This is a genomic window from Kitasatospora sp. NPDC058478, assembly GCF_042720345.1.
Classification (GTDB): domain Bacteria; phylum Actinomycetota; class Actinomycetes; order Streptomycetales; family Streptomycetaceae; genus Kitasatospora.
In genome coordinates, this window is the sequence record NZ_JBHXML010000006.1 from 105,794 (window position 1) to 161,460 (window position 55,667).

Annotated in this window: 52 protein-coding genes and 2 tRNA genes (1 of these 54 cut by a window edge); 27 read left to right on the forward strand and 27 right to left on the reverse strand. The window is 72.8% G+C overall.

Annotated elements, in window-relative coordinates:
• Window positions 1–86 precede the first annotated feature (86 nt).
• From ACFWPT_RS05100 to ACFWPT_RS05120, 5 genes are all read right to left on the reverse strand, one after another.
• Window positions 87–491 carry a hypothetical protein gene (locus ACFWPT_RS05100; RefSeq protein ID WP_380374594.1) on the reverse strand — a complete coding sequence of 135 codons (405 nt, stop codon included), beginning with the start codon at window positions 489–491 and terminating at the stop codon, window positions 87–89.
• A 258-nt stretch (window positions 492–749) separates the two neighbouring features.
• The gene (locus ACFWPT_RS05105; protein ID WP_380374593.1) at window positions 750–935 is read right to left on the reverse strand and encodes a DUF397 domain-containing protein; all 186 of its coding nucleotides are present in this window, start codon (window positions 933–935) and stop codon (window positions 750–752) included.
• A gap of 13 nt (window positions 936–948) precedes the next feature.
• Entirely contained in the window at window positions 949–1,146 is a 198-nt protein-coding gene (locus tag ACFWPT_RS05110; RefSeq protein ID WP_380479630.1) for a DUF397 domain-containing protein, read from the reverse strand.
• A 26-nt stretch (window positions 1,147–1,172) separates the two neighbouring features.
• On the reverse strand, window positions 1,173–1,358 hold the full coding sequence (locus ACFWPT_RS05115; RefSeq protein WP_380374590.1) for a DUF397 domain-containing protein: 186 nt from the start codon (window positions 1,356–1,358) through the stop codon (window positions 1,173–1,175).
• A gap of 3 nt (window positions 1,359–1,361) precedes the next feature.
• Window positions 1,362–2,213 carry a helix-turn-helix domain-containing protein gene (locus ACFWPT_RS05120; RefSeq protein ID WP_380374588.1) on the reverse strand — a complete coding sequence of 284 codons (852 nt, stop codon included), beginning with the start codon at window positions 2,211–2,213 and terminating at the stop codon, window positions 1,362–1,364.
• Window positions 2,214–2,391: 178 nt separating this feature from the next.
• Between ACFWPT_RS05120 and ACFWPT_RS05125 the strand changes: the two genes are divergently transcribed.
• From ACFWPT_RS05125 to ACFWPT_RS05145, 5 genes are all read left to right on the forward strand, one after another.
• Window positions 2,392–2,766 carry an ATP-binding protein gene (locus ACFWPT_RS05125; RefSeq protein ID WP_380374586.1) on the forward strand — a complete coding sequence of 125 codons (375 nt, stop codon included), beginning with the start codon at window positions 2,392–2,394 and terminating at the stop codon, window positions 2,764–2,766.
• Window positions 2,763–3,020: a hypothetical protein gene (locus ACFWPT_RS05130; protein WP_371518753.1), complete on the forward strand. Its 258-nt coding sequence runs from the start codon at window positions 2,763–2,765 to the stop codon at window positions 3,018–3,020. The genes ACFWPT_RS05125 and ACFWPT_RS05130 overlap by 4 nt, the downstream gene beginning before the upstream one ends.
• A 492-nt stretch (window positions 3,021–3,512) precedes the next feature.
• Window positions 3,513–4,643: a methyltransferase domain-containing protein gene (locus ACFWPT_RS05135; RefSeq protein ID WP_380374584.1), complete on the forward strand. Its 1,131-nt coding sequence runs from the start codon at window positions 3,513–3,515 to the stop codon at window positions 4,641–4,643.
• Window positions 4,644–4,820: 177 nt separating this feature from the next.
• Window positions 4,821–6,014, forward strand: coding sequence for a PQQ-binding-like beta-propeller repeat protein (locus ACFWPT_RS05140; protein ID WP_380479632.1), 1,194 nt, complete (start codon window positions 4,821–4,823; stop codon window positions 6,012–6,014).
• Between the two features lie 137 nt (window positions 6,015–6,151).
• Complete coding sequence (locus ACFWPT_RS05145; protein WP_380479634.1) at window positions 6,152–6,982, forward strand: putative adhesin; 831 nt, start codon at window positions 6,152–6,154, stop codon at window positions 6,980–6,982.
• Between the two features lie 121 nt (window positions 6,983–7,103).
• Here ACFWPT_RS05145 and ACFWPT_RS05150 read toward each other — a convergent pair whose 3' ends face one another.
• On the reverse strand, window positions 7,104–8,093 hold the full coding sequence (locus ACFWPT_RS05150; RefSeq protein ID WP_380479636.1) for a zinc-binding alcohol dehydrogenase family protein: 990 nt from the start codon (window positions 8,091–8,093) through the stop codon (window positions 7,104–7,106).
• A 142-nt stretch (window positions 8,094–8,235) separates the two neighbouring features.
• Here ACFWPT_RS05150 and ACFWPT_RS05155 point away from each other — a divergent pair, with 142 nt between their 5' ends.
• The gene (locus ACFWPT_RS05155) at window positions 8,236–8,589 is read left to right on the forward strand and encodes an ArsR/SmtB family transcription factor (RefSeq protein ID WP_380479638.1); all 354 of its coding nucleotides are present in this window, start codon (window positions 8,236–8,238) and stop codon (window positions 8,587–8,589) included.
• Between the two features lie 71 nt (window positions 8,590–8,660).
• Here the strand turns inward: ACFWPT_RS05155 and ACFWPT_RS05160 are convergent, their stop codons facing one another.
• Window positions 8,661–9,428, reverse strand: a complete 768-nt coding sequence (locus tag ACFWPT_RS05160; protein WP_380335084.1) for a CDP-alcohol phosphatidyltransferase family protein — start codon at window positions 9,426–9,428, stop codon at window positions 8,661–8,663.
• A 261-nt stretch (window positions 9,429–9,689) separates the two neighbouring features.
• On the opposite strand from ACFWPT_RS05160, the gene ACFWPT_RS05165 reads away from it, so the two are divergent.
• A complete protein-coding gene (locus tag ACFWPT_RS05165) occupies window positions 9,690–10,280 on the forward strand; it encodes an NUDIX hydrolase (RefSeq protein ID WP_063351380.1) in 591 nt (196 codons plus the stop codon).
• A 29-nt stretch (window positions 10,281–10,309) separates the two neighbouring features.
• Window positions 10,310–10,996, forward strand: coding sequence for an HAD family hydrolase (locus tag ACFWPT_RS05170; protein ID WP_380479641.1), 687 nt, complete (start codon window positions 10,310–10,312; stop codon window positions 10,994–10,996).
• 69 nt (window positions 10,997–11,065) lie between these two features.
• Here the strand turns inward: ACFWPT_RS05170 and ACFWPT_RS05175 are convergent, their stop codons facing one another.
• Together ACFWPT_RS05175 and ACFWPT_RS05180 are read right to left on the reverse strand one after the other, a co-directional pair.
• Window positions 11,066–11,761 carry a YidC/Oxa1 family membrane protein insertase gene (locus ACFWPT_RS05175; RefSeq protein ID WP_380374575.1) on the reverse strand — a complete coding sequence of 232 codons (696 nt, stop codon included), beginning with the start codon at window positions 11,759–11,761 and terminating at the stop codon, window positions 11,066–11,068.
• An 81-nt stretch (window positions 11,762–11,842) separates the two neighbouring features.
• Window positions 11,843–12,136, reverse strand: a complete 294-nt coding sequence (locus ACFWPT_RS05180; protein ID WP_063349248.1) for a DUF6412 domain-containing protein — start codon at window positions 12,134–12,136, stop codon at window positions 11,843–11,845.
• Between the two features lie 194 nt (window positions 12,137–12,330).
• Here ACFWPT_RS05180 and ACFWPT_RS05185 point away from each other — a divergent pair, with 194 nt between their 5' ends.
• Window positions 12,331–12,615, forward strand: coding sequence for a type II toxin-antitoxin system Phd/YefM family antitoxin (locus ACFWPT_RS05185; RefSeq protein WP_371518778.1), 285 nt, complete (start codon window positions 12,331–12,333; stop codon window positions 12,613–12,615).
• Window positions 12,608–13,030, forward strand: coding sequence for a type II toxin-antitoxin system VapC family toxin (locus tag ACFWPT_RS05190; RefSeq protein WP_380479644.1), 423 nt, complete (start codon window positions 12,608–12,610; stop codon window positions 13,028–13,030). Before ACFWPT_RS05185 ends, ACFWPT_RS05190 begins: the two co-directional genes overlap by 8 nt.
• 98 nt (window positions 13,031–13,128) lie before the next feature.
• Here the strand turns inward: ACFWPT_RS05190 and ACFWPT_RS05195 are convergent, their stop codons facing one another.
• The 3 genes from ACFWPT_RS05195 to ACFWPT_RS05205 all read right to left on the reverse strand — a co-directional run bounded on the left by ACFWPT_RS05195 (window position 13,129) and on the right by ACFWPT_RS05205 (window position 15,838).
• Window positions 13,129–14,217 (reverse strand): Gfo/Idh/MocA family oxidoreductase, encoded by a 1,089-nt coding sequence (locus ACFWPT_RS05195; RefSeq protein ID WP_380479646.1) that lies wholly within the window; start codon window positions 14,215–14,217, stop codon window positions 13,129–13,131.
• Between the two features lie 134 nt (window positions 14,218–14,351).
• Window positions 14,352–15,203, reverse strand: coding sequence for a hypothetical protein (locus ACFWPT_RS05200; protein WP_380374571.1), 852 nt, complete (start codon window positions 15,201–15,203; stop codon window positions 14,352–14,354).
• Window positions 15,204–15,403: 200 nt separating this feature from the next.
• Window positions 15,404–15,838, reverse strand: a complete 435-nt coding sequence (locus ACFWPT_RS05205; RefSeq protein ID WP_380374569.1) for a hypothetical protein — start codon at window positions 15,836–15,838, stop codon at window positions 15,404–15,406.
• Window positions 15,839–16,353: 515 nt separating this feature from the next.
• Here ACFWPT_RS05205 and ACFWPT_RS05210 point away from each other — a divergent pair.
• From ACFWPT_RS05210 to ACFWPT_RS05225, 4 genes are all read left to right on the forward strand, one after another.
• A complete protein-coding gene (locus tag ACFWPT_RS05210) occupies window positions 16,354–17,133 on the forward strand; it encodes an HAD-IIA family hydrolase (RefSeq protein ID WP_063349252.1) in 780 nt (259 codons plus the stop codon).
• Between the two features lie 83 nt (window positions 17,134–17,216).
• Window positions 17,217–18,485, forward strand: coding sequence for a low temperature requirement protein A (locus tag ACFWPT_RS05215; RefSeq protein ID WP_380479648.1), 1,269 nt, complete (start codon window positions 17,217–17,219; stop codon window positions 18,483–18,485).
• Window positions 18,486–18,563: 78 nt separating this feature from the next.
• Window positions 18,564–19,292 carry a uracil-DNA glycosylase gene (locus ACFWPT_RS05220; RefSeq protein WP_244293451.1) on the forward strand — a complete coding sequence of 243 codons (729 nt, stop codon included), beginning with the start codon at window positions 18,564–18,566 and terminating at the stop codon, window positions 19,290–19,292.
• Between the two features lie 196 nt (window positions 19,293–19,488).
• Window positions 19,489–20,586 (forward strand): glycoside hydrolase family 6 protein, encoded by a 1,098-nt coding sequence (locus ACFWPT_RS05225; protein WP_380479650.1) that lies wholly within the window; start codon window positions 19,489–19,491, stop codon window positions 20,584–20,586.
• Between the two features lie 108 nt (window positions 20,587–20,694).
• Here ACFWPT_RS05225 and ACFWPT_RS05230 read toward each other — a convergent pair whose 3' ends face one another.
• From ACFWPT_RS05230 to ACFWPT_RS05245, 4 genes are all read right to left on the reverse strand, one after another.
• Window positions 20,695–22,626 carry a galactose oxidase-like domain-containing protein gene (locus ACFWPT_RS05230; protein ID WP_380479652.1) on the reverse strand — a complete coding sequence of 644 codons (1,932 nt, stop codon included), beginning with the start codon at window positions 22,624–22,626 and terminating at the stop codon, window positions 20,695–20,697.
• Window positions 22,627–22,710: 84 nt separating this feature from the next.
• Window positions 22,711–24,810 (reverse strand): glycosyltransferase family 2 protein, encoded by a 2,100-nt coding sequence (locus ACFWPT_RS05235; RefSeq protein WP_380479654.1) that lies wholly within the window; start codon window positions 24,808–24,810, stop codon window positions 22,711–22,713.
• Between the two features lie 623 nt (window positions 24,811–25,433).
• Window positions 25,434–26,153 carry a 3-oxoacid CoA-transferase subunit B gene (locus ACFWPT_RS05240; RefSeq protein WP_380479656.1) on the reverse strand — a complete coding sequence of 240 codons (720 nt, stop codon included), beginning with the start codon at window positions 26,151–26,153 and terminating at the stop codon, window positions 25,434–25,436.
• Window positions 26,154–26,157: 4 nt separating this feature from the next.
• Window positions 26,158–26,919, reverse strand: coding sequence for a CoA transferase subunit A (locus ACFWPT_RS05245; protein WP_363370186.1), 762 nt, complete (start codon window positions 26,917–26,919; stop codon window positions 26,158–26,160).
• 358 nt (window positions 26,920–27,277) lie between these two features.
• Between ACFWPT_RS05245 and ACFWPT_RS05250 the strand changes: the two genes are divergently transcribed.
• From ACFWPT_RS05250 to ACFWPT_RS05275, 6 genes are all read left to right on the forward strand, one after another.
• On the forward strand, window positions 27,278–28,552 hold the full coding sequence (locus ACFWPT_RS05250; RefSeq protein WP_380479658.1) for a substrate-binding domain-containing protein: 1,275 nt from the start codon (window positions 27,278–27,280) through the stop codon (window positions 28,550–28,552).
• 5 nt (window positions 28,553–28,557) lie between these two features.
• Window positions 28,558–29,376 carry an ABC transporter ATP-binding protein gene (locus tag ACFWPT_RS05255; RefSeq protein WP_380479660.1) on the forward strand — a complete coding sequence of 273 codons (819 nt, stop codon included), beginning with the start codon at window positions 28,558–28,560 and terminating at the stop codon, window positions 29,374–29,376.
• Window positions 29,377–29,435: 59 nt separating this feature from the next.
• A complete protein-coding gene (locus ACFWPT_RS05260; protein WP_380479662.1) occupies window positions 29,436–30,242 on the forward strand; it encodes an ABC transporter ATP-binding protein in 807 nt (268 codons plus the stop codon).
• Window positions 30,242–31,108 carry a branched-chain amino acid ABC transporter permease gene (locus ACFWPT_RS05265; protein WP_063349260.1) on the forward strand — a complete coding sequence of 289 codons (867 nt, stop codon included), beginning with the start codon at window positions 30,242–30,244 and terminating at the stop codon, window positions 31,106–31,108. Before ACFWPT_RS05260 ends, ACFWPT_RS05265 begins: the two co-directional genes overlap by 1 nt.
• Before the next feature lie 251 nt (window positions 31,109–31,359).
• Window positions 31,360–32,445 (forward strand): branched-chain amino acid ABC transporter permease, encoded by a 1,086-nt coding sequence (locus ACFWPT_RS05270; RefSeq protein ID WP_347878547.1) that lies wholly within the window; start codon window positions 31,360–31,362, stop codon window positions 32,443–32,445.
• A complete protein-coding gene (locus tag ACFWPT_RS05275; RefSeq protein ID WP_380479665.1) occupies window positions 32,442–33,347 on the forward strand; it encodes an alpha/beta fold hydrolase in 906 nt (301 codons plus the stop codon). The genes ACFWPT_RS05270 and ACFWPT_RS05275 overlap by 4 nt, the downstream gene beginning before the upstream one ends.
• Before the next feature lie 91 nt (window positions 33,348–33,438).
• Here the strand turns inward: ACFWPT_RS05275 and ACFWPT_RS05280 are convergent, their stop codons facing one another.
• Together ACFWPT_RS05280 and ACFWPT_RS05285 are read right to left on the reverse strand one after the other, a co-directional pair.
• Window positions 33,439–34,719 (reverse strand): hypothetical protein, encoded by a 1,281-nt coding sequence (locus ACFWPT_RS05280; RefSeq protein ID WP_063349262.1) that lies wholly within the window; start codon window positions 34,717–34,719, stop codon window positions 33,439–33,441.
• Window positions 34,720–35,087: 368 nt separating this feature from the next.
• Window positions 35,088–35,678, reverse strand: a complete 591-nt coding sequence (locus tag ACFWPT_RS05285) for a DedA family protein (RefSeq protein ID WP_244293667.1) — start codon at window positions 35,676–35,678, stop codon at window positions 35,088–35,090.
• Between the two features lie 512 nt (window positions 35,679–36,190).
• On the opposite strand from ACFWPT_RS05285, the gene ACFWPT_RS05290 reads away from it, so the two are divergent.
• On the forward strand, window positions 36,191–37,282 hold the full coding sequence (locus ACFWPT_RS05290) for an LLM class flavin-dependent oxidoreductase (protein ID WP_380372849.1): 1,092 nt from the start codon (window positions 36,191–36,193) through the stop codon (window positions 37,280–37,282).
• 88 nt (window positions 37,283–37,370) lie between these two features.
• Here ACFWPT_RS05290 and ACFWPT_RS05295 read toward each other — a convergent pair whose 3' ends face one another.
• Window positions 37,371–39,311: a putative bifunctional diguanylate cyclase/phosphodiesterase gene (locus tag ACFWPT_RS05295; RefSeq protein ID WP_380479688.1), complete on the reverse strand. Its 1,941-nt coding sequence runs from the start codon at window positions 39,309–39,311 to the stop codon at window positions 37,371–37,373.
• Between the two features lie 664 nt (window positions 39,312–39,975).
• Window positions 39,976–40,401 (reverse strand): OsmC family protein, encoded by a 426-nt coding sequence (locus tag ACFWPT_RS05300; protein ID WP_063351385.1) that lies wholly within the window; start codon window positions 40,399–40,401, stop codon window positions 39,976–39,978.
• Window positions 40,402–40,664: 263 nt separating this feature from the next.
• Here ACFWPT_RS05300 and ACFWPT_RS05305 point away from each other — a divergent pair, with 263 nt between their 5' ends.
• Window positions 40,665–41,000: a chorismate mutase gene (locus tag ACFWPT_RS05305; RefSeq protein WP_063349265.1), complete on the forward strand. Its 336-nt coding sequence runs from the start codon at window positions 40,665–40,667 to the stop codon at window positions 40,998–41,000.
• A 157-nt stretch (window positions 41,001–41,157) separates the two neighbouring features.
• Complete coding sequence (lepB, locus tag ACFWPT_RS05310) at window positions 41,158–41,967, forward strand: signal peptidase I (protein WP_380479667.1); 810 nt, start codon at window positions 41,158–41,160, stop codon at window positions 41,965–41,967.
• Here lepB and ACFWPT_RS05315 read toward each other — a convergent pair.
• The 3 genes from ACFWPT_RS05315 to ACFWPT_RS05325 all read right to left on the reverse strand — a co-directional run bounded on the left by ACFWPT_RS05315 (window position 41,930) and on the right by ACFWPT_RS05325 (window position 45,906).
• Window positions 41,930–42,988 (reverse strand): DMT family transporter, encoded by a 1,059-nt coding sequence (locus ACFWPT_RS05315; protein ID WP_380479669.1) that lies wholly within the window; start codon window positions 42,986–42,988, stop codon window positions 41,930–41,932. The two genes, lepB and ACFWPT_RS05315, sit on opposite strands and share 38 nt — an antisense overlap.
• Window positions 42,989–43,173: 185 nt before the next feature.
• Window positions 43,174–45,609, reverse strand: a complete 2,436-nt coding sequence (locus tag ACFWPT_RS05320; RefSeq protein ID WP_380479671.1) for a transglycosylase domain-containing protein — start codon at window positions 45,607–45,609, stop codon at window positions 43,174–43,176.
• A 223-nt stretch (window positions 45,610–45,832) separates the two neighbouring features.
• Window positions 45,833–45,906: transfer RNA gene (locus tag ACFWPT_RS05325), tRNA-Lys, on the reverse strand.
• Between the two features lie 202 nt (window positions 45,907–46,108).
• Between ACFWPT_RS05325 and ACFWPT_RS05330 the strand changes: the two genes are divergently transcribed.
• Entirely contained in the window at window positions 46,109–46,849 is a 741-nt protein-coding gene (locus ACFWPT_RS05330; RefSeq protein ID WP_380479690.1) for a DUF998 domain-containing protein, read from the forward strand.
• The gene (locus tag ACFWPT_RS05335) at window positions 46,846–47,727 is read left to right on the forward strand and encodes an alpha/beta fold hydrolase (protein ID WP_380335039.1); all 882 of its coding nucleotides are present in this window, start codon (window positions 46,846–46,848) and stop codon (window positions 47,725–47,727) included. Before ACFWPT_RS05330 ends, ACFWPT_RS05335 begins: the two co-directional genes overlap by 4 nt.
• Window positions 47,728–47,816: 89 nt before the next feature.
• Here the strand turns inward: ACFWPT_RS05335 and ACFWPT_RS05340 are convergent.
• The 4 genes from ACFWPT_RS05340 to ACFWPT_RS05355 all read right to left on the reverse strand — a co-directional run bounded on the left by ACFWPT_RS05340 (window position 47,817) and on the right by ACFWPT_RS05355 (window position 52,012).
• Window positions 47,817–47,890, reverse strand: a tRNA-Lys gene (locus ACFWPT_RS05340).
• A gap of 126 nt (window positions 47,891–48,016) precedes the next feature.
• Complete coding sequence (locus tag ACFWPT_RS05345) at window positions 48,017–50,089, reverse strand: dipeptide ABC transporter ATP-binding protein (RefSeq protein ID WP_380479673.1); 2,073 nt, start codon at window positions 50,087–50,089, stop codon at window positions 48,017–48,019.
• A complete protein-coding gene (locus tag ACFWPT_RS05350; RefSeq protein ID WP_380479675.1) occupies window positions 50,086–51,015 on the reverse strand; it encodes an ABC transporter permease in 930 nt (309 codons plus the stop codon). The genes ACFWPT_RS05345 and ACFWPT_RS05350 overlap by 4 nt, the downstream gene beginning before the upstream one ends.
• Before the next feature lie 16 nt (window positions 51,016–51,031).
• Complete coding sequence (locus ACFWPT_RS05355) at window positions 51,032–52,012, reverse strand: ABC transporter permease (RefSeq protein WP_063349271.1); 981 nt, start codon at window positions 52,010–52,012, stop codon at window positions 51,032–51,034.
• Window positions 52,013–52,357: 345 nt separating this feature from the next.
• Here ACFWPT_RS05355 and ACFWPT_RS05360 point away from each other — a divergent pair, with 345 nt between their 5' ends.
• Together ACFWPT_RS05360 and ACFWPT_RS05365 are read left to right on the forward strand one after the other, a co-directional pair.
• The gene (locus ACFWPT_RS05360) at window positions 52,358–54,061 is read left to right on the forward strand and encodes an ABC transporter family substrate-binding protein (protein WP_380479678.1); all 1,704 of its coding nucleotides are present in this window, start codon (window positions 52,358–52,360) and stop codon (window positions 54,059–54,061) included.
• 453 nt (window positions 54,062–54,514) lie between these two features.
• Window positions 54,515–55,667, forward strand: the 5' portion of a protein-coding gene (locus tag ACFWPT_RS05365; protein ID WP_380479680.1) for a low temperature requirement protein A. The gene runs 38 nt beyond the window's last position; the window shows 1,153 of its 1,191 coding nt (coding positions 1–1,153); the start codon lies at window positions 54,515–54,517; the stop codon falls past the right edge of the window.

Here is a 55,667-nt window from a genome sequence, read left to right on the forward strand (position 1 = left end):
GCCCCTGTCGGCGGGGGGGCCGGTTGTGCTCCGGGCCGGGGGGGCCCCTCGCGCGGGGGGGCGGCCGCGCGTGGGCCCGGGCGGGGTTACCAGGTGTCGATGCCCATCTTCTTGGCCGCGTCGTGGACGGCCTTGTAGTGGGCGTGGGACATGCCGGACTGCTTGTCCTTTTCGGGCAGGTTCTTGTCCGTCGCGCGGAACTCGTCGCGGGCCTCGGCGAGCAGGCTCGTGCCGTAGGAGACGGGGACGTCCTTGACGCCGTGGGACGGGTGGGTCTTCTCGGCGGTCTTGCTGCCCGCCTTGATCAGGATGTCGCGGGCCTTGTTGAAGTCGTCGGCCTTGACCGTCTTCGGGTTGCTGAGCTGCGCCTGCACCCGGGCCGTCGGCTGGGCCGGCGTGGTGTCTGCGGCCATGGCGGGAGCGGCAGCGGCGACGCCGAGGGCGCCGACGGCGGCGACTGCCACGAGGGCGTTCCGGAGGGTCCTGTTCATGGATATCGATCCCTTCGCAATGTCTAAACATCAGTGCCCGCACCGGACTTGAGGTCCGTGGGAGTGCGAACTCCTCGGCACTACCCCGGCCCTCCTCGGCGGCAAACCGATGGTCGTACGGGGGTGGTTGGGGAGCGGTGGGATCAGGCCGTCTTGTGAATATGGGGTTATCGGACTGCTGGGTTAGTAGGGGCGGAGGGGGCTCAAGGGGACGGCCAGGGCGGGCCGTTCGACGAACGGCCCGCCCTGTGCGGTGGATCAGACGTCGAACTCGCCGGCGCGGATGGCGGAGACGAGGTCGCGCCATTCGGCGGGGGTGAGTTGGGCGATGGCGTCGGGGAGCAGGCTGCTGCGGATGTAGATGGCTTCGGAGGTGACGGCTACCTCCGGGCAGCTCGCACCGTCGCCGCAAGACTCAGGACGCTGCCAGATCAGATCCTTCATTGTGCTGGCCTTCCTAGGTTCGGGCCTGCCGGTCGAAATTGCCGGCACGGATGGCGGAGAGGAGGTTGTGCCATTCGTCGGTGGTGAGTTGGGCGATGGCGTCGGGCCGGAGGTTGCTGCGGACATAGACGGCATCGGAGGTGACGGCCACCTCGGGACAGTTGTTGCCGTCTCCACAAGCCGTGGGGCGTTTCCAGATCAGGTCTTTCATCGTGCGGATTGCCTCTGTTCGGCGCGCTACAGGTCAAACTCTCCGGCGCGGATGGCGGAGGCGAGGTCGCGCCATTCGGTGGGGGTGAGTTGGGCGATGGCGTCGGGCAGAAGAGTGCTGCGGATGTGTACGACATCGGGACCTATGGCCACCTCAGGGCAGGAGTTGCCGTCTGCGCAGGCCTTGGGGCGCTTCCAGTGGAGGGTCTTCATGGCTTAGATCTCTTTCTTGATAAGCCTGATGGCATCACGAGACTGGCTCTCGGTGAGAGACCGCTCGGCCATCGTGTCAATGATGTGGCGGTAGTTCTCCAAGTGCTTCTGCTCATGTAGGAACGCCGGGCCGCCAACTGCGTCGAGCTGGACGGTGTCCAGGCGGGGAACTGGCCCCTTCGCGTAGAAGATGCCTTGGCCAGCACCAATGAACCCATTGGTGCTGAAGGTGATCACGCGAAGCGCCACGTGGGGAAGTTCTGAGTACTCAAGCAGCTTGTCCAGCTGGTTCTTTGCGGCATCGCGGCCACCGAACAGCATGCGCAGGGCGGCTTCGTGAACCAGCGCAGAGTACGGTTGAGCACCTTCGCTCATCAGTAGTGCCGAGCGCTGAAGTCGGTGCTCGACACGTGCTTCGAGGAGCCGAGGCGGAAGCGTCGGGTAGACGTCCTTGAAGATCGCTCTCCCGTACTCCTCTGTCTGCATAGCGCCAGGAATGTGCGAGATCTGATAGGTGAGCATTCCCCTGGCGAAGTACTCCATCTCGGCGATGTTGAGGAAGCCAGGCGGCACGGCCCCTCGGTAGTCCTCCCACCAACCCTTGTGGCGTTCCTCGGCCATGGCCGCGAGCGCTTCCACGAAGGCGTGATCGCCCTCCTCGTAGTCGCAGGCGAGCATGCGTACCCGCTCGGCGCTGATCGGGTACTGCCCCTTCTCGATCTGCGTGATCTTCGGTCGGGCGAATCCGAACAGCGCGGCGGCTTCGGCAGTTGTGCGGCCCGCGCAGTCGCGCATCTTCCGCAGCTCGGTGCCTACTCGTTCCTGCCTGGCTGACGGGGTGGTTCGTGGTGGCATGCCCCCAAGCATCCATCGCGATCCCGCGAAGGGTCCAGCAATCCATCGATCGAGTGAAGAACGGGGTAGAAGTACCGATACATGTACCACCAGCTCTACAGTCGGTGACGCACCGATCACCGAGCCGGGCGTCAGTGGCCCGCTCGGCATTTCCCCTTCACCTCTCCGGGAGATCCCTGTGCGTAACCTCAACTCCCCCTCCCTCACCCTCGCTCGCGACACCCTCCGCGACGGCATGACCCGCGTCGGCTGGTCGTCCTCCTCCATCGCGGACGCCGAGCTCGCCCTCGTCGAACTGATCGTCAACGCCTGGCGTCACGGCGAGACGACCTCCCCCGTCGTCCTCATCCACTTCCTCTCCAACCCCCTCTCCAACACCCTCCGCGTCACCGTCGCGGACCGCTCCTCCGCCCTCCCCGAGCAGCGAACGCCGTGCCCGCTCGCCGAGTCCGGCCGGGGCCTCCAGCTGGTCGCCGGCCTCACCCACCGCTGGGGCGTCGACCCCCTGAAGCTGGGCAAAATCGTTTGGTTCGAGTTGGACGGTGTCGCGTGATCGCCCACCACCCCATCCACCCGGCCGATCCGGCGCTGCGCCACCTCACGGCCCGCCAGATCACCGGACTCATCGTCGAACTCCGGACCGAGGGTCGCGAGTTCGGGCTCCTCTGGCCCTCCGCCCAGGCCGGCGAGACCAACCTCGACGGCCGCGCCCTCGTCTCCCTCGGCAACATCCCGGCGAGCACCCTCATCAACCTCCTCGCCCTCCTCCGCGAGTACAAGCGTGAGCGGGACCGCCGCCGATGCTAGGCCTCCTGACCTTCAACCTCCTGGCCTCCCTCCTCGGCGCCCTCTGCGAAACCCGCGCCCGTCACCTCCACGCCCGCACGGTCACCCCCGCAGTGCTTGCCGAGTGCCAAGCCTGCGATGCCGCACGGCACTTCGCGGTTCCGACGGGGGCAAGCTGCACGATGCTGCGGTGTACGGCCCCGCGGCACACCGGCTGATCGCCCGTGCGCGCTCGGCGCTGGCACTGGCAGCCACCTGAGAAACCTGCGGAAGCCTCGCCGCGCACAGGAGAAATGCGGAGAAATGCGGCGCACACCGGCAGGGTCGGGCCTCTACCGTGCCGGACAGGACCTTGCCGGCACCCTAGTGACCGGCACCGATCGAGAGGAGCCGGAATGGGCGAGCACGGAGACGGCAAGGGTGGCGAGGACGGGGACAAGAAGCAGTCCCCGAAGGAGTCCGACGGCCAGTGGACCAAGCCCGTGAAGCCGCCGAAGAAGTGAGCGCCAACTGATGGACGACTACGCACAGTTACTGACCCGGATGGAATCGGCGGGGGCGCTGGGCGAGGGGTGGCGGGGCGCGTTCGAGCGCGCCCCGCGCTCTTCCTTCGTCCCGGACGCCGTCTGGGCCCCGGACGGCGACAGCCCGACCGGCTACGGCCGGATCAACCGGGCCGACCACCCGGACACCTGGTGGGCGCTGGTGAACGCCGACGAGGTGGTGGTCACCCAGATCGATGGCGGCCTGGATACCGGGCCGGGCATCGCCACCTCCTCGGCCTCCATGCCGTCCCTCGTCGCGAGAATGCTCCGGCACCTGGACGTGGTCGACGGGAACACCGTGCTCGACATCGGCACCGGCACCGGATGGACGAGCGCGCTCCTCTCCGCCAGGCTCGGCGACGCCCACGTGACCACCGTCGAGGTCGATCGAGCGGTCGCTGCCGCAGCGGCCCGACGACTCACCGCAGCAGGCCTCCAGCCCAGTTGCTCGACTGGCGACGGCCTCGAAGGCCAGCCCCTCCGGGCGCCTTACGATCGCGTCCATTCCACGGCGGCGGTCCGCCGACTGCCGCGTGCCTGGCTCGAACAGACCCGCCCCGGCGGGGTGATCGTCACCCCCTGGGGCACGCCCTACGCCAACGCCGGACTCCTGCGCCTGGTGGTCGGCGGTCCGGGGGAGCCCTCCCACGGCAGGTTCGTGGACAACGTCAGCTTCATGTGGGTCCGCAGCCAGCGTCCCCACCCGGTGACCGAACCGACCGACCGGCCGATCCACCGGGGCTCGTCGCCGATCGACCCGGAGCTGGCGTTGGAGAACGTGGACGTGGCGTTCGCCATCGGCCTCCGGGTGCCTGGCGTTCGGTATCACCACACCTGGGACGACACAGACCCTGGCGGCACCTATCGCATGCGGCTCTCCGACGGCGCCGGCTCCTGGGCGTCCGTCCGCCACCACGACTGGGGCGCCGCCGACGCAGTCCAGCAGGCCGGGCCCCGCCGCCTGTGGGACGAGATCGTCCGCGCCCGCCGAGCATGGCTCGCCGACGGCGAACCGGACCTCACCCGCTTCGGCGTGACGATGACGCCGACCGGCGAACAGCACGTGTGGCTCGACGAGCCCGGCAACCTGATCGTCTGACCCGGCCGCGAACCCCCAGGCGCCTGACCTGAGCCCCCGCGCAAGAAGTCGGCCGGTCCGACTTCCTGCGCGCGACCTTCAGAATCCCGGCCGCGTCCTGGCCACCCGTTTCGGCGCCTTCTGTGAAGCTCGCCCGCGCGGTGGAACCGGCGGCGGGCGCAGACGGTCACCTTCGGTGTGACCTCGAACGAATCGCAGACCGATCCCGTCCGCCCCCACGTCAGCCGCAGGCGCATGCTGCTGGGCGTCGCCGGCGTGGCGGCGGCCGCCGTCACCGTCGGGGGCATCGGCTGGTGGGCGCGGCGGGACGCCGACACCGGCCACCGCGTCTGGAGCCGGACCGGTACCGGCAGCCGGGTCGCCCTGTCGGCCACCCCGCAGCCCGACCTCTACGTCGCGGACTTCGACGGCACGGTCAGCGCCCTCGACCTGCGGACCGGCACCCCGCGCTGGAGCGCCAAGGTCACCTCGCACAATCCCGCCGACAGCAACTTCGGCTGGCCGATCGCCGCAGGCGACGGACTGGTCTGCGTGACCACCGACTCCCACGTCCACGCCCTGGACGCCGCGTCCGGAGCCGTCCGATGGGCCGTGCCCGCGCCGGGGGGCTACCTGTCCGGATGGACGGACGGCCCCACCGTCAGCGGGGACGTGTTCGTGACCTGCGACGGCCGCGTCCACTCCTACGACGCGGCGACCGGCGAGGCCCGGTGGGCCGGCCCGCTGGAGGCCGCCTGCGGGCCGGCGGTCGCGGGCGGCACCGTGTACCTCGCCGCCCCCGCAGGCGGGATCTCCGCCCTCGACGCGAAGACCTGTGAGCGGCGCTGGGAGCAGCCCGCCGTCGGCAAGCTCGTCGACCGGCCCGTGGTCCACGAGGGCGTCCTCTACCTGTCCACTTCCGCTGCCCCCGCCCCGACCGGCGCCACTTCGACCGCCTATGCCTCGACCGGTGCCGCCTCGACCGTCTCCGCCCTGGACGCGGCGACCGGCCGGGTGCTCTGGCAGCGTGACGATCTCGGCCACCCCGGTGTCCGGCCCGCCCCGGTCGCCGACGGGACGCTCTGCCTCCTCGACAACGACCGGGTCGTCGCCGTGGAGGCGAGTACGGGCCGCAGCCGGTGGACCTCCTCGGTGCCGGACGGCCTGGGCCGGGGCATGAGCACCATGGCCGTCGCCGACGGCCGGGTCTACGTGGCGCTGAACGACGGTCGGCTGCACACCCTCGACCTCGCCACCGGCCGGCTTCAATGGCAGGACGATCCGGCCAAGTTCGGCACCGAGTACACCGGGCTCTCGCTGACGGCCTTCGGCGGCGTCGCCTACCGCGGCAGCCGGGCAGGCCTCTACGCGGCGGGCATACCCGCGGCCTGACCACCGCGCGAGGTCTCGGCGCGGCAGGGCACCGCGCGGTGCGCCTTCAGGCAGCGGGCACTGCCCGTACGGACCTGGCGCCCAGGCCGACGCCACCGATATCCAGGAGAGTGAGCTTTCGAGTCGAGAGGGGGACGATGCACGCCCACGACAGGACCAAGGGTGTCGCCGCTGGCAAGGCCTGCACGCCGGCCCGCACTTCGGAGCCGGCGACCAGGAACCCGAACCGGGCGCAGGCCGCCGCCCAGTCGCTGCTCGGCCTCCAGAGCAGCCACGGCAACGCGGCCGTCGTGCAGATGCTCCGCGCGACCGGGATCCAGCGCGCGGCCGACCAGAACCGGCCCATGATCAATCACCAGAACCCGGACGACGACTGGGAGGCCGACAACACCGCGCCCGCGCGTACGGACGGTCTCGTGCTCAGCGGTCACGGCGCCTGGGAGGCCGCGAACGGCACCTTCCGGGTGCCCGCGGGGACGAGGGTGCACTTCTACACGCAGCACGGGATGGTCCTCCCCGACGACCTGGGCGGGCAGGTGGAGAACGGCGCCAACCGGGGCGGCAGCGTGGAACAGGGGCAGGACCGTGGCGCCACGCGCACCGTGGTGGGCGGGCGGAGCCTGCAGAACTACACCATCTCCTACCCCAGCGGCCTCACCATCCGGGGGAACCCGGCGATCGCCACCCCGGTGGGCGGCGGGTACGACGTCGAACTCGACCCGGGGACACCGGCCGCCGCCGTCATCAACGTCGCCACGCTGACCGACCCCCAACTCGCGGGCCGCTCGATCGTCTTCGACGGCGACGTGCTGCTGAGCGACATCCTGCGGCCCGGCATGGGGGACGTGCACTTCGCGGCCTGCCGCTTCGTCGAGACCAACAGGCCCGGGACGCGCAACCAGGGCCGTCCTCAGGGCTACAACGGCCCCGGCGACCCCGGCGAGGCCGGCGGCCTCTACAACCCCTGACCCGCCCGGCCTCCAACGCTCCGGGCTCCGGGCTCCGGGCTCCGGGCTCCGCGCTCCGCGCTCCGCGCAGGAAGTCGGCCCACCCGACTTCCTGCGCAAGGGACGCCGCCCCGAGCAGGGCTCAACCGGCCACGCGCACCACGTACTTGCCGGTGGCCCGACCCTCCGCCATGGCATCGTGCGCGGCGGGGACGGCGGCCAGGCCGGGGACTTCGGTGACCGGCAGTGTGAGGTCACCGCCGGCGAGCAGGTCGAGGACCGTGCGGATGGCGCGGGCCAGCCGCTCGGGGGCGGTTGCGGCCAGGGCGCGGTGGCTGAAGCCGGTGACGGTGAGGTTCCCGGCCATCAGACGGCCGAGCGGCGGCAGGTCGGCGACGGCGCCGCCGCCCGCGTTGCCGAAGAGGACGATCCGGCCGCCGGGTGCGGTGAGTTCGAGGTCGAGCTCCAGGGCCTCGGTGCCCAGCGGGTCCAGCACGAGGTCGACGCCCCGGCCCCCGGTCGCGGCCCGGACGGCCTCGGGCAGCGCCTCGTCGCGGGCGAAGGCGTGGTGGTAGCCGGAGGCGACGGCGGCCGCCGCCTTCTCCGGTCGGCCCACCGTGCCGATCAGCCGGCCGCCGCCCCCGATCAGCGGGACCAGTTGGGCGACGGCGTGGCCGATCCCGCCGCCGGCCGAGTGCACCAGGACGGTGTCCCCGGCGGCGAGCCGGCCGGCGTCGGTGAGCAGCAGCACGGCGGTGGCCAGGCCCAGCGGGGCGGCGGCGGCCTCGCGCAGCGCCAGCCCGTCCGGGACGGGCACGGTGAGCGCGGCCTCGGCGAGCACCACCTCGGCCAGGCCGCCGCCGACGGGCGCGGCCGCCACCCGGTCGCCCACCGCCAGTCCGGTGACGCCCTCGCCGACCGCCCGGACGGTGCCGGCCACCTCCTTGCCCGGCCGGTAGGGCCAGGCGGTGACGTAGCCGGCGTCGCCCCGGCGGCCCATCACGTCGACGAAGTTCAGCCCGGCGTAGGCGACGTCGACCGCCACCTGGCCGGGGCCGGGGCTCGGGGCCTCGACCTCCCGGATCTCCGTGTGCTCGGCCCCACCGGGTGCGGTCATCACCAGTGCGCGCATGTCGGTCCCCCTCGGCTACGATGTTCGACGAACGACGAAATTGACGCGAGGTAGTGGTACCACGCAGTTTCGACGATTGTCGAACATCGCAGATCAAGCGCGGATCGGACGCAGGTCAAACGCAGATCAGAGAGGTCGGATCATGCCCCGAAGCGCCCGGCGCCGACCGGCGCTCGCCCACCCCGCGACCGGGGAGATCGACCTGCTCGACGTCCTGCACGCGCTCTCCGACCCCACCCGGATGACCATCGTGCGCATCCTGCGCGCCGAACCCGAGCGGGCCTGCGGCACCTTCCCGGTGGACGTCGCCCCCTCCACCCTCAGCCACCACTTCAAGGTGCTGCGCGAGTCCGGCCTGATCCACCAGCGCGAGGAGGCCAACCGCAAGTTCTCCGCCCTGCGCGCCGTCGACCTGGAGCAGCGCTTCCCGGGCCTCCTCGACACCATCCTTGCCGCCCACGCTCAGACCGACGGTGGGTCGGAGTCGCAACTCTGAGGTGTGCCTTGGTGCGGACGGCGCGGGCGGCGTGAGCGTGGGGCCCGCCTCGGCGGGCCCCACGTCGCCCGTCAGCGCAGGCGCGAGGAGGACAGGATCGACGCCAGGTGCGCCACCACCATGCCCCAGGTGATCACCGCGATCCCCGCGACCGCCGCCCGCGTCGCGTCCAGGTTGCCGAGCGCCGCGTCCACCGCGGCCGCCGCGAGCAGCACCAGGGAGGCCTCGATGCCGTTCGTCACCCGGTGGATCTTGAACACCGAGGCGAGCCGGCGCGCGGTCGCGATGCCCTGCGAGCGCGGCTGGGTGGACTCCTCGTCCGCCGGGGCCTGCCCGCTGCGGGCCCGGGCCACGTCCACCAGGTCCGTCGAGGCCTTGAGCAGCACCACGCCCAGCGCGGCCGCCAGGCCCACCGACACCCACAGCTCCGACCCGCCCCGGGCCGCCCGCACGCCCGCGCCGATCATCAGCGCCGCGTCCGCCAGATAGGCGCCGAGCCGGTCCACGTAGACCCCGGCCATGCTGAACTGGCGCTTCCAGCGCGCCACTTCGCCGTCGACGCAGTCGAAGAGCAGGAACAGCTGGAACAGCACCGCCGCCAGCACGGCGCCGGTCAGACCGGGTATCAGCAGGGCCGCCCCGCCGCCGACCCCGCAGACCACCATCACCCAGGTGAGGGTGTTCGGCGACACCGAGGTGCGCACCAACTGCCGGGTCGTGCGCAGCGAGATGCGGCGCATGTACAGCCGTCCCGCCCAGTGCTCACCGTTGCGGCTCTGCAGCTTGGCCTGCGGCTGGCACACCTCGCGCAAGTCCGCGAGCGCCGGAGCAGCCACCATGACGACATCCCTCCACCTGTCCCGAAACGATCACCACAGGCTACGGCCTCCCGGGCGCTGCCCCGACCGGCCCTTCGTGGCCGTCCGGAGAGGGGGGAGCCGGCTGCCGGGCGGCCTCGGGAGGAAAACCGGTGGGCCGCCGGAGTGCCCCGGGGCTAGGCTGCGCGGGTTCGCCGGAACCGGAAGCCCCGGCCCCGATCACCCGCCCCCGCAAGCCGGTTGACGTTGACGTGGTCCGGAGCGCAACGAGGAGTGCTGATCATGGTGACCACAGGCGGCGCGGCGCACAGCCCGGGCCTGACCGAACTGCTGGCCGGCCACCGGCCGCAGGGCCCGACGGAGACCGCCGACCACGAGCGCGTCCGCCACCTCACCGGGGCCGCCGACGCCTGGGACCGCGGGACGCCGCTGCACTTCACCGCCTCCGCGCTGATCGTCCACCCGCCGACCCGGCGCGTCCTCCTGCGCTGGCACGTCCGCCAGCAGGCCTGGCTCCAGGTCGGCGGCCACGGCGACCCGGGGGAGACCCGGCCGCTGGACATCGCGCTGCGCGAAGGCCTGGAGGAGACCGGGCTCACCGACCTCACCCCGTGGCCCGACGCCGCCCTCGTCCACCTCGCCCTCGTCCACCTCGCCGTCGTGCCCGTCCCGGCCTCGCCCGCCGAACCGGCCCACGAACACGCCGACCTGCGCTTCCTGCTGGCCACCGGCACCCCGGAGCGGGCGCGGCCGGAGAACCCCGCCGCCCCGCTGGAGTGGCTCACCATCGCCGAGGCCCGGCAGCGGACCACCGAGGAGAACCTCCGCGAGACGCTCGACCGGGCCGGCCGCCTGCTCGACGCCCCCGCCTGACCTTCCGAACCCCGCTGGAGCACACCCGGATGCACACCGACCAGACCCTCATCTTCGACGCCGACGACACGCTCTGGGAGAACAACGTCCTCTTCGAGCGCGTCATCGACGGCTTCCTGGACTGGGTCGCCACCCCGGCCGACCGCGACCGCGCCAGGGCCGTCCTCGACGAGATCGAAGCCGCCAACTCCGCCGCCCTCGGCTACGGCGCCGCCGTGTTCCGGCAGAGCCTCGCCGACTGCCTGCGGCGGCTGAACGGCGACCGCACCCCCACCCCGGCCGAAGAAGCCCGGATCGACGGCCTCCTCGCTCCGCTCAGCAGCCGCGAGATCGAGCTGATCCCCGGCGTCGCCGACACCCTCGCCGACCTCGCCGGACGCCACCACCTGCTGCTGCTCACCAAGGGCGACCTCGACGAGCAGCGGCGCAAGGTGACGGCCTCCACGATCGACCACCACTTCCGCGGCGTCCACATCGTGGCCGAGAAGTCGGCGGACACCTACCGGCGGCTCGGCGCCGAGCTCGGCCTCGACCCCGACCGGACCTGGATGATCGGCAACTCGCCCAAGTCCGACATCGCCCCGGCCCGCCGGGCCGGCCTGCGCACGGTCTTCATCCCGCACGAGCACACCTGGGTCCTGGAACACCAGGACCTCGGCCCCGACGAGGCGACCCTGCAACTGGCGGCCTTCCCCGAACTGCTGCGGCACTTCTGACGCAGGCCGGCGGGGTCGGCGGCCTCGGCGAGATCGGCGGGTTCGGCGGCGGTGTTCACAGCGCGAGGCTCACAGCGCGAGCGCCGCCGCCGTCGGCGCCGGTGCGCCACCCCGATGCAGCCAGGCCCGCTCCGCGGCCGTCCACGTGCTCGTCGTCACCAGGTGGAGCGCCGCGGCCACCGGCACCAGCATCGCGAACAGCACCGACCCGAAGGACAGGTAAGGCAGCAGCCCCGCCCCCGGCTGGGGGGTCGGCTGCGCGGCCGCCGCCCGCCTGGCCCGGCGGAAGTTGACGTACCCGACCGCCGCCAGCCCGGCGTACAGCAGGCCGAACACCGCCAACTGCCCGGCGCCGTGCGCACTCCCGACGTGCAGGCCGAGCGGCACGCCGAACAGGGTGTGGTCCAGCAGGCCGTTCGGGGTGGTGAACAGGCGGTACATCACCGAGAAGAACGGGATCTGCACCAGCATCGGCAGGCACCCCGCGAACGGCGAGGCCCGTTCCTCCCGGTACAGCTCGGCGAGCGCCTCCCGCAGCTTCTCCGGGCGGTCCTTGAACCTCCGGTTCACCTCGGCGACCTTCGGCGCCAGCCGCGCCCGCGACTTCTCCCCCCGCGCCGCCGCGCGCGCGAAGGGATGCAACGCCAGCCGGACGGCGACGGTGAACAGGACGATCGCCAGCGCGGTCGGCAGTACCTGGGCCAGCGCGGCGACGCCGGCATGGGCGACGGCGACGGCCGGGTCGAGAACAGCGAGAACGGACATGGTGGAGCGAGCCCTCCGGGGGTCTCGGAAAACGAGTGGTCGACGGAGGACGGCCGCGTGGAACGGCGGAAGACGACGAAGCTACGCGGCCGCCGGGGCCGCACCCGGCGCCCTCGGGCGTCGCCTGCCCCGGGCATCGGGATCGCGCTGCGGGAGGAAGGCCGTACGGAACGCGCGCCGCCGCAGCACCCCGCTGCGCACCGCCGTGGGCGCCCGCGCGCCCAGCAGCCGCGCCCCCGCCAGCGTGCCCGCGACCGCACCGGCCAGCAGCGCCACGGCGGCGACCGCCGCCACCGACGCGACCGTCCCGCCCTCGGTCACCAGCTCCCCGGTCAGCACCCGGAGCAGCCCGAGGAGCATCGCGACGACGGTCATGCGCTGCTCCTCCTTCGACGTGACGGGCTTGGGGCCCCACGGACTCGGGGGACTTCAGACGTTCAGGACGATCGCCGAGCCCGCCGAGTTCCCGCCCGGCGCGGAATTCCCGTGGCGCACCCGCCGCGCCGGGGTGCTTCGCGAAGCGGTGCAGGGGCGTAGCCGCAGGTGCTACACGGGGCTACCGTGGAGGGATGAAGACGATTACCCAGCGGGAGTTCCGGAACAACTCCGCCGCGGTGATGGATGCGGTGGAGGCCGGGGAGACCTTCCACATCACCAGGAACGGGGTCGAGGTCGCGGAGCTGCGACCGGTGTCCGGACGGCGGCGGCTCACGGCGGAGGAGCTGGTGGCGCGGCACGTGAAGCTGCCGCGGGTGGACTACCAGCAGATGCGCAAGGAGGCCGAGGAGTACCTCGGGCCGGAGGAGCTGGTGGGCGACGAGGGCGACGACCCGTTCGAGCGGCGGCGTGGCTGAGCGCAGACGGGCAGTCCGGCGGCGGCCGGCCGGGGTGCTCGACACCTGTGTCTACATCGATCTGGCCCTGCTCTCCCCGGCGAGCCTGCCGGCCGTGCCGGAGCTGACCGCGATCACCTTCGCGGAGCTGCAACAGGGTGTGTCGATGGCCCGCGACGCGGTCAGCCGGGCCGCCCGGCTGGAGGTGCTGGGCGCGGCGATGGCCGACTTCGACCCGCTGCCCTTCGACGCGGCGGCGGCCTCCCGCTACGGCACGCTGGTCACCCTCACCATCGCGGCCGGGCGGCAGCCGCGCCCGCGCCGGATCGACCTGATGATCGCGGCCGTGGCCTCGGCCCACGGCCTGCCGCTGTACACGCGCAACGTCGCGGACTTCCGGGGCCTGGGCTCGGCGGTGGAGGTCATCGGGGTGTGACGGCCGCCGCTCTTCGCGCTGGTGGCCTGCCGCCCCTTCGGTCGATCATCTAAGCAGCTTAGAAGTGAAATTGAGGGGGCGGCAGGCCCGGCAGCCGCTCAGCCCAGGCGGACCGTGGTGCCCGTGGCGGCGGAGGCCCGGGCGGCCTCCAGGACGGCCAGGGTGGCCACCGCGTCGCGCGGGTCGACCGGGGGCGGGGTGCCCGGGGAGGCCAGGGCGGCGGCGATGCCCGCGTAGAAGGCGGGGTAGTCGCCCGGTTCGGTGGGCAGTGCGATCGAGGACTCGTCGGTGCCGAGGGTGCCGTACTGCGAGGGCTGGTCGGCACCCCACGGGCGGGCGCCGTCCGGTCGGTGCCCGGCCCGCAGCTGCGCCTCCTGCGGGTCCATGCCGGGCTTGACGTACCCGGCGGCGTCGCCGAGCACCCGCAGCCGGGGGCCGATCAGCGGGGTGATGGCGCTGGTCCACAGGTGCGAGCGGGTGCCGGAGGCGTGCGTGAGGGCGAGGAAGGCGTCGTCGTCGACGACCGCGCCGTCCCGGCGCACGTCGACCTCCGCGTACACCGTCTCCACCGGGCCGAACAGCGTCAGTGCCTGGTCCACCAGGTGGCTGCCCAGGTCGTACAGCGTGCCGCCGACCTCCGCCGGGTCGGCGAGCTCGCGCCAGCCGGGCTTGGGCTTCGGGCGGAACCGCTCGAAGCGGGACTCGAAGCGGTGCACCCGGCCGAGCGCGCCGCCCCGGACCAGCCGGGCGGCGGTCAGGAAGTCGCCGTCCCAGCGCCGGTTCTGGAACACGGAGAGCAGGGTGCCCCGGGCCTCGGCGAGCTGGCACAGCTCCAGCGCCTCGGCGGCGGTGCCGGCCAGCGGCTTGTCGACGACGGTGGCCAGCCCGGCGCGCAGGGCGGCGCGGGCGAGCGGGGCGTGGGTGCGGTTGGGCGAGGCGACGACGACGAGGTCGAGCGCGTCCGGGTCGGCGAGCAGCTGCTCGGGGGTGTCGACGGCGCGGGCGCCGGGGTGCTCGCGGCGCAGTTGCTCGCGGCGCTCGGGGCTGGCGGTGACCACGGCGTCCAACCGCAGCCCCGGCGTGGTGGCGATGAGCGGGGCGTGGAAGGCGGAGCCGGCCAGGCCGTAGCCGATCAGGCCGACGCGGAACGGGCGGTCCGGGGAGGACGAGGGGGTCGAGGCGCTCATGCGACCACTCAATCACGAGGCGCCCGCTTGCTCCCGGTTTCGCAGTGGCGGAGCCGGGAGGCGGGGCGGACGTCGGTTCGCGTCCTCGCTCGTCGGACGGCATGGGGGCAAGGCGCCTCAGGGCAGTTGACGGATCAGCCGACGCAGCCGGGTACCGAGGGGGAGCTGCCGACGCAGTTGTCGGGGGTGTTTCCACTGACCGGTGTCGTGGTGAGTGTCATGGTGCCGTTCTGCCGGTAGATGCCGCCGGCCGTCATGACGGCCTGGTTGGCGCTGATCTGGGTGCTGGTCAGCGTGGTGGAGGTGGAGTCGATGGCGGCGATGCCGCCGCCCTGGGATCCGGAGCTGTTGCCCGCGTCGATGAAACTGCTGGTGGTGGTGAGCGACCCGCGCAGGCCGTTGTAGATCCCGCCGCCCTGGCCGGTGGCGCTGTTCCTGGCCACAGTGCTGTTCGTGAAGGTCGCCACCGCCCCCTTCTGGGGGGCGCCGACGTCCTCGTTGGCCAGGCCGCCGCCCCTGCCCTGGGCGGTGTTGCCGGTCAGTGCGCTGGCCGTGAGGGTCACCGCGCCGTAGTTGAGGATGCCGCCGCCGTCGGTGACGGCGGAGCCGTTGCTGAGGGTGACGTTGCCCTTGAGGGTGAGGCTGGCGCCCGCGGCCACCTTGACGATGCGGAAGCCGGCCGTACCGGCCGTCGTCGAGCGCGTGATGGTGTCGTTGTCACCGGTCAGGGTGATGGCGGTGGTGATGATCGGCAGCGCGTTCGCGCCGTCGGTGTCACTGCTGTGCGACGAGGTGATGGTGTAGACGCAGCCGGTCGCGAGGACGACGTTGCCCCCGCCGGCGCTGTTGGCGGCGTTGATCGCCGCGACCAGCGCCGTCTCGTTGCAGGCCACGGCCGCCTGTGCGGAGGTGGGGGCCAGTGCGGCCAGCACGGCGGTCAGGACGACGGAACTGGCGAGGACCGGGATGGTGCGGATGCGTCGCATGATGTTCCCTTCGGGTTGATGGAGACCCCCGTGTTCGTGGTGCCGTGCCCGCTGCGGCAGCGGCTGCGGCTGCGGCGGCGGCTGCTGCGGGCACGGGTACGGGCGCGGCTCGCGAGAGCAAGCCGGGCCAAGCCGGGTCAGGCCGTAGAGGCTTCGCGCCACGGCCTGACCCGGCGGCCGAGCGATGCCGCGCGTCCGTCTCAGGCGGTGGGGGTCACCGCAACGGCGCAGGCCTTCACGGCGGCGGCGCTGGCGGTGGCAGCGGTGGCGGCCGCGGTGGCGGCAGCGGCGGAGGAGGTGACCGCGGCGGCCTCGGCGGCGCTGGCGCTGGTGGCGGCTGCGGCCTCGGCGGCGGCGTTGGGTGGCACGGCTTGGGTCGCCGCGATGAAGGTCTTGAGGGCGGCGGCGGCCGACGCGGCGTCGGCCTGCGCCGCGGCTGCCGCGGTGGAGGCGTTGGAGGCGGCGACCGACGAGGAGACGGTGGCGACCGCGCAGGCCACGGCGTCCCTGCGGGTCTGACTGGTCGATGCTGAACTCGGTGTGTTCGTCGAGGTGTTGGCCACGGCCGCAGCCGTGCCTCCGGCCAGCAAGGTGCCGACGGCAAGAGCTGCGACGGCTATGCGATGGATCTTCATGGGGCCCTGTTCTGGGAAGGATGGGCTCACGCGTCCGGCAGCACAGCCGAACACGGATGCCACGGTGACGAGAGCCGAACCGGCTCTCACCAGAACAAGAACACCGAGCGGCCCGCCTGTCCCTTCGATCATCGCGCCGACGTGCCGAAAGCCGGACCGGAACTGTCCGACTTCCTGTGCGACTTCGCTGGTCAGGAGCGCACGGGAAGATCCGGTACGAACCGCCCGGTGGTCCCCTCATCGGCGTAGCGCGTTTGCGCGGACGAACCCGCCCACCGGCCGACTGCCTCCATTCGCACCGCGGCCGTGCCCGGGCGGAAGTGGTGCACGCGGATGCGTTGCCGCAGGCGTGCCGTGGCCGTTCCCGTCCGGGGCCGCCCCGGTCGGCCCGAGGAGGCAGGCTCTAGGCTGGTCCGTGTTGGGGCAGCCAGTGGCGCCCGGCCGGCCGAGGGTGTCCGGTCCGGAGCGATGTGCGAAATCGTTCAGAACCGTTGCAAGACCAAGGAGACACCTACGTGGCAGACCGCAAGCCCATCGAGTCCTGGCTGACCGACATGGACGGCGTCCTCATCCACGAGGGCACGCCCATTCCCGGCGCGAAGGAGTTCCTGCGCAGGCTGCGGGAGTCCGGCAAGCCGTTCCTGGTCCTCACCAACAACTCCATCTACACCCCGCGCGACCTCAGCGCCCGCCTGGCCGGGATGGGCCTGGAGGTGCCGGAGGAGTGCATCTGGACCTCCGCCCTGGCCACCGCCAAGTTCCTCAAGGGCCAGCGCCCGGGCGGCACCGCCTACGTGATCGGCGAGGCGGGGCTCACCACCGCGCTGTACCAGGCCGGTTACGTGCTGACCGACAACAACCCGGACTACGTCGTCCTCGGCGAGACCCGCACCTACAGCTTCGAGGCGCTCACCAAGGCGATCCGCCTGATCAACCAGGGCGCCCGGTTCATCTGCACCAACCCCGACGAGACCGGCCCGTCCCCCGAGGGCGTGCTGCCGGCCACCGGCTCGGTCGCGGCCCTGATCACCAAGGCGACCGGCGTCGAGCCGTACTTCGTCGGCAAGCCCAACCCGCTGATGATGCGCGAGGCGCTGAACACCGCCGGGGCCCACTCCGAGACCGCCGTGATGATCGGCGACCGGATGGACACCGACATCGTCGCGGGCATGGAGGCCGGCATGGAGACCATCCTGGTGCTCACCGGCCTGACCGCCGCCGCCGACGTCGAGCGCTTCCCGTACCGGCCGACCCGGGTGGTCAAGTCGATCGCGGACCTGGTCGAGCTGGTCTAGCCTCTGCGGTGCTGTCGTGGGCCCCGTTCCGGTCGGTCGCCGGGGCGGGGCCCGTTTCGTACCTGTGGGGAGGCAACGGCGCAATGAGTGCGACGGGGGATGCGGGGCTGCCGGAGGCACGGCGGGGTGCCGGGGGCGTCGGCGGGGAGGCCGACGAGAAGCGGGTCACCTGGGCCGAGCTCTACTTCGACCTGGTCTTCGTCTTCGCGATCACCCAGGTCTCCGGGCTGCTGCACCACCACCACGACGCCACCGGGCTGGTCCGGGCGCTGGTGGTGTTCGTGCCGGTGTACTGGTGCTGGGTGGGCACCACCGTGCAGGCCAACATCAGGGACGTGGACAACCTGCGGGACCGCCTCGGCATCCTGGCGGTCGGGCTGGCCGGCCTGTTCATGGCGCTCGCCGTCCCGGGCGCGTACGGCGGGCGGGGCGTGCTGCTCGGCGCCGCGTACTGGCTGGCCCGGCTGGTGCTGCTGCTCCTGCTGATCCGCCTGCCGGGCGTCTGGCGCGGCCCGTACGGCGCCGGCGTGCTGGTCAGCGGGCCGCTGCTGGTCGTGGGCGGGCTGTTGCCGGACGGGCCGCGGCTGGCCCTGTGGGCGGCGGCAGCGCTCTGCGACCTGGCCGCGCCGCTGGTGTTCCGGCGGCGGCTGGCGGCGGTGGCGTACCACCCCTCGCACATGCCGGAGCGGTTCGCGCTGTTCCTGCTGGTGGCGCTCGGCGAGTCGATCGTCGGCATCGGCGGGACGGCGGCCGGCGCCCGGCTGGACGTGGCCGAACTCGCCGCCGTGGCCGCCGCGTTCACCATCTCGGCGGGGCTGTGGTGGCAGTACTTCGTGTACGCGGCGGACGCCATGCGGTACGCCGTCGAGGTCGCCGACTCCCGGCGGGACGTCGTCCGGCGGATCTTCCAGTACGGGCACCTGGCGCTGGCCGCCGGGGTGATCGGGGTGGCGGTCGGCTTCGGGGAGACCGTCGCGGACCCGTGGCAGGCGCTCGGCCCGGGGTCGGTGGCGCTGCTGTACGGCGGGTGCGGGCTGTACCTGCTGACCTTCGGGTACACCCGCTGGATGATGTTCCGCAAGGTGGCGACGACCCGGCTCGGTGCGGCGGCGGTGGTGCTGGGGCTGGCGCCGGCGGTGGTGCGGCTGCCGGCGCTGGCGGTGCTGGTGGCACTGGCGGTGCTGCTGGTGGCGCTCAACGTGGTGGAGCACGTCCGGGTGGTGCGGGCGGCCGGTTCGGACCCCGCGCCGGTGGCTCCCTCGGGGTCGGCGCTGCCTGTAGTTCCCGCTGGGGCCCCGCTGCCTGGTGGGTCCGCGCTGCCTTCTGCGCCTTCTGCGGCTTCGGCGGAGTGAGTTGTCGGTGGGGCTGTGTAGCGTTCGGGGTGAAAGAGGGCGTGCGGCACAACAGCCGCGGTGTGGGAGGTAGATGTCGTGACGGACACGGTCGAGGCGGGCGTGGTGGAGGCCGGCGAGGGCGGCGGGCTGGAGCTGCCCGAGTCCTGGCGCCCGGTGCTGGGCGCCGAGACGGAGAAGCCGTACTTCGCCGAGCTGGCGGCCTTCGTGGCGGCCGAGCGCGCGCAGCACCAGGTGTTCCCGCCGAGCGGCCAGGAGTTCGCCGCGCTGGAGGCCACGCCGTACGAGAAGGTCCGGGTGCTGGTCCTCGGGCAGGACCCGTACCACGACGACGGCCAGGCCCACGGCATGAGCTTCTCGGTGCTGCCCGGCACCAGGACGCCGCCCTCGCTGCGCAACATCTTCAAGGAGCTGGACGCCGACCTCGGCATCCCCGCCCCGGACAACGGCTACCTGATGCACTGGGCCGAGCAGGGCGTCCTGCTGCTCAACGCGGTGCTCACGGTGCGCGCGCACGAGGCCAACTCGCACAAGGCGAAGGGCTGGGAGAAGTTCACCGACGCCGTGATCAAGGCGGTGAGCGAGCGCGAGGAGCCGGTGGTCTTCGTGCTGTGGGGCAACTACGCGAAGAAGAAGCTGCCGCTGATCGACACGTCCAAGCACGTGGTCGTGCAGGGGGCTCACCCGTCGCCGCTGTCGGCCAAGCTGTTCTTCGGCAGCCGCCCGTTCTCGCAGATCGACACGGCGCTGGACGGCTTCGGCGGCGAGCCGATCGACTGGCAGGTGCCCAACCTGAAGCAGGGCTGAGCACCTGGGGCTGAGCGCCCGGGAGTTGGGTGAGGGGTGGTCCGGGCGGGCGGGGTCGCCCGTCCGCCCGCTCATGGCCACCCGGCGTTCACCGCCCGTCGCGGGCGGGCGGTGGCCGGTGTGCTTAGCTGGTGCCGACCGGTCGCCGGACCGGCTCTGGGGGGAGGGGCGGTACGTGCGCCGGGTGGGACGGGTAGTGGCAATCCGACGGGCCGTGGGGGCGGCCCTGGTCGTGCTGTTGGCGGGGGCCGCGGGCTGTAGCGGTTCGACCGCCGGATCGGCCAAGGGATCACCCGGCGGCCCGGGCGGCGGCGCATCGGCCGGTGCCGCGGCCGGCGGGACCGCCGCCGTACCCACAGCCGCGCCCACCGCCTCCGCCGCGAACCCGGGCACCGGCCCCGCGAGCCTCGCCCAGCTCCCCGGCCAGGCCTTCTACGTCTCCGGCCAGACCAACGCCGCCCGGCAGGTGACCGCCCTGCGCGGCCAGGGCCGGCCGACGGAGGCCGACACGCTGCTGCGGATCGCCACTCAGCCCTCCTCGCAGTGGCTCGGCGAGCAGGGCGCCAAGGAGATCGCCGAACAGGTCAGCCGCCGGGCCGCCGAGGCGGACCGGACGGCGGTCTTCGTCGCCTACAACATCCCGCACCGCGACTGCGGCCTGTACTCGGCCGGCGGCGCCGCCGACGCCGCCTCCTACCGGGCCTGGATCAGCGGTGTCGCGGAGGCCCTCGGCGACCGCAAGGCCTGGGTGGTGCTGGAGCCGGACGCCGTCGCGCACACCCTGGACAGCTGCGGGATCAAGGGCGACCTGGCCGCCGAGCGGTACGGCCTGCTGGCCTTCGCCGTGCAGGAGCTGAAGAAGCGTCCGCAGGTGCGGGTCTACCTGGACGCGGGCAACCCCGGCTGGTCGCAGGACCCGGCCGAACTGTCCACCGCGCTGCGCAAGTCGGGGATCGCGGCGGCGGACGGCTTCGCGGTGAACGTCGCCAACTTCTACGACACCGGCCGCAACACGGCCTACGGCGGCCAGCTCTCCGCCGCCCTGGGCGGGAAGCACTTCGTCATCGACACCAGCCGCAACGGCAACGGCCCGCTCGGCGGCGACGCCTGGTGCAACCCGCCCGGCCGCGCGCTCGGTGAGCGGCCGACCGCCGACACCGGCCGGGCCGGGGTCGACGCCTACCTGTGGATCAAGAACCCGGGGGAGTCGGACGGCGAGTGCGGGCGCGGCGAGCCCCGGGCGGGCGAGTTCTGGCTGCCGTACGCGCTCGGCCTGGCGCAGGCCGCCCGCTGAGGGGGGGGCTGGTCCGCGCCAGTGCCGTGACGCACCAGTGCGGGTCCGTACCAGTGCGGGTCCGCACCGGCGCGGGTCCGTACCAGGCCGTGACGCACCCGGTGTCGTTCAGCCGGTCACCTGGATCCAGCGCGCGACCGACGGAGTGCCGGCGGCGTCGGTCAGGAACAGCATGTACCAGCCGGGCGGCAGCAGGTTGGGGTTGGCGGGGAGCGTGAGCGAGACCCCGTCGGCCGTGCGACCGCTGATGTCCAGGGCCACCGACCGCTGTTCGACGTCGGTCACGTGGGTGACCGAACTCGGCCGGATCAGCTTGGCGGTGGCGACCGCGTCCGGCCGGGCGGTGCCGATCCGCACGGTGGTGCCGAGCTTCGCGGCCTCCGGCGCGGCGGCCACCTGTGGGCGGTCGCCGTGGAACAGGTACGGCGGGGTGTAGATCTCGATGCGCTGCTCGAAGCCGCCCGGCGTGGTCTCGGCCTTGTCCGCGAACAGCGGGTTGGAACCGAGCACGGCCACCCGGCCGTCCGGCAGCAGCAGTGCCTCGGAGTGGTAGTTGCGGCCGACGGCGGGCTCGGCGGCGGTGCTGAAGCTGTTGGTGTCCGGGTGGTACACCTGCGCCTTGAGCAGGTCGCTGGCGCCCCGGCCCCGGTAGCCGCTGGAGCCGCCGGTGGTGAACACGGTGTCGTCCGGGAGGATCACGCTGTTCAGGTAGCGGGTGCCGCCGGCCGGCAGGTCCGGGCCCGGGGTGAAGGCGGGCTTGGCGGCGGAGAGGTCGACGATGTCGGTGCGGGCGGTGGACAGCGGCGACTCGCCGACGCCCCCGCCGCCGAGCACCATCACCTTCTGGGCCTGCGCGGGCGGCAGCAGCACCGAGGACGAGGTCTCGGTGAGGGCGGGGTCGCGCAGGCCGGGGACGGGCTGGAAGCCGTTGTTCGACAGGTCCCACACCCCGGGGTCGCGGCCCTTGTCGGCCGGGCCGTAGCCGCCGTTGGAGCCCGAGTAGAAGAGCTTGCCGGAGGCGGTCAGGAAGATCGACGGGTAGGTCGGGAAGTAGCGGTCCGGGCCCTTGGACCAGGTCTTGTTCTTCGGGTCGTAGATCTCGTTGTCGTTGCCGTTGAGGATCTCCCCGGTGTCGTCCAGGCCCGAGACGGTGACCACCCGTCCGTCCCCCAGCCCGGTGAGCGTCGGGTACCAGCGGGCGTACGCCATGTCGGTGACCTGCTCGTACAGCTCGGTGTCCGGGTTGAACTCGAACGCGGAGCGGATGCCCTGGTACTCCTGCTTGTCCAGGGTCAGCTTCGTGCTCTGCCCGTACAGGTTGTGGGCGTCGACCCCGGTCAGGCCCTTGATCCGGTACTGGGCGGGGGAGTCGGTGACGTAGTCGGCGCCCTCGCCGACCGCCTCGACGAACACGTGCTGCTCGCCGGCGGTGACGACGGCCTGCTTGCCGGCGCCCGTCTTCACCGCGGCCGGGACGGTCACCGGCACGGTGGAGGCGTACTCGCGTCCGTTCGGGCCGACGAAGACGGTGCCCTTGGGGAACGTCCTGGCGCGCTCGGGGCTCTCGTTGCGCACCCGCATGACGCCGGCCGCCCTCTTCACCACGCCCGCCAGCTTCTCGTACCGCTGGGTGCCGCCGGCCACCAGGACGCGGCCGTCCGGCAGCGAGGCGTGGCCGCCGCAGAACATGTCGGCCGGGGTGGGTATCAGCTTGTAGGTGTTCGCGGCCGGGTCCCAGAGCAGGCTGCGGAAGCTGCCCGCGTCGAAGCGCTTCTCGTCGTTGCCGGAGCCGGCCACGATGAGGACCTTGCCGGTGCGCAGCAGCGTGGCGTGGACGGCGTTGACCCGGAACTCGGCGGGGAGCGTGAGAGTCTGCCAGTGGCCGTACTCCGCCTTGTAGTCGGGGCGGTTGATCACGTACTGGTGGTACTGCTGGCTGGCGAAGCCGAGGACGGCGGGCGCGTTCATCCCGGCGACGGTCAGCGCGACGGTGCTGCCGAGGGCGAAGCGCTTGGTCCGGCCGGTCTTGTGGATCTTCACGGTGGTTGGTCCCCTCGTGAGGTTCGGGAGCTCGTGAGGTTCGGGGTGGCTGGCGGTTCGGGTGTGCTGGCGGGTCGGGCGGCTTCAGCGGGTGGTGGTGGTGTGCTCCGCCCGGTCGGGTGCCGCGGGGACGCCCGGCGGCGCGGCCGGCGCGGCCGGGGCGACCGGTGCGGCCCGGCCGTGCCGGGGATCGCGGGCGTGCCGGGGGCGGCGCTTCTCCAGGACGACCCTAGGGGTCGCCGCCGGACCGCCGGTGACGGTGAGCGTGGCCGTGGGCCGGGTGCGCCGGCGGCGGACGGCGTCGCCGGCCAGCACCAGGATCGGCAGCACGGTCAGGACCAGGGCGATCCAGGCCCAGGTGCGCATCGCGACGTGGTCGTAGCCGGTGAAGAAGGAGGCCGCTATCGCGCCGCCGAACACCAGCGTCCAGAACAGGTGGAAGCGGAAGGTGCTCACCCGGTCCGCGCTGGCCGAACGGCCCTTCGGCGTCACCACGAAGCGGCTGCGCCGCCGCAGCAGCGCCTGCACCAGCGAGGCCGCGTAGACCGGGCCGCAGAGTGCGGACATCAGCATGCCCGCGACCCCGGAGGAGCCGGCCGGCTCGTGCGGGCTCACGTTGTGCTTGCGGTTCCAGGTGTAGAGCAGCAGTTGGAGCGCGGCGGCGTCGCTGTACAGCATCATCCAGATCTCGGAGGACACGTGGACCCCCGAGGCGCCGAACACCAGGTAGAGCACGCTGGACAGACCGCCGAGCAGCCAGGTGAGCGCCGCCATCGGGTAGAAGCCCACCATCAGCGAGTAGTTGAGCAGCCGCCCGGGCGACAGCCGCCAGAGCACCCGCCAGTACTGGGTGAGCAGGGTCTCGTAGGTGCCGCGGCTCCAGCGCAGCTGCTGGGAGAAGAAGTCGGTCCAGGAGGACGGGCCCTCGCCGACCGCGAGCACGTCCGGGGTGTACACGGATTTCCAGCGTTCACCGGTCTCGGCGTTCCGGCTCCGGTGGAACTCCAGGCCGGTCGCCATATCCTCCGTGATGGAGTCGTACAACCCGCCGATCGACTGGAGCGCACGGATTCTGACGGCGTTGTTGGTGCCGACGAACATGGGCGCGCCGTAACGGTTTCCGGCGCGCTGGATGAGTGCGTGGAAGAGGTACTGCTGGCTCTCGGAGAATTTGGTGACGGCCGATCCCGAGCTGCGGTAGTTCCCGTACACCTGGGGTCCGACCACGAATGCCACGTCGGGGTCGCGGAAGTAGCCGAGCATCCGCTCGCAGAAGTCCGGCAGCGGGGCGTGGTCGGTGTCCACCGAGACCCAGAAGTCGTAGTCGTCGCCGTGCGCCTGCAACCAGGCGTTGTAGTTGCCGTGCTTGGTGCCGGTGCGGAACCGGCCCTTGGGCTGGTTCCAGTACGGGCGGCCGAAGCGGCTGAAGTGGCGGACGCCCAGCTCGGTGCAGAGCGCCTGCATCGCAGGATCGTTTCCCTCGTCCAACAGCCAGACGTCGTACGGGCCGTCGTGCCGGACGGCGCGGGCCGCGACCAGCGTGGCCCGCACCATCTCCGCCGGCTCCTTGCCCGGCACGCAGGCGGTGACGAACGCGACCCGGGTGCCGGACTCCGGCGTCACCGGTATCGGATCGCGGGCGACGAGCGTGGCGTGGGTGTTGGACACGACGTTGACCAGCCGGAACACCTCGACCACGGCGATGATCCCGATCATCACCTGGTCGCCCAGCAGCACCAGGGTGTGCGTCTCGCCGGGGCGCTCCGGCCAGTGCTCCGGCAGCAGCAGCCACACCAGCAGCACCACCTCCACCAGCGGGGCCGCCACCATCAGCAGGGCGGCGCGGATCCGGTGCGGCTCGCGGCGCAGCAGGCTGCGGTACTGGACGCGGTAGGGGGCGGTGGCCTCGTGCGTGGCCTGGTGCACGGTCTCTTGTACGGCCTGGTGCGCGTGCCAGGGTGACGGCGGGGCTCCGTGGTGGGCGGGCTCGGGCCGGTAGACGCCGCCACCGAGGTCGTCCTCCTCGTCCGGGTCGTGCGCCGGGCCGGCCAGCCGGCTGAAGTGACCGTAGTCGTACGGGGCTTCGGGTACGGGAACGGCGGCCAGGTCGTCGTCGAGCCGCCGCCCGGCGCCTCGCCCGCGGGCCGTCCCGGCGTCCTTCTGTCGCGCGAACGGCGTGGTCATCGTCTGCTCCCCCCGGCCGGGGCCCGGCCGTGGCGGCGGGCCCGTTGGTGCGTGTTCAGACCGGGGGTATGCGATCCGCCGTCCCGTGGCGCGCCTGGCCGGCCGCGTTCGGCGGGGCTGGTCCGCTCCCCCCGGAGCTTTGCTTCGCCTTGCCTCTTGCCTCGAAAGCCGTCCCCGTGAAACACCGCCCGGTGGACCGCCGTTGTTTCCAAGCGGTTTTCGGGCCGTCATTCGCGTCATGCGTCTGCTTGCGCCGGTGGGCGTTTGCGAGCGGAATTCATTGCGCGCCTGCGGGGACTTCGAATGCGGATCCCGGCGCGCTCCCGGCTTCCCCTCCGGGCACGCGGGATCCACGGCGCCCCCAACTCTCCCGGAGGGCAACCGTGATCGCAACCGGTCTGGGAAATGATCACCGCGCAAGCATGAAGATCCTACGGTTCCCGGCCAATCCGCACCGCAGTGGTGCTAATGCAGCGAATTCGGCGGACGGGGCGACGGCAGCGGCGCCGCGGAGGCAAAGCGAACGGCCGGACCTCCCCGACGGGAGGCCCGGCCGCTGCTGCGGGGCGGGGTCGGTGTGTCCGGTCCGGTTGGTGCTGGCCGGTCCGGTCGACCCGGTCCGGTCAGAGCGGTGGAAGGAGGGCGGCGTCCGTCGCGGCCTGGACGTCCGCGAACCCCGTGCCCGGGGCCGTCTCCACCACCCGCAGCCCGTCCGGCGTCACGTCGATCACGGCCAGATCGGTCACGATCCGGTTGACAACTCCTCGGCCGGTGGCGGGAAGTGAGAGCTCCTCGACGATCTTCGGGGAGCCGTCCCGGGCGGTGTGCTCCATGACCACGATCAGTCGACGGGCCCCGTGCACGAGGTCCATCGCGCCGCCCATGCCCTTGACCATCTTGCCGGGGATCATCCAGTTGGCGAGGTCGCCGGCAGCCGAGACCTGCATGGCGCCGAGCACCGAGACGTCGATCCGGCCGGCCCGGATCATGCCGAAGGAGAAGGCGGAGTCGAAGTACGAGGCGCCGGGGGCGACCGTCACCGTTTCCTTCCCGGCGTTGATCAGATCGGCGTGCTCCGTGCCCTCGACCGGGTACGGGCCCACGCCCAGGATGCCGTTCTCCGAGTGCAGCACCACCTCGACGCCCGGCGGGAGGTGACTGGGGATCAGGGTGGGCAGGCCGATGCCCAGGTTCACGTACTGGCCGTCGCGCAGTTCGCGGGCGGCTCGGGCGGCCAGGGCGTTGCGCGGGTCGAGGCCGGGCTGCGGGTGGCGGACGGCCTGCGGCCGGTGGGCGGTCTGCGGGGTGGGCGCGGGGGACCGGGTGCTGGTCGGGGTGGACATCGGTTCAGGCCTCCTGGAGTGCGGGGCGGACGGTCCGGCGCTCGATGCGGCGGTCCGCGGGATCGGCGGCCACCACCCGGTCCACGTACACGCCGGGCAGGTGCACGGCGTCCGGGGCGAGCTCGCCCGGCTCGACGATCCGGTCCGCCTCGACCAGGGTGATCCGGCCCGCGGTCGCGCAGAGCGGGTTGAAGTTGCGGGCGGCGGCGTGGAACACGCAGTTCCCGTGCCGGTCCGCCACCTCGGCCCGGACCAGCGCGAAGTCCGCCGTGATGGCCTCCTCCAGCAGGTACCGGCGGCCGCCGAACTCCCGGACCTCCTTCGCCGGTGAGGCCAGCGCCACCGAGCCGTCCGCCGCGTAGCGCCAGGGCAGCCCGCCCTCCTCGACCTGGGTGCCGACCCCGGCCGGGGTGTAGAACGCGGGGACGCCGGCGCCTCCGGCGCGCAGCCGCTCGGCCAGCGTGCCCTGCGGGGTGAGCTCCACCTCCAACTCGCCGGACAGGTACTGCCGGGCGAACTCCTTGTTCTCGCCGACGTACGAGGACGTCATCCGGGCGATCCGGCCCGCCCGCAGCAGCAGGCCGAGCCCCCAGTCGTCCACCCCGCAGTTGTTCGAGACCACCTGGAGGCCGGTGGTGCCGGTGTCCGCCAGGGCGCCGATCAGGGTGCTCGGGATGCCGCAGAGGCCGAAGCCGCCGACGGCCAGCACCGCACCGTCGGGGATGTCCCCGACCGCGTCGGCGGGGGAGTCCAGGACCTTGTCCAAGGGATCACCTCGTGAGGAGTGGGATACGGGAGAGGGCACGCCCGGGCCGGGCCCTGCGGGAGGGCCCGGCGGGAAGACCCGGCGGGATGGCTCGGCGGCCGCCGCCGGACGGCTGCCGAGCCCCTCCACCGTCACCGGACGCGGGCCGCCGCAGCCATGGCGGCTCCCGCCATGGGCGGGTACCAGCCCGTGTCGGCCGGCCACACCCGGACGTCCGGGGAGCGGCGCCGCCCGGGTGGTATGTCGGCCAGAGCCACATCACGGTGGACCGATGCGTCGCCCGGGCACATGTCGCCAGTCCCACCGCACACCTACGGTTCCGGCATCCACCCCGCCGCACCCTCAGGAGTCGGTCATCATGCGCAGCTCGACAGCCCCCACTCGGCCCGCCTCCGGCGCCCGCCCGGGCGAGACCCTGACCGGCGGCCCGGCCCGGAAGCTCGCCGCCGTCGCGGCGTGCGTCCTGCTCGCCGCGGGCTGCGCCAAGGCCGGCACCGCCGGGACGGCCTCGGCGGACGGCGGTGGTGCGAAGAGCCCGGTCAAGGTCGGCCTGGTGTACTCCAAGACCGGACCGCTGGCCGCCTACGGCAAGCAGTACCTGGAGGGCTTCAAGGCGGGGCTGAGCTACGCGACCAAGGGCACCGGCGCGGTCGACGGGCACAAGGTCGAATTCGAGGAGCAGGACGACGCGGGCGACCCGGCCAAGGCGGTGTCCGCCGCCAAGGACCTGATCGGCAAGGGCTACAAGGTCCTGGCCGGCTCCACCGCCTCGGGCGTCGCCCTCCAGGTGGGCCCGATCGCCGCCCAGAACAAGGTGCTCTTCGTCAGCGGCCCGGCCGCCGCCGACAAGGTCACCGGTTTGAACAAGTACACCTTCCGTTCCGGCCGCCAGTCCTTCCAGGACATCCGCACCGCGGCCTCGTTCATCGGTGACGCCAAGGGCAAGAAGGTCACCGTGCTCGCTCAGGACAACGCCTTCGGACAGGCCAACGTGGCTGCCGTCAAGGCCGTGCTCGGCGCCCAGGGCGCGACGGTCGACCAGGTGCTCGCCCCGCCGAGCGCCACCGACCTCACCCCGTTCGCCACCCAGGCCAAGACCGCCAAGCCCGACCTGCTGTTCGTCGCCTGGGCCGGCGACAGCTCCTCGGCCCTGTGGACGGCGCTCAACCAGCAGGACGTGTTCGCCGACACCAAGGTCGTCACCGGCCTGGATCTGGCCGCCTCCTACCCGCTGTTCGGCCCGGCGGCCGAGAAGATCTCCTTTCTGAACCACTACTTCAGCGGCGCCGCCGGCACCCCGGTGGAGAAGGCCATGGACGAGGCCGTCACCGCCGCCGGCGGGAAGACCGACATCTTCACGCCCGACGGCTTCACCGCCGCCCAGCTGATCGTGCACGCCGTCGAGGCCAACCACGGCTCCACCGACGACACGTCGGCCCTGGTCAAGGCGCTGGAGGGCTGGAGCTTCGACGGGGTGAAGGGGCGCACCACGGTGCGCGCCGAGGACCACGCCCTCCTCCAGCCGATGTTCCAGGCCCGGCTGACCGGTACCGGGGCCGCCGCCAAGCCCTCGGTGGAGAAGACCCTGACCGCGGACGAGGTGGCGCCCCCGGTCACCCCGATGGCGGGCTGATCCCGATGCCTGCTCCCACCGCCCCCACTCCTTCCCGGGCTGGTTCCCCGGCCCCGGCCCCGGCCACGGCCTCGCCCGCCCCGGTGCTGCGGCTGGACGGACTCGGTTGGTCCGTCCGCGGGGTGCCGATCGTCGAGGACGTCTCCTTCTCGGTCGGCGAAGGCGAGTTCATCGCCTTCATCGGCCCCAACGGCGCCGGCAAGACCTCCCTCTTCAACCTGATCTCCGGCATCTATCCGGCGACCCACGGCAGCCTCCACCTCGACGGTGTGGACGTCACCGCCGAGGCCGTGCACGCCCGGGCGCGCCGCGGCCTCGGCCGCACCTTCCAGACCTCCTCCCTCTGGCCGGGGATGACCGTCGCCGACCACGTCCGACTGGCCGCCCAGGCGGCGGCCGGACCACGCGCCTCGTACCGGCTCTGGCGCCGTGCCGACCGGTACCAGGAGCAGCTGGCCGAGACCCTCCACCGCACCGAACTCACCCACCGTGCGGACACCTTGGCGGGCGCGCTCTCGCACGGCGAGAAGCGCAAACTGGAACTGGCCGTCCTCCTCGTCTCCGATCCGCGGCTGATCCTGCTGGACGAGCCGATGGCGGGGGTCAGCGCCGAGGAGGTGCCGGCCCTCACAGAGCTGATCCGGTCCGTGCACCGCGACCTGGGCCGGACCGTCCTGATGGTCGAGCACCACATGGACGTCCTGCTCGGGCTGGCCGACCGCCTCGCGGTGATGCACCACGGCACGCTGCTCGCGCTGGACACCCCCGAGGCCGTGATGGCCGACCCGACCGTGCAACAGGCCTACCTGGGCGAGGCGCTGTGACCTCCTCTCCGCTCCCCTCGCCCGGTTTTACCTCCACCGCTGCCGCCGCCTCCGCGGCCGTGCCTACGTCTCCTGCCGCCCCTCTCCTCTCCGTTCGCGATCTGCGGGTGGTCATCGGCGGGCTGCACATCCTGCACGGTGTCGACCTCGACGTGGCCCCCGTCGGGGTCACCGCGCTCCTCGGCCGCAACGGCGCCGGCAAGACCACCACCGTCAAGGCCGTGATGGGCCTGGTGCCGCGCACCGGAAGTGTCCGCTTCTCCGGTGTCGAACTCGCCTCCCTTCCGACACATCTGGTGGTCCGTCATGGCATCGGCTACGCGCCCGAGGACCGGGGGATCTTCGCCGGCCTGACGGTCGCCGAGAACCTCCGCCTCGCCGAGCGCGTCGTCCGGGGCGGGGGCGAGACGGACGAGCCGAACTATCCGCTCGTCCACGAGCTCTTCCCCGAACTCAAGCAGCGGGCCGGCCAGTTGGCCGGGACGCTCTCCGGCGGCCAGCAGCAGATGGTGGCGATAGGCCGGACGCTGCTCAACCGCAACCGGTTGATCATCGCCGACGAGCCCACCAAGGGTCTGGCGCCGAAGATCGTGGCCGAGGTGGCCGAGGTCCTGGCGCGAGCGGCCGAGGCCGTGCCCGTTCTCCTGGTCGAGCAGAACCTCGCCCTCGTTCGACGGCTGGCCGGCACCTGCGCCGTCCTGGCCGACGGCCGTACCGCCCACCGGGGCGACACCGCCGAGCTGTTGGCCGACGAGGAGGCCGCCCGCCGCCTGCTCGGCGTCGGCTCCCGTCACCCGCTCGCCGGCGGACCCCGGCCCGCCGCTTCTCCGGCCACCCCTGTCGTCACCGCGGAGGTGAAGCCCTGATGGACACCGTCGTCCTCCTCTCCTGTACCGGACTAGGTCTTGGTGCGCTGTACTTCCTGGTCGCCTCCGGTCTGTCGTTGATCTTCGGTCTGATGGACGTGCTCAACTTCGCGCACGGCGCCCTGCTCTCCATCGGCGCCTACGCCACCTGGTGGGCCGGCACCGAGGCCGGCCTCTCCTTCTGGCTCGCGGTGCCGTTCGGCACCCTGGTCGGAACGGCCGCCGCCGTCCTGCTGGAGCTCTTCCTGATCCGCCCGCTCTACAGCCGGCCGCGCGATCAGATCCTCGCCACCGTCGGGGTCGGGCTCGCCGTGCCCGCCCTCCTGATGGGGGTCTGGGGCGCGGACGCCCGCCCCTTCCCCCAGCCGGCCGTGCTCTCCGGCACCTGGCACGTGCTCGGTGCGACCGTCCCGGTCAACCGCTTCGTGCTCGTGGCCGCGGCCGCGCTGCTGCTGCTCGCTCTTCGGTTGTTCCTCGCCCGTACCCGCTACGGGCTGATCGTCCGGGCCGGCGTCGAGGACCGGGCCATGGTCACGGCGCTCGGCATCGACGTCCGGAAGGCGTTCACCCTCGTCTTCGCCATCGGCGGGGCGGCCGCCGCGCTCGGCGGTGCCCTCGGTGGCCTCTACTTCGGTTCGGTCAATCCCGGCCAGGGGACCGGCCTGCTCATCTTCGCCTTCGTCGTCGTGGTGATGGGCGGCATGGGCTCCGTCACCGGGGCCGCCGTCGCCTCCGTGGGCGTTGGTCTCGTCCAGCAGTTCGCCAACTACTACACCGGCGCCGGGCTCGGCGACCTCTCGGTCGTCGTCCTGCTCGCCGTGCTCCTTCTCGTCCGACCCCGTGGACTCACCGGGAGGCTCGCGTGAGCGCCGAAACTCCGATCACGAGCACCGGTGGCCCCGCGGCCGACCGCAGCGCCGCCACCATGGCAGGGGGGACTGACACCAGCCCTGCCATGACCGCCATGCTGGCAGAGGGGACTGACACCAGCTCCGCCGACACCGTCACTGTGGCAAGGGGGACTGACACCAGCCTTGCCGAGACCCATTGTGAACACACGACCGACCTCGGCGCCATCCCTCGAACAGGTGATTCAGTCACTAATCGCTGGACACCGATGCACAGAGCGCTACGCTGGTGGCCGATCGCCCTGCTGATCACGCTCCTTGTCGCCCCATATAGTGCGCTTCCCGTCCCGGGACTGCTCGACGGCCCGCTCGGCAGCCCCGGCAGCCTGCAACTGCTCGCCCTGTGCCTGCTCTACGGGGCCCTCGCCTCCGGCTACGACCTCCTGCTCGGCCGTACCGGACTGCTCTCCTTCGGCCACGCGCTCTACTTCGCGACCGGCCTCTACGCCACCGACCTCGGGATGCTGGAACTGAGACTGCCGTTCGCCGCCGCGGCGGTCTTCGGCGTCGCCTGCACCGTCGCGCTGGCCCTGCTGCTCGGCTCGGTCAGCCTCCGCGTCACCGGCATCGGCTTCTCCATGGTCACCCTCGCCTTCGCCCAGGCCGGCTCGATCCTCGTCCAGCGCAACCCCGGTGGCGTCACCGGCGGTGAGGAGGGCCGCTCCGCCCCGGCCGACCTGCTGCCCTCCGGCCTGCTCGGGATCGAGAACACCGCCAACCTCTACTGGATCGCCGTCGGCTACCTGGTGCTGACGGTCGCCGTGGTCCACTGGGCCGTCAACTCGCCGGCCGGCCGGGTCTGGGAGGGGATCAAGGAGAACGAGCGCCGGGTGGAGGTGCTCGGACTGCGCCCCTACGGCTACAAGTTGGTCGCCTTCGTGCTCGCCGGCGGCCTCGCCGGGCTGGGCGGGGTGGTCTACCTGCTGCTGACCGGCGGCGCCACCCCGCAGGCCGCCGGCTCGGACGCCACGCTCGCCCTGCTGGTGATGGTGGTGCTCGGCGGCTCGGGGACCCGCTGGGGTCCGCTGCTCGGCGGTGTCCTCTACACCTGGGCCAGCCACCGGCTCGGCGACCTCGCCAACTCGACGACGATCGCGGACCTGCCCGCGGTCCTGCGGGTGCCACTCTCCCAACCCCTGTTCCTGCTGGGCACCCTGTTCGTCGCGGTGGTCTACCTGCTGCCCGGCGGCCTGGCTAGACTGCCTGCCCGCATTCGCGCCGCCCGATCCGCCCGTGCGGTCCGCACTCCGGCCGCTGCCCGGACCGCCCGTCCCACCGGAGGTACCCCCGCGTGAGCCAGTCGCCCCTGAAGCCCGAGGAGTTGACCGTCGCCGTGCCCGGAGGGGAGCTGGCGGTCCTGCGCTGGCCCGCCGCCGAGCCGGGCGCCCCGACGATCGTGGCGGTGCACGGCATCACCGCCAACGGCCTCGCCTGGTACGAGGTCGCCCGTCAACTCGCCGGGCGGGTCACCCTGCTCGCGCCCGACCTGCGGGGGCGCGGCGGGAGCCGCGCGGTCGCCGGGCCGTACGGGCTGGCCCGGCACGCCGACGACGTGGCCGCACTGATCACGGCCCTCGGCACGGGCCCGACCACCGTGGTCGGCCACTCGATGGGCGCCTGGGTCACCGCTCTGGCCGCCGTCCGGCACCCGGAACTCGTCCGCCGGGTGCTGCTGGTGGACGGCGCGCTGACCTTCCCGCTGCCGGAGGGCATCCGTGAGGAGGACGCGCTGGCCGCGGTGCTCGGCCCCGCGCTGGCCCGGCTGTCGATGACCTTCCCGGACCGGGACGCCTACCGCGAGTTCTGGCAGCGGCACCCGGCCTTCGGGACGGCCTGGTCGGCGGAGATCGACGCCTACACCCAGCGCGACCTGGTCGGTGTCGAGCCCGAACTGCGCTCCTCCTGCGTGCTGGAGGCCGTACAGACCGACGGCGCCCAGGTCCTGCTGGACCGGGACGCGGCCACCGCAGTGCACCGGCTGCCCTGCCCGGCCGAACTGCTCTGGGCCGAGCGCGGCCTGCTCGACGAGCCCCAGGGCCTCTACGACCACCAGCGGATCGGGCTGGCCGGGCTGGACCAGGCCCGGGTGCCGGCCTCGCTGGTGCCGGACACCAACCACTACTCGATCCTCTGGGGAGAGCCGGGGGCCGAGCGCATCGTCCGCGGCCTGCTCGCGGACGTCACCGCCGCGGGGTAGCGGGCCCGGCCCCGACGACGGCGGCTGGCGGGGTCCGTCCACCCCGTCGGCCGCGCCTGTCCCGGTCTGCCTTGTCCCGGTCTGCCCCGTCTCAGCCCGCAGCGCCGAGGAAGGTCTCCCAGCCGCCGCTCGGCGCCTGGCCGACGTTGAGCGTGCGCAGCTTGCGCAGGGTGGACTGGTCCTGCACCTCCAGCCACTCGACCAGCTGCCGGAAGGAGACCAGTCGGACGTCCGGCTTGCCCGCGATGGTCTTGAGGGTCTCCTCGACGGCGTCCATGTAGATGCCGCCGTTCCACTGCTCGAAGTGGTTGCCGATGAAGAACGGCGCACGGTTGCTGTTGTAGGCGCGGTCGAAGCCGGCCAGGTAGGAGTCCTTGGCCTGGGTGCGCCAGTCGTTGTACTTGGACGGGTCGCCCTTGGTGCTGCCCGCGGACTGGTTGGCCAGGATGTTGTAGTCCATCGACAGCACCTGGAAGGTGTGCCCGGGGAACGGGATGGACTGCAGCGGGAAGTCCCAGACCTTGCCGTCCTGCACCTTCTGCGGCCATATCTGCAGGCCGCCGGAGGAGCTGGCGTCGTACTTCCAACCCAGCTTCGCGGCCGTCGGCAGGAGCGCCTTCTGCCCCTCCAGACAGGGGGTGCGGCCGCCGATGAGCTCCTTCTTGTAATCGAAGGGGAGCGGGTCGACGTCGGTGAAGCCGGTGTTGGTCCGCCACTGGGTCACGAAGCCGATCGCCTGGTCGATCTCGCTCTGCCAGTCCTCCGGGGTCCACATGTTGACCCCGTTCTTGTCCGGGCGGCTGGAGCAGAAGTGCCCGTTGAAGTGGGTGCCGATCTCGTGCCCGGCCAGCCATGCCTGGCTGACGAGCTTGAGCGTGCTCTTGACCGCACCGTCCGACAGGTACGGGATGTCGGAGGCGCCGACCGAGTGCTTCGGCGGGTGGTACAGGTCGGCCTTGCCCTTGGGCAGGGCGTAGATCCCGGAGAGGAAGAAGGTCATCGTGGCCTTGTACTGCTCCGCCAGCTTGAGGAAGCGGGGGAACTGGCCGTCGTCGGTGCCACCCGCGCCGTCCCAGGAGAACACCACGAACTGCGGCGGCCGCTCACCGGGCTTGAGCTTCTCGGGCTTCGGCTGGTTCGGCTGCGGGCCGGTGTCGGCGTTGGAACCGTCGCCGATCGGAGTGCCCTTGGGCACCCCCGTCTTGGTCGGGTCGGTCGTGCCCGCCGGGGTGGTGCCGGGGCTGCCGCCGGTCGTGGGGGAGGAGGAGTTCTGGCTCGAACCGGATCCGCTGCTGGAACAGGCCGCGACCGCGCCGAGGGCCGCGGTCGCAGCGGTCGCACTGAGCACCGTCCTGCGCGAGATGCTGGTCATGGTCTCCCCTGGGTGCCGATGCCGGTGGTGAGGGCGGCCCGGGGCCGCACCGGTCAAATCGGGCAATTGATGAATTTTCCGCCGTTAGCATGCCATGTGGCCGCAGCGGCCACCAAGGCCGTCGACCCTCTACGAGAGTCAACACGTCAGCAGGGCCGGGCTGGGCTGCAAGGATTCGTCGTCTGTTGCCGTCCTGTGACGCTTCGCTCCTCGCGCCGCCAGGGGAGTACGGTACCGCCGGTCCGGCGGGGCGGGTCAGAGTTCGTCAGCGCTCGGTACGGCTCGTCGCCCGTCCGGGCAGATCTCGCCCATGGCGGGGGCGCGGCGAGGGGCGACCGGGGCCAGGGGTGCAGGCCGAGGCGCAGCGGTCAGAGCGCGGCGAGCCGTCGTCGGTTGCGGCGCACTATTCGCGCGATCGCGGTGCTGACGATGGTGGCAGCGGTGCAGGACACCGCGAGGCTCAGCCAGGCGGTGTCGAACCAGTGGCTGTTCAGCCAGCCCAGCGTCACGATGTAGGCGGCCCAGACCAGCGCCGCCAGAGCCGACCAGTGCAGGAAGCGGTGCGGGTGGGCGGGGGAGTGGCCGATGGCCACGTCCAGGACGGTCCGCCCGGCCGGGACGAACCGGGCGACCACCACCATGGCCGCGGCCGCCCCGTGAGGGCGTTCGACCAGGGCCTGTTGGACCCTGGTCACGCTGGCCGCCAGTTCCGGGCGCCGGGCGAGCCGGCGCTGGAGCAGCGGGGCGCCGCGCCGGGCGAGGTGCAGGAGGAGGAGGTCGCCGAGGAAGGAGGCCACTGCCACGCCCAGGCCGAGCAGCACCGGGGCGCCGTCGATCCGCGCCGTCTTGAGCACCGCCAGGATGACCAGTGTCCCGCTGGGGATGAAGGGCAGGAGGGCGTCTCCGAGCACGGCGAAGAGCGCCAGGGCGCAGATCCACGAGGATCCGATCGCCGCCACGAAGTTCAAGGCCTGTACTCCCTCCACGCCGCCCGGGGGAGCAGGTGGCCGCTGAGGTCAACGCTAGCGCCTCGACTTTTCATGCCATGAAGCACCCCGGTATGCCGCGGGTCACAGACCCCGGCCCCGACCTGCGCAAAGGCGCGAGCCCTCCACCCGGTGACTTCCGGCGCCGGCATGAAGTCGCCAGGCGTGTCCGACCGCTGGCTCTCCGTCATCCGAATGGTCGGTCGGCGGCACCGTACCGGGCCGTGCCCGCCGGCGCCGGGCGGGATCGAAGCGGGGCCGGAACGGGGCCGGCGTACGGGCCGGAGCGGGGCCGCTGCACGGGCCGCGGCGGAGCGGGCGTGAGGTCGGCGCGGTGGTCGGCGTGCAGGCCGGAACGTGCCGGATACGGGAACAGCCAGCCCGGCGCGGTGGTTGACCCCGGTCGGCAGCAGCGACCGCCGGGCCACCCGAGACCCGCGGTCGCCCACCAGGGCCGGCTCAAGAAAGCCAGAAGGGCGGACGGCATGACCACCGAGGACCAGCAGGAGCACCCGACCGAACCGCGGACCGGCGCGGCGATCCGGGGCACCGCCCGCGGCACGGCGCCCGCCCCGCTCTCCATCCTCGACCTGGCCACCGTGGGCGTCGGCTACACGCCCGCCGAGGCCCTGGCCGCGACCACCGCGCTGGCCCGCAACGCCGAGCAGTGGGGCTACCACCGCTTCTGGGTGGCCGAGCACCACGGCATGCCGGGAGTGGCCAGCTCCACCCCGGCCGTCCTGCTCGCCCACCTCGGCGCCAACACCACGACCCTGCGGCTGGGCTCGGGCGGGGTGATGCTCCCCAACCACGCCCCGCTGGCCATCGCCGAGCAGTTCGGCCTGCTGGAGGCCCTGCACCCGGGCCGGATCGACCTGGGGCTCGGTCGCGCCCCCGGCACCGACCCGGCCACCGCCCGGGCGCTGCGCCGCGGCCGCGCCGAGGGCGCCGACGACTTCCCGCAGCAGCTCGCCGAGCTGACCCACTTCCTCGACGGCGACTTCCCCTCCGGCCACCCCTACGCCCAGCTGACCGCCGTCCCCCAGGGCGACGGGCGCCCGCCGGTCTGGCTGCTCGGGTCCTCCGGCTTCAGCGCCCAGCTGGCCGGCCGCCTCGGCCTGCCGTTCGCCTTCGCCCACCACTTCAGCAGCGTCAACACCATCCCGGCGCTCGACCTCTACCGGGAGTCCTTCCGGCCCTCCGCGGTGCTCGCCGAGCCGTACGCGCTGATCGGTGTGAGCGCGGTCGCCGCCGAGGACGAGGGTGCGGCCCGTCGCCTCGCCCGCTCCGCGGCCCTCGGCATGCTCCGGCTGCGGCGCGGCAACCCCGGCCCGATCCCCACCCCGGAGGAGGCCGAGGCCTACCCGTACAGCCCGGCCGAGGCGGAGTTCATCGACAGCTGGCTCGACAACGTGGTGCTCGGCGCCCCGGGCGAGGTCGCGGACGGGCTGGAGGCCCTGCGCAAGCGGACGGGCGTGGACGAGCTGATGGTCACTTCGCACATCCACGGCCACGAGGCCCGGCTCCGCTCCTACGGCCTGATCGCCGAGGCGTACGGCCTGACGGCGGAAGCCTGACGGTCGAGGCCTGAGTACGGAAGGCCTGAGCACGGAAGGCCTGGGCGGAGAGGCCCGGCCGCCGGGTCCGCAGCGGGGCCGGCCCCGGTTACCGGCTGGTGTCCGGGCCGGGGCGGTCCTTGCGGAGTATGGCGGCGACGAGCTCGGCCTCGCCCGGCCGGGCGAAGTACCAGCCCTGGGCGGTGTCGCAGCCGGTCAGCCGCAGCCGTTCGGCCTGCGCGGCGCTCTCGATGCCCTCGGCGGTGACGGTCAGGCCGAGGGTGTGGGCCAGCTGCACCATCGCGCCCACGATCTGCTCGTCGGCGTCGCTGCGGCGGGAGCCGAGCTCGGGGAGTTCCGAAGGGTTCGTCGCCGGGGCCGGGTCGCGGAACCCCTCGATGAAGGTGCCGTCGAGCTTCAGGACGTGCACCGGCAGTCGGGAGAGGTAGGCCAGGTTGGAGTAGCCGGTGCCGAAGTCGTCGATCGCGATCCGCACGCCCATGTCCGCGAGCGCCTGGAGCGCCTGCAACGGCCGTCCGCCGGGGCCGAGCAGGGCGCTCTCGGTGATCTCCAGCTGGAGCAGCCGGGCCGGCAACCCGGTGCGTTCGAGGGCGCGGGCGACGTCGGCGACCACGTCGGAGTCCCAGATCTGGCGCGCGGCCAGATTGACGCTCACGAAGGTCTCGGTCTCGGGGAACTCGGTGAGCCACTGCCGGGCCTGGCGGCAGGACTCCTCCAGTACCCAGGTGCCGAGGGGCACGATCGCGCCGGTCTCCTCGGCGAGCGGGATGAAGCGGTCCGGAGAGAGCGTCCCGTAGCGGGGGTGGCGCCAGCGGACGAGGGCCTCCGCGCCGTGGACGGCTCCGTCGGCCAGGCCGACCAGCGGCTGGTACTCGATGGTGAACTCGCCGCGCTCCAGGGCGGGCCGCAGTGCGGTGGCGAGGAGCTGGCGGGTCAGCTGGTGGGCGCCGCGGTCCGGGTCGTAGAGGGTCCAGCGGGCGCGGCCGTCGGCCTTGGACCAGTAGAGCGTGGCGTCGGCGTCCTTGACCAGGTCGGTCGGGGTGGTCTCGTGCACGGACCGTTCGACGACGCCGACGCTGGCCGTGATGACCAGCCGGTGTCCGGCGACGTCGAAGGGGTGTTCCAGTTCCTGGAGGATCCGGGCGGCCAGGTCGGTCAGTTGGTCGCTGCCCCGGCTGTCGGTGACCAGGACGGCGAACTCGTCGCCGCCCATCCGGGCCACCAGGTGGGCGTCGTGCCCGGAGAACCCGCCGCGCAGCCGGGCGGCGACGGCGATCAGCAACTGGTCGCCGATGTGGTGCCCGAGCGTCTCGTTGATCGCCGCGAAGCCGTCGAGGTCCAGATAGCAGACGCCGACCCGGCGCCCGTCCGCCGGCGCGAGGACGGTGTCGCTGGTGCCGGCGGTGTCGGTGGTGTCGGGAGCCTCGGCGGGCTCAGCAGTCCCGGTGGCCCCGGTGGCCGTGGCGCAGGCGGCGTCGAGCCGCTCGAAGAAGGACGTCCGGTTGGGCAGTCGGGTCAGCGGGTCGTGCAGGGCCTGGTACTCCAGACGGTCACCGAGCCGGCGCTGCTCGGTGATGTCCTCCACCAGTGCGAGGGTGTAGAGCGGCTGGCCGGCGCCGTCCCGGATCAGCGAGACGGTGACCTTGCTCCAGACGGTGCGGCCCTCGCGGTGCTTGAGCTGCTTCTCCACGCGGAACCGCTCCCGCCCGCCGTGGACGAGTTCGGGGAAGAGCCGGTGCGGCATGCCCTCCGGATCGATGATCTCGTGCAGGTGGGTGCGGACCAGTTCGCCGACGCTGCGTCCGATCAGGGCGGCGAAGGCGGGATTGACCTCGATGATCCGGTCTTCGGGGTCGATCAGGGCCATCCCGATGACCGCGTCGCAGAAGGCGGCCCGGAATCGGGATTCGCTGGCCCGCAGCGCGGCCAGCAGGCGGTCGCTCCCGCCGTTCTCCTGGCCGGGGCCGTCGACGGCGCTCCGGTGGGTGCCGTCGGTCAGCGGCGCCGAGCAGGTGGGGCAGAGCAGCATCCCGGGGTCGTCCAGCACGGTTCCCGCCGCACTCGCCGCACTCGCCGTGCCGACGGCCCGGCCGCCGGTCGCGACAGCACCGACGGCCGTGACGGAACCGACGACGCCGACCGGACCGACTGGACTGATCGAACCGACCGGACCAACCGGACTGGCCGGACCGACGGTGCTGATGTCCGGGCCCAGGAGGGGTGTTGTGAGGTGACGGTGGTGCGGTGTTTCCTCGTGCCGCACGCCCGGGTGGTGTGCGTCGGCCCCCTCGTTCTGGCCCGGCACGGCATGCTCCCGTCCGCTGCTGACGTTGGATGCTGGTCCGGCCGGCCGATCGGGACTCCGGCGGCCGGCTCCGCACTCTGTCGCGGTCCTCGGAGTCGGTCCGGTGCGGGGCGCCCGCCGTGGGGCGCTGTCGCGCGGAGACCCGCGTGAAGAACAGGGCGCTGCGGCCGATCATAGGCCGCGGCGGCAACGGGCGGTGACCGCCGCCAGGGTGATTCGCCCGCTTTGTGATCATGTGCGGCGGTACGCGCAGACGCCCCCGGTGCACATCACATGATGTGCGCCAGGGGCGCGTGCGCCGAGATCGCGCCCCCGGGCGCCGACCGCGCGCCCGGAGCGGCCGGAGCGCGCCGGGATCCGCCGGGGTCCGACGGGATCCGTCGGGGCGTCAGGCCAGCTTGGCGGTGAGGGTGATGGTGGTGCCGGTGAGCGCCTTGCTGACCGGGCAGTTGGCCTTGGCGTCCTCGGCGGCCTTGGTGAAGTCGGCCTCGTCCAGTCCGGGCACCTCGCCGGTGACGGTCAGGTGGATGCCGGTGATGCCGGTGCCGGGCTGGAAGGTGACGTCGGCCTGGGTGTCCAGCTTGACGGGCGGGGTGCCGGCGCCGGTCAGGCCGTGCGAGAGGGCCATCGAGAAGCACGCGGAGTGAGCGGCGGCGATCAGCTCCTCCGGACTGGTCTTGCCGTTGGGCTGTTCGGCCCGGGCCGGCCAGGAGACGGGATACTCGCCGATCCCGGACGAGGCGAAGGTCACCTGCCCCTTGCCGTCGAGCAGGTTGCCTTCCCAAGCGGTGCGGGCGGTGCGGGTGGTTGCCACGATCGGTACCTCCATTACTGAGGGACTGCTGAGTCGTCACTTCCGGTCATGCGCGCACCAGCCTACGGGGCGGCCCCCGTTCGGCCCGGGGCGGCGCGGGCCCGGATCGGCGCCGGGTGCCGGGCGGTGCGGGCAATGTCCGGATTGTGGACGGATCCGCCAAAAGGTGCGGCTCCACCACGGGGGCCCTGTTAGATTTGCCCGGGCCCGAGCCCGGCCGCCGTACGGCCGGGTGCCCACTTCAGACACCGGGAGCCGCCCCGATGACGGACCACCCCACGACCCCCGACGCAGGCCTGACCGACGGGGTCGACGCCGCCGTGCGGGCGGAGCTGACCAGCCTGCGCGAGAGCATCGACAACATCGATGCCGCGGTGGTCCACATGCTGGCCGAGCGCTTCAAGGCGACCCAGCGGGTCGGCCGGCTCAAGGCCGAGCACAAGCTGCCGCCGGCCGATCCGGCGCGTGAGCGCGACCAGATCAAGCGGCTGCGGGAGCTGGCCGCCGGGGCCAAGCTGGACCCGGTCTTCGCCGAGAAGTTCCTGACTTTCATCATCGCCGAGGTCATCCGGCACCACGAGGCCATCGCCCGCGCCTGAGAGCGCACCCCCGAGGGGGGCGGTGGTGAGCCGTCGAGGACGGCCCCGGCGCCGCCCGGCCCGGACATGTCGGGGGCGGCTAAACGCCGGATTTCGTGAGGCTCCGGGGTTGGCGTAGCGTGCAGGTTCCCCCAGCCGGAGAGGTGGAGCAGCGACGATGGCGGTGAACCTGCCCGAAACGCCGAGCGATGCCGGGTCCGGTCCGGCCCCCGCCGCCGGACGCGGCCCCGGTGCTTCCGAGGCCCCTGACGCACCCGGAGGCCGCGCCGAGGCCCGCCGCCGTGCGCGCGGTTCGCGTGGCCGCAAGGCCCGGCGGACCGGGCGTCGGCCCCGGCCCTGGTGGATCGAGATCCCGGCGATGGCGGCGGTGGGCCTGGTGGTCGCGCTGCTGATCAAGACCTGCCTGTTCCAGGTGTTCACCATCCCGTCCGGCTCGATGGAGAACACGCTGCGGATCGGCGACCGGGTGGGCGTGAACAAGCTGGCGCCGCTGACCGGCTGGAAGCCGGAGCCCGGGCAGCCGGTGGTGTTCAAGGATCCGGGTGGCTGGCTCCCGCCGCAGCCCGTCGACTCGAACCCGTTCACCAACGCGGCCGGCTCGGTGCTGAGCTTCGTCGGCCTGGTGCCGCCGAAGGACGACAACTACCTGGTCAAGCGGGTCATCGCGACCGGCGGCCAGACCGTGCAGTGCACGGGCACCACGCTGACCGTCGACGGGAAGAAGGTCGACGAGCCGTACCTGCACCCCGGCGACGACTCCTGCGCGGGCCTGGACTTCGGGCCGGTGACGGTGCCCTCGGGCCACGTCTGGGTCGAGGGCGACCACCGCAGCGACTCGGCGGACTCCCGCTACCACCAGCGCGGTCCGGGGGGCGGGGCAGTGCCGGTGGACAACGTGGTCGGGCCGGTGTCGGCCGTGGTGTGGCCGCTCAATCACCTCGACTGGTTCGGCTGGGTCGGCCGCTGACCTGCCGCTCGGCGGCGACCCGCTCCGAAGAGTCCGGAGCGTCCCGGGTGTCCGGAGCGTCCCGGGAGTCCCGAGCACCCTTGGCGTCCGCGGCCGCCGGCTTGCCGGTCTGCGCCGCGAAGGCGCCGGTCAGCACGAGCAGGCCGCCCGCGATCTGCGGCAGACCGAGGTGCTCGCCGAGCAGGACCCAGGCCAGCACGGTGGCGACGACCGCCTCAAGGTTGGCCACCACCCCGGCGACCGGGGGCGAGAGGTGCCCGACGGCGATCACGCCGGTCAGGTAGGCGAGCACGGTCGCGATGAGGATCATCCAGGCGGCCGGGAGCAGCGCGGGCAGGGTGTGCCCGTTCATCACCACGGACCCGCCGAGCGTGCTCCAGTCGGCCTGCCAGGGCCGGGTGAAGACGGTGAGCAGGACGGCGCCGATCAGCAGCCCGAACGCGCTGACCGCCAGCGGGTCGACCGGGCGCTCGCCCCGGCGGCCGGCGTCGGCGAGCACGAAGTAGCCGACCTGGCAGCAGGCCGCGCCGAGGGCGAAGAGCACGCCCAGCGCGTCGAAGCTCAGGCCGTTCCAGACCTCCACCACGCAGGCCAGCCCGGCGACCGCGACGCCGGCGCCGATCGCGGCGCCCCGGCTGATCGGCTTGCGCTGGACGAGCTTGACGTAGCCGATGAGCAGCGGCGGTCCGAGGTACTCGATGAGCAGGGCGACGCCGACCGGGATGCGGGAGATCGCCGCGAAGTAGCAGGCCTGGACGCCGGCCACGGCGAGCAGGCCGAACCCGATCAGCAGGCCGGGGCGGCGCAGGACGGCGCCACGGTGGCGGTAGGCGATGGGGAGCAGGGCCACGGCGGCGCCGGTGACCCGGAGCCACACCACGTGCAGCGGTGAGAGGCCGGCCTCGATCAGCGGTTTCGCGGCGGTGCCGGAGCCGCCGAAGGCGAACGCGGAGACCAGCGCGAGGCTGAGGCCGAGGGTTCTGCCCGTGGGGAGGGTGGGCGAGGCCGTTGATCTGTGCACCGACGCATTGTGACAGTCATACCGGGCGTTCAGTAAGGTGCCATTCCGTCATTTGGTCCTGCACGGAACTGTGCGCAGCGGCGCACTCACCCAGCCTGCGCACGACCCTCCCGCCGTCCGCGCCCCCTCGCCGTCCGGGCCCCCCGCCGCCCAAGCCCCCCCGCCGCCCAAGCCTCCCCCCGCCGCTACCCGGCGTTCGCCCCCGCCCCGGTGAGCGTGTCCGGCCCGCCCGTGGGCTGGGTGGTCGGCTGCGTGGTCGGCGCCGTGGTCGGGCCGGTGGAGGGTGTCGGCCGGCCGGTGGGCCGCCCGGTGGGCCGCGTCGTCGGCGGGGCGGTCGGCTGCTGGGTGGCCGGGGGCACGGTCGGCGGGCTGGTCACGCCGCCGCCGCCGGAGTTCGAGCCGCCGGCTGGCGTGGTCGGACCCGAGCCCGAGCCCGAGCCGGCCCCGGCGCCGTCGCTCGGCGGGGTGGTCGGCGCCGCGGGGGCGGTCGAGCCGCCGTTCGAGCCGGTCCCGGTCGACGGGGTGGCGCTCGGCGAGGACGGGGCCGTCGGCAGATCGGTGGCGCCGGCGGAGTCGCCGCCGTCGGCCGGGGTCTGGAAGTCGCTGACCGGCACGCCCTTGAGCGCCGCCTTCATGTAGCTGGTCCAGATCTGCGCCGGGAACTGGCCGCCCGCCGCGCCGTCGATCCCGCCGACGCCGCTCAGACTGACCTGGGCCCCGTTGCCCGGGTCCTGGCCGAACAGGGCCACCGAGGTGACCAGCTCGGGGGTGTAGCCGACGAACCAGACCGACTTCTGGTCGTCGGTGGTGCCGGTCTTGCCTGCCACCGGGCGGCCCAGCGCCTTCGCTCGCCAGCCGGTGCCGCCCGGGTCGCTCACCACGCCCTGGAGCATCGAGGTGACCTGGTTCGCGGTGTCCGTGCTGATCGCCTGGGTGGTCTTGTGCGCGGGCAGCGGGAGGGCCTCGCCCTCGCGGTCCACGGACTGCACCAGCCACGGGGTGATCTGCTTGCCGCCGTTGTCCAGCGCCGCGTACACGCCGGCCATGTCGAGCACGCTCGGGGTGGCCGCGCCGAGCGGGATGGACGGCACCGGGTCGAGGCCCGGGGTGCTGCCGGGCAGGCCCAGCGCGATGCCGGTGTCCTTGACCTTCTGGAGCCCGGTGTCCTGGGCCAGCTGGGCGAACGCCGAGTTGACCGACCAGTCGGTGGCCTGCTGGAGGGAGATCTGGCCGTAGCTCCTGTCGCCCTCGTTCGGCGGCGCGTACGGGGTGCCCTTGCCGCCGCGGACCTTGCGGCCGCTGGTGCCGTCGTAGACGGTGCGCGGGGTGACGGTCCGGCCGTCCTGGGTCTTGGCGTTGTTCTCGAACGCGGCCGCCAGGGCGATCGCCTTGAAGGTCGAGCCGGCCTGGTAGTCCCGCCGGGTCGCGTTGTCGACGTAGTGCTTGACGTAGTCGACGCCGCCGTAGAGGGCGACGACCGCGCCGGTCTTCGGGTCCACGGAGACGGCGCCGGCCTGGGCGGCCGCGTCCTTCTTCCGCTTGTCCGGGTTCAGGGTGTCGCGCAGCTGCGCCTGGACGGAGTCCTGGAGGGCCTGCTGGCGGGCCGGGTCGATGCTCAGCTTGATCGTGTAGCCGCCCTTGGCCAGCTCGGTCTCGCTGATGACCTGGTTCGAGGTGAGGTACTGGGTGGCCTCGTTCACCAGGTAGCCGGTCTGGCCGGACAGGCCCGGGTTGGGCTGCGGGTCCTTGACGTCCGGGAACGTGATGGCGGACCGCTCCTCGGCGGAGAGCCAGCCCTCCTTGACCATGCCGTCCAGCACGTAGTTCCAGCGGTTGACGGCGTTCTGCTTGCCGGCCGGGGTCGCGGTGGCCACGTCGTAGGCGCTCGGGGCGTTCAGCAGGGTGGCCAGGTAGGCGCCCTGGGCGGGGTCGAGCGCGGAGGCGTCGACGCCGAAGTACGCGTGGGCGGCGGCCTGGATGCCGTAGGCGCCGCGGCCGTAGTAGGAGGTGTTCAGGTAGCCGGAGAGGACGTCGTCCTTGCTCTCGGTGGCGTCCACCTTGATGGCTATGAAGAGTTCCTTCACCTTGCGGGTGACCGACTGCTTCTGGTTCAGGTACGTGTTCTTCACGTACTGCTGGGTGATCGTGGAGCCGCCCTGGGTGCCCGCGCCCTTGGCGGTGTTGACCGCGGCCCGGAGCAGGCCCTGCACGTTGACGGCGCCCTCGTGGTAGAAGTTGCGGTCCTCGGCGGCCAGTGCGGCGTGCTGGGCGGCGGGGGAGACCTTGTCCAGGCTGACGTTCTGCCGGTTGGTCTGGCCGGTGCGGGTGATCACGGAGCCGTCGGCGTAGAGCCAGGTGTTGCTCTGCGCGGTCGCGGCGGCGTGCGCGTCGGGGACCTTCACCAGCGTGACCCCGAGCGCGAACAGGCCGACGCCGAGCAGCAGGGCCACGGCGAGGCCGAGCAGGCTCATCCGCCAGGTGGGGATCAGCCGGCGCCAGCCGGTGCGCTTCGGACGGCGGGGCTTCCTGCCGCCGGTCGCGGGGGCGGCGCGCTGGAAGCGTTTGACCGGTCGGAGGCCTGTCGACGGCGTGCGACGGCCGCTCTGGGCGTTCTCGGACAAGGCGCGGCCTTTCCTGCGGGCGGACCGGGTCGGCCTGCACGGACGGGGACATCGGTGGTTAGGGACCTTTGTCCCGATTCCGGTTTACTGCCCTGGACGAGCCGGGCGGGCCGATTGGCTCCACCGGAACGGCAATCGAGACCGACATCACACGCAAAACGGACGTCGAAGGCCAAAAAATTGAGGAGCCCCTCGCTGCTGCGAGAGGCTCCCCAAATGTCTGTGCGCCGCCAGGGACTCGAACCCCGGACCCGCTGATTAAGAGTCAGCTGCTCTAACCAACTGAGCTAGCGGCGCCTGCTGACCTGGAAAACAATACACGGTCCCGGCGGGTGCCTCGAACCGCCCGGAACCGCCCGCATCCGCGCGGGAGCCGGCCCGCCGCCGAGCTGTCCGTTTCCGCCCGGTTGGGGTGCAGTTCGCCGCCGGTTAGGGTGGAACGGTGCCCAGCCCCAAGCCCGGACACCCGAACGCGCGGAAGGCGGTCGCCGCGCTGCTGATGCTCAGCGCCACGGCGTACACCGCGTGGGTGCTGGAGGTCGTGCTGAGCACCGGACTCGACCCGGTGCAGGCGTACATCAGCGAACTCGCGGCCGAGGACCAGCCGCTGGGCGGCCTGTTCCGGGCCACCGACCTGGCCGCCGGGCTCTGTGTGCTCGCCGCTGCCGTCACCGCCCTCGCCGGCGGGCAGGCCGGGCCGCGCGGTGCCCGGCGCGGGTGGGCGGTGGCCGGCTGGTCCGCCCTCGCCCTGTTCGGCGCGGCGACCGCCGCCGACTCCCGGCTGCCGCTCAGCTGCGCCCCCACCAGCGACGAGATGTGCGCCGCCCGCGAGACCGCCGGGCTCGTCCCCGCGACCCACACCGCGCACGCCGTCACCAGCAGCCTCGCCATGCTCGGTGCGCTCACCGGGCTGGCCGCGCTCACCGTGGCCGCCCGCCGCTACGGCTGGTGGCCGCCGGTGCGCCGGATCGGGCCCTGGCTGCTCGGCGCCGAACTGCTGGCCACCGGCTGGAGCCTGGCCGCGATCGCCGCCTTCGAGGCCGGGCGCGGCACCTGGGCGCTCGGGGCCGGCCAGCGGCTCCAGGTGCTGCTGGTGGCGCTCTGGCTGGCCGTCCTGGCAGTGAGCCTGGCCCTCCCCGCGGGGGCGCCGGGCGACGAATCCACCTGGTCCGACGCTTCTCCGCCGGCGCACCGGGGGCCCCGGTCGGCCGAACGGCCCCCGGGCCGGGAGCCGGCATGACCGCACCCGACGACCCCCGCACCCGGGCGCGCTTCCTGCGCGTCGACGGCGTCCCGCTGCACGTCCGCACCGAGGGCAGCGGCCCGGTCTGCCTGCTCACCGGGGGCCTCGGCAGCAGCTGGTTCGACTGGGACCTGGTCGTCCCCTTCCTCACGCCCTACCGCACCGTGGTCCGCTTCGACCGGCCCGGCTACGGGCTGAGCGCCCCCGAGCCCGCCACCGGGCGGCCCGCCCCGACGGCCGCCGGCGAGGCCGAGCGGATCCGCGCGGTGCTGGACGGCCTCGGGCTGCGCGGGCCCTGCACCGTCGTCGGCCACTCGCTGGCCGGCTTCCACGTCGAGGCCTTCGCCCGGCTGCACCCCGACCGGGCTGCCGGGCTGGTCCTGGTGGACAGCAGCGTCGAGCCGGCGGCCCGGCCGTACCCGGCCCCCGGCGCGCGCGACCTGGCGGCCCGGGCGCTCGCGGGCGCCGCCACCGCCGTCGCCGTGCCGTACCTGCTCGGCCCGGCCGCCCGCCGGCTGACGGCCCGGCTGTCCACGGTCTGCCGCGAGGACCTCGCCCCGGCGCCGTTGGTGCGGCACTGCTACCGCACCGGCCGGGCCCTGCGCGCCCTGCTGCGGGAGAACGCGCGCTACCTCGACCTGGCCGCCGAGGTGGACGGGCTGCGGCGCACCCGGCCGCTGCCGGAGGGCCTGCCAGTCACCGTGCTCGCCGCCGACGACGGCTGCCGCAGCCGCCGTACCGAGGAGTGGCTGGCCGGCCAGCGGGAGCTCGCGGCGCTGCTCGGGGCCGACTACCGCACCACCGCCCCGGCCGGGCACCTGGTGATGTTCGACCGCCCGGACGCGGTGGCCTCCGCCGTCCTGGACACCGGCTGAGGCCGGGCACCCGCTGCGGCAGCCACTGAAAGGCGCACTGAAACGCCTCAGGCCGCCCACCGAAGTGAGCGGCCTGAGACCTTGCCATGTGCGCCGCCAGGGACTCGAACCCCGGACCCGCTGATTAAGAGTCAGCTGCTCTAACCAACTGAGCTAGCGGCGCCTGCTGACTCGGAGAACTTTACACGGCGCCCGGTCGATCCGCCGAATCGCTTTCGAGTGGTCACCCGTAGTGATCGCCCATGGTGACCGCCCGTAGTGATCACCCCCAGCGATCGCGGGCGGCCGGCTACGACTCCGGGTAGTGGCAGGCCGCCTGGTGGTCCTGTGCCGGGGTGTCGCCGAGGAGCGCCGGCCGTTCCTGCTCGCACCGCGTGCGGGCGGCCCGGTCGGCGAGGCGGGCGTACACCGGGCAGCGGGTGCGGAAGGGGCAGCCGGTGCGCCGCTCGGTGGGGGAGGGCGGGTCGCCGGCGAGCAGGATGCGGTCGCGGGCGCGCTCGGCGGCGGGGTCGGGCAGCGGGACGGCGGAGAGCAGGGCGCGGGTGTACGGGTGCCGGGGGCGGTCGAAGACGGCGGAGACCTCGCCCTGTTCGACCGTCCGCCCGAGGTACATGACGCTGACCCGGTCGGCGAGGTGCCGGATCACCGAGAGGTCGTGCGAGACGAACAGGTAGGAGAGGCCGAGTTCGGCCTTGAGCGCTTGCAGCAGGTTGAGCACCCCGGCCTGGATGGAGACGTCCAGGGCGGAGACCGGTTCGTCCAGGACCAGCAGTTTCGGCCGGACGGCCAGGGCCCGGGCGATGGAGACGCGCTGGCGTTGCCCGCCGGAGAACTGGTGCGGGTAGCGGGCGGCGTGGTCCGGGTCGAGGCCGACCTGGTGCAGCAGTTCGGGCACCCGGCGGGCGATCTCCTCGCGGGCGGCGTGCTGGGCGCGCAGCGGTTCGGCGATGATGTCGCCGATCGGCATCCGCGGGTCGAGGCTGGCCATCGGGTCCTGGAAGACGATCTGCAGTCGGGCGCGCAGCCGGTGGGCCTCGGCGCGGGAGAGCTTGGCGGTGTCGTGGCCGAGCAGTTCGATCCGGCCGGTCTCGGGGGCGGTGAGGTTCAGCAGTTCGAACAGCGTGGTGGACTTGCCGGAGCCGGACTCCCCGACCAGGCCGAGGGTTTCGCCCTCCCGGAGGTCCAGGTCGACGCCGTCCACCGCGTAGACCTCGCCGACCCGGCGCTTGAACACCGTGCCCTTGAGGAGCGGAAACGTTTTGCCAAGGCCGCTCACCGCCAGCACCGGCGCCCGCGAGCCCCGGTCCCCCCGGCCCTCCGGAGCGGCCGACGGGGCCGGAAGCGCCGGCACCGGGTAGACGTCGGCCGGCGCGGGCCGCCGCTCGGCCAGCTCCGCCGACCGGACGCACGCCGCCAGGTGCCTGTCGCCCCCGGCCAGTTCCGGCTCCGCCGCCGAGCAGCGCTCCTCCGCGAGCGGGCAGCGGGCGGCGAACGGGCAGCCCGGCGGCAGGTCGGCCATCGGGGCGGGTGCGCCGGGGATCGGGACGAGCGGGCCGCCGAGCCCGTCCAGCCGGGGCACCGCGCCGATCAGGCCGAGTGTGTACGGGTGGCGCGGGGCCGCGAACAGCTCGTCCACCCCGGCGGTCTCGACCACCCTCCCCGCGTACATCACCGCGACCCGGTCGGCCATCCCGGCGATCACCCCGAGGTCGTGGCTGACCAGGACGAGGGCCGCGCCGGTCTCCCGCTGCGCGGTGCGCAGCACGTCCAGCACCTGGGCCTGGATGGTGACGTCCAGCGCGGTGGTCGGCTCGTCGGCGAGCAGGATGTCGGGGTCGTTGGCGATCGCCATGGCGATCATCGCGCGCTGGCGCATGCCGCCGGAGAACTCGTGCGGGAAGCTGTCCAGGGCCCGTTCGGGGGCCGGGATGCCCACCAGGTCGAGGAGTTCGGCGGCCCGGCGGCGGGCGGTGGCCCGGTCGACCCGCTGGTGGATGCGGACGGCCTCGGCGATCTGGTCGCCGATCCGGTAGACCGGGGTGAAGGCGGACAGCGGGTCCTGGAAGACCATGGCGATCCGGCGGCCGCGGATCGCGGCGAGCTCCTTGCCGGGCAGCCCGACCAGTTCCCGCCCGTCCAGTCGCACCGAGCCCTGGACGCCGGCCGTCTTGGGCAGCAGTCCGAGCACGGACAGCGCGGTGACGGACTTTCCGGAGCCGGACTCGCCGACGATGCCGAGGGTCTCGCCGCGCCGCAGGGTGAGGTCCACCCCGCGGACGGCGGGGACGGGGCCGTGCGGCCCGGCGAAGTCCACCCGCAGGTCGCTGACGGCGAGCAGGGGGGTGTCGACGGTGGTGGTCACGGCTTCTTCCTCCGGGCGGGGCGGCGGCGGGGCGCGCCCCCGGCGGTGGGGTCGAGGGCGTCGCGCAGCCCGTCGCCGATCAGGTTGACGGCGAGGACGAACAGCACCAGCAGCCCGGCGGCGAAGTAGAACAGCCAGGGGAACACCGGGGCTTCGCTGGTCCCGGCGGCGAGCAGGGTGCCGAGCGAGACGTCCGGCGGTTTGACGCCGAAGCCGAAGTAGGAGAGCGCGGTCTCGCTCATCACGGCGCCGCCGACCGCGATGGTGGCGTCGATGATGAGGAAGGAGGCGACGTTCGGCAGGATGTGGCGGGTGATGATCCGCAGTGGCCGCACCCCCATGAACCGTGCGGCGCGGACGAATTCGCGCTCGCGCAGCGAGATGGTCATCGAGCGGACCACCCGGGCGGTGATCATCCAGTTGAACAGGGCGAGCAGCAGCACGAAGGCGATCCAGCCGGCGCTCTTCAGCCGGGGCGAGACGATGGTGATGATCAGGAAGCTGGGGAAGACCAGCAGCAGGTCCACCGCGAACATCAGCGCGCGGTCGGCCCAGCCGCCGAAGTAGCCGGCGCAGGCGCCGACCAGGGAGGCCAGCACGGTGGAGAACAGCGCCACCAGCAGGCCGATGACCAGCGACTTCTGCAGGCCGCGGACGGTCTGGGCGAAGACGTCCTGGCCGATCCCGTTGGTGCCGAACCAGTGCTCGGCGGACGGCGGTTGGTGCAGCGCGCCGAAGTCGGGGGCGGCGTAGTCCCAGGGCGTCAGGTACGGCCCGCCGAAGGCGAGCGCGAACAGCAGCAGGACGATCACGGCTCCGGCGACGGCCCCGCGGGCGGCGAGCAGCCGGGCGAGGACGAGCCGGGCCCGGCCGGTGGTGCGGGGGGCGGCGGCCGGGGCGGCCGGTTCCACGGCGACGGTGGTCACGTCAGTTCACCTCCGGTCAGGACCGCACGCGCGGGTCGAGGGCGGCGTGCAGGGTGTCGGCGAGGAAGCCGGAGGCGAGGACGACGACGGCGGTGAACAGGTTGACGGCGACGACCGAGTTGACGTCCTGTTCGTTGATCGACTGGATCAGCCACTCGCCCATGCCGTGCCAGCCGAAGATCGTCTCGGTGAAGATCGCGCCGGTGAAGATGCCCAGGAAGCTGTAGGCGAACATGGTCGACATCGGGATCACCGCGGTCCGCAGCCCGTGCTTGACCAGCGCCCGGCGGCGGGTGAGCCCCTTGGCCTCGGCGGTGCGCAGGTAGTCGGAGCCGAGCACGTCGAGCATGGTGCCGCGCTGGTAGCGGCTGTAGGTGGCGAGGCCGCCGAGTGCGAGCGAGATGGTGGGCAGCAGCAGGTGCAGCGCCCAGTCGGCGAGGTGGGCGCCGAGGCCGCCGGTCAGTCCGGGGGTCTCGTAGCCGGTGAACGGGATGACGTCGTGGCCGGCCGCGTCCTTGGCGGCGATGGCGCCGTTCTTGAGGAACAGCGCGACCAGGAAGACCGGGGTGGAGAGCAGGACGAAGGAGAGCACGGTGAGCAGCCGGTCGGAGATCCGGTACTGGCGGACGGCGCTCCAGGCCCCGGCGGCGATGCCGAGGACGATGCCGAGCAGGCTGCCGAGCAGCAGCAGCCGCAGCGAGACCCAGACCCGGCGGCCGAAGTCGTCGGTGACCGGGGTGTCGTGGATGGTCCGGCCGAGGTCGCCGTGGAGCAGCCCGTCGGCCCAGTGGCCGAAGCGTTCGACGACCGGGGTGCGGTCGTTCAGGTTGAGCGCAGTGAGCTGGCGCTCGACCGACTCGGCGGCCGGGCGGGGGACCTTGGCGTCGAAGTAGGTGCGCGGCTGGAGGGCGGTCGCGGAGATCGCGTACGCCAGGAAGACGGCGGCGATCAGCAGCACCGCGTAGTAGCTCAGGCGCTTCGCCAGGTAACGGAACATCAACGGCCGCCCGGGGTGGGGGAGGGGCCGACGCGTCTGGTGGGCATCGGGTGGTGGCCTTCGGTCGGGGCCCGTTCAGGCCTTCGGACGGCAGGGGGACGGGGCGGTACGGGGAAAGCGCAGGTCAGAGTCTGGCACCGGTGCGAGGCCGGGGTGTTGCGGCGGTATTGCCGCAGATGACTTCTGGATCAGGTGTGCGGTCCTCCCCCTGGTGACGGAACTGATCGGCTGTTACGTTCTGCTGGCCCGGTGCCGACTTGGCTGCCCACGCTCAAGCCCCGCCACACCTCGCGCGGCACAACTGCCCGTTACCGCCCGTTTCGAAGACCTCACCAGGGGGACTCCATGGACGCTTCCACCACGGCCCGCCGCCTCGGCCGGGCGACGGCCCTCGCCGTCGCCGTCGCGCTGGCGGTCACCGCGTGCACCTCGGGCGGGGGCGGCTCGGCCGACAAGGTGGCGAAGAGCGAGCCGCCCCGGCAGGACTCCCAGGACATCAACGCCAAGCCGCTGGACCAGGTCAAGGACGGCGGCGAGGTGCGGTTCCCGCTGTACCAGTGGATCACCCAGTGGAACCCGTTCCAGGTGGACGGCACCTACGGCGACGCGGTCTCGATCATGCGCGCCCTGGAGCCGTCGCTCTTCAACACGGACGCCTCCGGCACCTTCCAGCCCGACACCGACTACCTGCTGGACGCCAAGGTCACCTCGACCTCGCCCGAGGTGATCACCTACAAGCTCAACCCCAAGGCCAAGTGGTCGGACGGCAAGCCGCTCAGCTACCTGGACTTCAAGGCCGACTGGCAGGCCAGCAACGGCAAGGACCCGGCGTACAACATCGCCGACCCGTCCGGCTACGAGCAGATCTCCGCCGTCGAGCAGGGGGCCGACCCGAGCGAGGTGAAGGTCACCTTCTCCGAGCCGTACGCGGACTGGCAGAACCTGTTCCGCCCGCTGATCCCGGCGGCCGGCATCGCCACCCCGGACGACTTCAACAAGGGCTGGGTGGAGAAGATCCCGATCACCGCGGGCGCGCTGAAGGTCGGCGTGGCGGACAAGACCGCGCAGACCCTCACCCTCGTCCCGGACCCGGCCTGGTGGGGCACCAAGGCCAAGGCGGACAAGATCACCTTCCGGGTGATGACCCAGTCCGCGACCACCCAGTCGTACCTCAACAACGAGATCGACCTCGCCACGGCCGGCACCGCCGCCGCGTACGGGCAGCTCAAGGACGCCAAGGACACCGTGATCCGGGCCGCCAGCCCGTGGGACGAGGTGCACATCTCCTTCGGCTCCGGCGGCGCGCTGGCGGACCAGAAGGTCCGCCAGGCGCTCGGCAAGGCGCTCGACCGGTCCGCGCTGATCAAGATCGCCAACAACGGCGTGCCGGTGGAGTTCAAGCCGCTCGGCAACCACATCTTCATGCCCAACCAGACCGGCTACCAGGACAACTCGGGCGAGTGGGCGAAGTTCGACGTCCCCGCCGCCAAGAAGCTGCTGGACGACGCCGGTTGGAAGGAGGCGGGCGCCGGACAGCCGCGCACCAAGGACGGCCAGTCGCTGCAACTGCACTGGACGGTCAACGAGTCCACCCCGCAGGCCCAGATCGACCTGGCCACCGCCGCCGCCGCGATGTGGCTGCAGGCCGGGGTCAAGGTGAGCCTGGACAAGGTGCCCGCCAACGACTTCTTCACCAAGTACGTGAACCCGGGCAAGTTCGAGATCGCGAGCTGGCGTAACACCGACTCGTTCCCGCTCTCCAAGAGCCTGGGCAACTTCCGTCTGCCGGTGGGGGACAACACCTTCAACAACCCCTCGCGGATCGGCAGCCAGGAGGTCGACGACCTGCTCAAGAAGGCGGCCGGGACGGTCGACCCGGTGGAGGCCGCGAAGCTCTACAACCAGGCCGACGCGAAGATCTGGGAGCTCGGCCACACCGTCGAGCTCTACCAGCGGCCGACCGTGGTGGCGACGCGCAAGGGCCTCGCCAACTACGGTGCCTTCGGCCTGGCCGGGGAGGACTACGCCAAGGTCGGCTGGGAGAAGTAGTCCCCGCCGCGGACGCGGCGAGAGCGAACGGGCGGCAGGCGCTGGCGAGCAGCGCGGTGATCACGAGGCCGGTGGTACGGACACGGGAAGGTCGGCTCTGCCGCCCCCGTTCTCCTGCCACCGGCCTTGACCTTCCGCGTTGCCCGCAGGCCGCCCGTGTCGTGGGGCCCCGCAAGGCCCGCGCTCGCTTCCAACCGGGGACGAATCTAGCGGGGCCGTCCGGCCGGCCGCGGCGCAGCGCGCGGGGCGCGCCCGGAAACCCGCCGCGCTGTCACCCGGTTCGCGCACCGGGGCGTCAACTACGGCTGACGGCAAGGAAAAAAGGGGACGAACGGCGCAATCGACCCCGGGATCGCGAACCGCTGCGCCCGTCGCGCCGGTGCGTGCGCGGGGCCCGGGCCGCTGCCAGGATGCGCGGGACAGCCAGCCCCTCCCGAACCCGGAGCAGCACCGATGGCCAGCGAATCCGCCGCCGCCCCCCACCCGCGCCCCGTCGACCCGCCCCCGGTGCGCCGGATGGTCCCGCGCGACCGGGACGAGCCGCACCGGGTCGCCACCCCGCTGGAACTCTTCTTCGACCTCTGCTTCGTGGTCGCCGTCGGCCAGGCCGGGCGCGAACTCGCCCACTCCCTGGCGGCCGGCCACTACGGCGACGGCCTGCGCGGCTACTCGATTGCTTTTTTTGCGATCTGGTGGGCCTGGATGAACTTCACCTGGTTCGCCTCCGCGTACGACTGCGACGACGTGCCGTACCGGGTCACCACGCTGGTGCAGATCGCCGGGGTGCTGGTCCTCGCGGCCGGGGTGCCACGGCTGTTCGCCACCCAGGACCTGACGCTGTCGATCGCCGGGTACGTGGTGATGCGCCTGGCGATGGTCACCCAGTGGCTGCGGGCGGCGGCCAGCGAGCAGGGCGAGGCGCGCCGGGTCGCCGTGCGGTACGCGGTGGGGATCGCGCTCTGCCAGGTGGGCTGGGTGGTGGTGCTGCTGCTGCCGGACGCCGCCCGGCCGGTGGTCATCCCGCTCGGGGTGCTGTGCGAGCTGGCCGTTCCGGTGGTCGCCGAACTGCGGAAGCAGACCTCCTGGCACCCGCACCACATCGCCGAGCGGTACGGGCTGTTCACCCTGATCGTGCTCGGTGAGACGGTGGCGGCCGCGACCGTCGCGGTGCAGTCGGCGGTGGACGAGCACGAGGAACTGGGCCGGCTGCTGCCGGTGGCGGTCGGCGGCCTGCTGATCTGCTTCTCGGCCTGGTGGATCTACTTCGCCCGGCCGGTCCACGAGCACCTGCACTCCAGCCGGCAGGCCTTCGTCTGGGGGTACGGCCACTACCTGGTGTTCGGGTCGGCCGCCGCGATCGGCGCCGGACTGGAGGTGGCGGTGGAGTCGGCCGTGCACCAGGCGGAGATCTCCGCGACGGCCGCCACCGCGACGGTCACCGTGCCCACCGCGCTCTACCTGCTCACGGTCTGGCTGCTGCACTCCCGGCACACCAAGACCGGCGCGGCGCAGGCGCTGGCCCCGACCGGGGCGGTGCTGGTGCTGGCCTGCACCGCGCTCGGCGGCTCCGGCGTGCTGGCGGCGGGCCTGGTCTGCGCGCTGACCG

Coding starts and splice junctions, on each gene's coding strand:
- ACFWPT_RS05100 (WP_380374594.1), bottom strand. CDS start 491: ATGAACAGGACCCTCCGGAACGCCCTCGTGGCAGTCGCCGCCGTCGGC.
- ACFWPT_RS05105 (WP_380374593.1), bottom strand. CDS start 935: ATGAAGGATCTGATCTGGCAGCGTCCTGAGTCTTGCGGCGACGGTGCG.
- ACFWPT_RS05110 (WP_380479630.1), bottom strand. CDS start 1,146: ATGAAAGACCTGATCTGGAAACGCCCCACGGCTTGTGGAGACGGCAAC.
- ACFWPT_RS05115 (WP_380374590.1), bottom strand. CDS start 1,358: ATGAAGACCCTCCACTGGAAGCGCCCCAAGGCCTGCGCAGACGGCAAC.
- ACFWPT_RS05120 (WP_380374588.1), bottom strand. CDS start 2,213: ATGCCACCACGAACCACCCCGTCAGCCAGGCAGGAACGAGTAGGCACC.
- ACFWPT_RS05135 (WP_380374584.1), top strand. CDS start 3,513: ATGGACGACTACGCACAGTTACTGACCCGGATGGAATCGGCGGGGGCG.
- ACFWPT_RS05145 (WP_380479634.1), top strand. CDS start 6,152: ATGCACGCCCACGACAGGACCAAGGGTGTCGCCGCTGGCAAGGCCTGC.
- ACFWPT_RS05150 (WP_380479636.1), bottom strand. CDS start 8,093: ATGCGCGCACTGGTGATGACCGCACCCGGTGGGGCCGAGCACACGGAG.
- ACFWPT_RS05155 (WP_380479638.1), top strand. CDS start 8,236: ATGCCCCGAAGCGCCCGGCGCCGACCGGCGCTCGCCCACCCCGCGACC.
- ACFWPT_RS05160 (WP_380335084.1), bottom strand. CDS start 9,428: ATGGTGGCTGCTCCGGCGCTCGCGGACTTGCGCGAGGTGTGCCAGCCG.
- ACFWPT_RS05165 (WP_063351380.1), top strand. CDS start 9,690: ATGGTGACCACAGGCGGCGCGGCGCACAGCCCGGGCCTGACCGAACTG.
- ACFWPT_RS05170 (WP_380479641.1), top strand. CDS start 10,310: ATGCACACCGACCAGACCCTCATCTTCGACGCCGACGACACGCTCTGG.
- ACFWPT_RS05175 (WP_380374575.1), bottom strand. CDS start 11,761: ATGTCCGTTCTCGCTGTTCTCGACCCGGCCGTCGCCGTCGCCCATGCC.
- ACFWPT_RS05180 (WP_063349248.1), bottom strand. CDS start 12,136: ATGACCGTCGTCGCGATGCTCCTCGGGCTGCTCCGGGTGCTGACCGGG.
- ACFWPT_RS05185 (WP_371518778.1), top strand. CDS start 12,331: ATGAAGACGATTACCCAGCGGGAGTTCCGGAACAACTCCGCCGCGGTG.
- ACFWPT_RS05195 (WP_380479646.1), bottom strand. CDS start 14,217: ATGAGCGCCTCGACCCCCTCGTCCTCCCCGGACCGCCCGTTCCGCGTC.
- ACFWPT_RS05200 (WP_380374571.1), bottom strand. CDS start 15,203: ATGCGACGCATCCGCACCATCCCGGTCCTCGCCAGTTCCGTCGTCCTG.
- ACFWPT_RS05205 (WP_380374569.1), bottom strand. CDS start 15,838: ATGAAGATCCATCGCATAGCCGTCGCAGCTCTTGCCGTCGGCACCTTG.
- ACFWPT_RS05215 (WP_380479648.1), top strand. CDS start 17,217: ATGAGTGCGACGGGGGATGCGGGGCTGCCGGAGGCACGGCGGGGTGCC.
- ACFWPT_RS05235 (WP_380479654.1), bottom strand. CDS start 24,810: ATGACCACGCCGTTCGCGCGACAGAAGGACGCCGGGACGGCCCGCGGG.
- ACFWPT_RS05240 (WP_380479656.1), bottom strand. CDS start 26,153: ATGTCCACCCCGACCAGCACCCGGTCCCCCGCGCCCACCCCGCAGACC.
- ACFWPT_RS05250 (WP_380479658.1), top strand. CDS start 27,278: ATGCGCAGCTCGACAGCCCCCACTCGGCCCGCCTCCGGCGCCCGCCCG.
- ACFWPT_RS05255 (WP_380479660.1), top strand. CDS start 28,558: ATGCCTGCTCCCACCGCCCCCACTCCTTCCCGGGCTGGTTCCCCGGCC.
- ACFWPT_RS05265 (WP_063349260.1), top strand. CDS start 30,242: ATGGACACCGTCGTCCTCCTCTCCTGTACCGGACTAGGTCTTGGTGCG.
- ACFWPT_RS05270 (WP_347878547.1), top strand. CDS start 31,360: ATGCACAGAGCGCTACGCTGGTGGCCGATCGCCCTGCTGATCACGCTC.
- ACFWPT_RS05280 (WP_063349262.1), bottom strand. CDS start 34,719: ATGACCAGCATCTCGCGCAGGACGGTGCTCAGTGCGACCGCTGCGACC.
- ACFWPT_RS05290 (WP_380372849.1), top strand. CDS start 36,191: ATGACCACCGAGGACCAGCAGGAGCACCCGACCGAACCGCGGACCGGC.
- ACFWPT_RS05295 (WP_380479688.1), bottom strand. CDS start 39,311: ATGCTGCTCTGCCCCACCTGCTCGGCGCCGCTGACCGACGGCACCCAC.
- ACFWPT_RS05305 (WP_063349265.1), top strand. CDS start 40,665: ATGACGGACCACCCCACGACCCCCGACGCAGGCCTGACCGACGGGGTC.
- lepB (WP_380479667.1), top strand. CDS start 41,158: ATGGCGGTGAACCTGCCCGAAACGCCGAGCGATGCCGGGTCCGGTCCG.
- ACFWPT_RS05330 (WP_380479690.1), top strand. CDS start 46,109: ATGCTCAGCGCCACGGCGTACACCGCGTGGGTGCTGGAGGTCGTGCTG.
- ACFWPT_RS05335 (WP_380335039.1), top strand. CDS start 46,846: ATGACCGCACCCGACGACCCCCGCACCCGGGCGCGCTTCCTGCGCGTC.
- ACFWPT_RS05355 (WP_063349271.1), bottom strand. CDS start 52,012: ATGTTCCGTTACCTGGCGAAGCGCCTGAGCTACTACGCGGTGCTGCTG.
- ACFWPT_RS05360 (WP_380479678.1), top strand. CDS start 52,358: ATGGACGCTTCCACCACGGCCCGCCGCCTCGGCCGGGCGACGGCCCTC.